The organism is Alloalcanivorax balearicus MACL04, assembly GCF_025532145.1.
GTDB classification, from domain to species: Bacteria; Pseudomonadota; Gammaproteobacteria; order Pseudomonadales; family Alcanivoracaceae; genus Alloalcanivorax; species Alloalcanivorax balearicus.
This window is the reverse complement of record NZ_ARXS01000026.1, coordinates 1-56,145: the sequence shown is the minus strand read 5'-3', so window position 1 is coordinate 56,145 and position 56,145 is coordinate 1. Positions and strand designations below refer to the sequence as shown.

General features: G+C 63.1%; 53 protein-coding genes and 1 pseudogene (1 of these 54 only partly in view). 29 read left to right on the top strand and 25 right to left on the bottom strand.

The features are described from left to right. Positions 1-277, bottom strand: the start of a protein-coding gene (locus MA04_RS17770) for an efflux RND transporter periplasmic adaptor subunit (RefSeq protein WP_240342810.1). It extends 878 nt beyond the left edge of the window; the window shows 277 of its 1,155 coding nt (coding positions 1-277); its start codon is at positions 275-277; the stop codon falls past the left edge of the window. A 149-nt stretch (positions 278-426) separates the two neighbouring features. On the opposite strand from MA04_RS17770, the gene MA04_RS17765 reads away from it, so the two are divergent. After that, positions 427-1,059 carry a TetR/AcrR family transcriptional regulator gene (locus tag MA04_RS17765; RefSeq protein ID WP_262461906.1) on the top strand — a complete coding sequence of 211 codons (633 nt, stop codon included), beginning with the start codon at positions 427-429 and terminating at the stop codon, positions 1,057-1,059. On the opposite strand, the gene MA04_RS17760 is transcribed toward MA04_RS17765, so the two are convergent. Continuing rightward, positions 1,047-2,777, bottom strand: coding sequence for a bifunctional protein-serine/threonine kinase/phosphatase (locus MA04_RS17760; RefSeq protein WP_262461904.1), 1,731 nt, complete (start codon positions 2,775-2,777; stop codon positions 1,047-1,049). The two genes, MA04_RS17765 and MA04_RS17760, sit on opposite strands and share 13 nt — an antisense overlap. A 58-nt stretch (positions 2,778-2,835) precedes the next feature. After that, positions 2,836-3,645, bottom strand: coding sequence for a formate/nitrite transporter family protein (locus tag MA04_RS17755; protein WP_262461902.1), 810 nt, complete (start codon positions 3,643-3,645; stop codon positions 2,836-2,838). A 295-nt stretch (positions 3,646-3,940) separates the two neighbouring features. Between MA04_RS17755 and MA04_RS17750 the strand changes: the two genes are divergently transcribed. The 3 genes from MA04_RS17750 (at position 3,941) to MA04_RS17740 (ending at position 5,821) form a co-directional block, all read left to right on the top strand. Continuing rightward, positions 3,941-4,492 (top strand): DedA family protein, encoded by a 552-nt coding sequence (locus MA04_RS17750; RefSeq protein ID WP_014992810.1) that lies wholly within the window; start codon positions 3,941-3,943, stop codon positions 4,490-4,492. Between the two features lie 155 nt (positions 4,493-4,647). Then, complete coding sequence (locus MA04_RS17745) at positions 4,648-5,271, top strand: glutathione S-transferase family protein (RefSeq protein WP_014992811.1); 624 nt, start codon at positions 4,648-4,650, stop codon at positions 5,269-5,271. 40 nt (positions 5,272-5,311) lie between these two features. Continuing rightward, entirely contained in the window at positions 5,312-5,821 is a 510-nt protein-coding gene (locus MA04_RS17740) for a methylated-DNA--[protein]-cysteine S-methyltransferase (RefSeq protein ID WP_262461898.1), read from the top strand. On the opposite strand, the gene gcvA is transcribed toward MA04_RS17740, so the two are convergent. Then, positions 5,822-6,715, bottom strand: coding sequence for a transcriptional regulator GcvA (gene gcvA / locus MA04_RS17735; RefSeq protein WP_262461897.1), 894 nt, complete (start codon positions 6,713-6,715; stop codon positions 5,822-5,824). 175 nt (positions 6,716-6,890) lie between these two features. Between gcvA and alkA the strand changes: the two genes are divergently transcribed. The 3 genes from alkA (at position 6,891) to MA04_RS17720 (ending at position 9,480) form a co-directional block, all read left to right on the top strand. Next, complete coding sequence (gene alkA, locus MA04_RS17730; protein WP_262461896.1) at positions 6,891-8,339, top strand: DNA-3-methyladenine glycosylase 2; 1,449 nt, start codon at positions 6,891-6,893, stop codon at positions 8,337-8,339. Further along, positions 8,336-8,836 carry a methylated-DNA--[protein]-cysteine S-methyltransferase gene (locus MA04_RS17725; protein ID WP_262461895.1) on the top strand — a complete coding sequence of 167 codons (501 nt, stop codon included), beginning with the start codon at positions 8,336-8,338 and terminating at the stop codon, positions 8,834-8,836. The genes alkA and MA04_RS17725 overlap by 4 nt, the downstream gene beginning before the upstream one ends. 236 nt (positions 8,837-9,072) lie before the next feature. Then, the gene (locus tag MA04_RS17720) at positions 9,073-9,480 is read left to right on the top strand and encodes a VOC family protein (RefSeq protein ID WP_262461893.1); all 408 of its coding nucleotides are present in this window, start codon (positions 9,073-9,075) and stop codon (positions 9,478-9,480) included. 6 nt (positions 9,481-9,486) lie between these two features. Here the strand turns inward: MA04_RS17720 and MA04_RS17715 are convergent, their stop codons facing one another. Both MA04_RS17715 and MA04_RS17710 read right to left on the bottom strand, forming a co-directional pair. Next, positions 9,487-10,707 (bottom strand): MFS transporter, encoded by a 1,221-nt coding sequence (locus tag MA04_RS17715; RefSeq protein ID WP_262461890.1) that lies wholly within the window; start codon positions 10,705-10,707, stop codon positions 9,487-9,489. 399 nt (positions 10,708-11,106) lie between these two features. Further along, a complete protein-coding gene (locus tag MA04_RS17710; RefSeq protein WP_262461889.1) occupies positions 11,107-11,835 on the bottom strand; it encodes a lipopolysaccharide kinase InaA family protein in 729 nt (242 codons plus the stop codon). A 201-nt stretch (positions 11,836-12,036) separates the two neighbouring features. Between MA04_RS17710 and MA04_RS17705 the strand changes: the two genes are divergently transcribed. Then, positions 12,037-13,377, top strand: a complete 1,341-nt coding sequence (locus tag MA04_RS17705; protein ID WP_262461888.1) for a DEAD/DEAH box helicase — start codon at positions 12,037-12,039, stop codon at positions 13,375-13,377. 32 nt (positions 13,378-13,409) lie between these two features. Beyond that, positions 13,410-14,612: a class I SAM-dependent rRNA methyltransferase gene (locus tag MA04_RS17700; protein WP_014992820.1), complete on the top strand. Its 1,203-nt coding sequence runs from the start codon at positions 13,410-13,412 to the stop codon at positions 14,610-14,612. Positions 14,613-14,838: 226 nt separating this feature from the next. Here MA04_RS17700 and MA04_RS17695 read toward each other — a convergent pair whose 3' ends face one another. Genes MA04_RS17695 through MA04_RS17675 form a run of 5 tightly spaced genes read right to left on the bottom strand, consistent with a single transcriptional unit; the run spans position 14,839 to position 19,554 of the window. Then, a complete protein-coding gene (locus MA04_RS17695; RefSeq protein ID WP_163122718.1) occupies positions 14,839-15,453 on the bottom strand; it encodes a LysE family translocator in 615 nt (204 codons plus the stop codon). Positions 15,454-15,505: 52 nt separating this feature from the next. Further along, a complete protein-coding gene (locus MA04_RS17690) occupies positions 15,506-15,928 on the bottom strand; it encodes a DUF411 domain-containing protein (protein ID WP_014992822.1) in 423 nt (140 codons plus the stop codon). A 26-nt stretch (positions 15,929-15,954) separates the two neighbouring features. Beyond that, positions 15,955-16,320 (bottom strand): cupredoxin domain-containing protein, encoded by a 366-nt coding sequence (locus MA04_RS17685; protein ID WP_163122721.1) that lies wholly within the window; start codon positions 16,318-16,320, stop codon positions 15,955-15,957. Beyond that, entirely contained in the window at positions 16,317-16,976 is a 660-nt protein-coding gene (locus tag MA04_RS17680) for a class I SAM-dependent methyltransferase (RefSeq protein ID WP_262461886.1), read from the bottom strand. The genes MA04_RS17685 and MA04_RS17680 overlap by 4 nt, the downstream gene beginning before the upstream one ends. Beyond that, entirely contained in the window at positions 16,966-19,554 is a 2,589-nt protein-coding gene (locus MA04_RS17675; protein WP_262461885.1) for a heavy metal translocating P-type ATPase, read from the bottom strand. Before MA04_RS17675 ends, MA04_RS17680 begins: the two co-directional genes overlap by 11 nt. A 272-nt stretch (positions 19,555-19,826) precedes the next feature. Between MA04_RS17675 and MA04_RS17670 the strand changes: the two genes are divergently transcribed. Next, positions 19,827-20,414, top strand: a complete 588-nt coding sequence (locus tag MA04_RS17670; protein ID WP_014992826.1) for a hypothetical protein — start codon at positions 19,827-19,829, stop codon at positions 20,412-20,414. Positions 20,415-20,580: 166 nt separating this feature from the next. On the opposite strand, the gene MA04_RS17665 is transcribed toward MA04_RS17670, so the two are convergent. Further along, complete coding sequence (locus MA04_RS17665) at positions 20,581-21,516, bottom strand: hypothetical protein (protein WP_262461883.1); 936 nt, start codon at positions 21,514-21,516, stop codon at positions 20,581-20,583. Further along, positions 21,513-22,175: a histidinol-phosphatase gene (locus tag MA04_RS17660; protein ID WP_262461882.1), complete on the bottom strand. Its 663-nt coding sequence runs from the start codon at positions 22,173-22,175 to the stop codon at positions 21,513-21,515. Before MA04_RS17660 ends, MA04_RS17665 begins: the two co-directional genes overlap by 4 nt. Positions 22,176-22,388: 213 nt before the next feature. Here MA04_RS17660 and MA04_RS17655 point away from each other — a divergent pair, with 213 nt between their 5' ends. Next, positions 22,389-22,892 carry an RNA pyrophosphohydrolase gene (locus MA04_RS17655; RefSeq protein WP_014992829.1) on the top strand — a complete coding sequence of 168 codons (504 nt, stop codon included), beginning with the start codon at positions 22,389-22,391 and terminating at the stop codon, positions 22,890-22,892. Beyond that, complete coding sequence (ptsP, locus tag MA04_RS17650) at positions 22,885-25,161, top strand: phosphoenolpyruvate--protein phosphotransferase (protein WP_163122736.1); 2,277 nt, start codon at positions 22,885-22,887, stop codon at positions 25,159-25,161. The genes MA04_RS17655 and ptsP overlap by 8 nt, the downstream gene beginning before the upstream one ends. Positions 25,162-25,272: 111 nt before the next feature. On the opposite strand, the gene MA04_RS17645 is transcribed toward ptsP, so the two are convergent. Next, positions 25,273-26,028, bottom strand: coding sequence for an NRDE family protein (locus MA04_RS17645; RefSeq protein WP_262461879.1), 756 nt, complete (start codon positions 26,026-26,028; stop codon positions 25,273-25,275). Positions 26,029-26,178: 150 nt separating this feature from the next. Here MA04_RS17645 and MA04_RS17640 point away from each other — a divergent pair, with 150 nt between their 5' ends. The 4 genes from MA04_RS17640 to MA04_RS17625 are packed head-to-tail and all read left to right on the top strand — an operon-like array spanning position 26,179 to position 29,111. Further along, positions 26,179-26,976 (top strand): sulfite exporter TauE/SafE family protein, encoded by a 798-nt coding sequence (locus MA04_RS17640; protein ID WP_262461878.1) that lies wholly within the window; start codon positions 26,179-26,181, stop codon positions 26,974-26,976. A gap of 10 nt (positions 26,977-26,986) precedes the next feature. Next, complete coding sequence (gene lgt / locus MA04_RS17635) at positions 26,987-27,784, top strand: prolipoprotein diacylglyceryl transferase (RefSeq protein WP_262461876.1); 798 nt, start codon at positions 26,987-26,989, stop codon at positions 27,782-27,784. Beyond that, positions 27,781-28,614, top strand: a complete 834-nt coding sequence (locus MA04_RS17630; protein ID WP_262461874.1) for a thymidylate synthase — start codon at positions 27,781-27,783, stop codon at positions 28,612-28,614. Before lgt ends, MA04_RS17630 begins: the two co-directional genes overlap by 4 nt. Beyond that, positions 28,611-29,111, top strand: a complete 501-nt coding sequence (locus tag MA04_RS17625) for a dihydrofolate reductase (protein ID WP_262461872.1) — start codon at positions 28,611-28,613, stop codon at positions 29,109-29,111. Before MA04_RS17630 ends, MA04_RS17625 begins: the two co-directional genes overlap by 4 nt. 222 nt (positions 29,112-29,333) lie before the next feature. Here the strand turns inward: MA04_RS17625 and MA04_RS17620 are convergent. Beyond that, positions 29,334-29,465 (bottom strand): annotated as a pseudogene (locus tag MA04_RS17620) (helix-turn-helix domain-containing protein); the annotation flags it as partial. Between the two features lie 124 nt (positions 29,466-29,589). Further along, complete coding sequence (locus MA04_RS17615; protein WP_163122751.1) at positions 29,590-29,943, bottom strand: helix-turn-helix domain-containing protein; 354 nt, start codon at positions 29,941-29,943, stop codon at positions 29,590-29,592. 389 nt (positions 29,944-30,332) lie between these two features. Here MA04_RS17615 and MA04_RS17610 point away from each other — a divergent pair, with 389 nt between their 5' ends. Next, complete coding sequence (locus MA04_RS17610) at positions 30,333-31,607, top strand: site-specific DNA-methyltransferase (RefSeq protein ID WP_262461869.1); 1,275 nt, start codon at positions 30,333-30,335, stop codon at positions 31,605-31,607. 3 nt (positions 31,608-31,610) lie between these two features. Here the strand turns inward: MA04_RS17610 and MA04_RS17605 are convergent, their stop codons facing one another. Together MA04_RS17605 and MA04_RS17600 are read right to left on the bottom strand one after the other, a co-directional pair. Then, the gene (locus MA04_RS17605) at positions 31,611-32,291 is read right to left on the bottom strand and encodes a hypothetical protein (RefSeq protein ID WP_262461867.1); all 681 of its coding nucleotides are present in this window, start codon (positions 32,289-32,291) and stop codon (positions 31,611-31,613) included. Between the two features lie 80 nt (positions 32,292-32,371). Continuing rightward, entirely contained in the window at positions 32,372-32,890 is a 519-nt protein-coding gene (locus MA04_RS17600) for a DUF6231 family protein (RefSeq protein WP_262461866.1), read from the bottom strand. Between the two features lie 136 nt (positions 32,891-33,026). Between MA04_RS17600 and hemP the strand changes: the two genes are divergently transcribed. After that, entirely contained in the window at positions 33,027-33,209 is a 183-nt protein-coding gene (hemP, locus tag MA04_RS17595; RefSeq protein ID WP_014992841.1) for a hemin uptake protein HemP, read from the top strand. Between the two features lie 133 nt (positions 33,210-33,342). Next, positions 33,343-34,314 carry a ChuX/HutX family heme-like substrate-binding protein gene (locus MA04_RS17590; RefSeq protein ID WP_163123546.1) on the top strand — a complete coding sequence of 324 codons (972 nt, stop codon included), beginning with the start codon at positions 33,343-33,345 and terminating at the stop codon, positions 34,312-34,314. A gap of 160 nt (positions 34,315-34,474) precedes the next feature. Here MA04_RS17590 and MA04_RS17585 read toward each other — a convergent pair whose 3' ends face one another. After that, positions 34,475-36,388, bottom strand: a complete 1,914-nt coding sequence (locus MA04_RS17585) for an ATP-binding cassette domain-containing protein (protein ID WP_163122763.1) — start codon at positions 36,386-36,388, stop codon at positions 34,475-34,477. 77 nt (positions 36,389-36,465) lie between these two features. On the opposite strand from MA04_RS17585, the gene MA04_RS17580 reads away from it, so the two are divergent. Together MA04_RS17580 and MA04_RS17575 are read left to right on the top strand one after the other, a co-directional pair. Beyond that, positions 36,466-36,936, top strand: coding sequence for a TIGR02444 family protein (locus MA04_RS17580; RefSeq protein ID WP_035450513.1), 471 nt, complete (start codon positions 36,466-36,468; stop codon positions 36,934-36,936). Then, positions 36,933-37,256: a YnfA family protein gene (locus MA04_RS17575; protein WP_022996865.1), complete on the top strand. Its 324-nt coding sequence runs from the start codon at positions 36,933-36,935 to the stop codon at positions 37,254-37,256. Before MA04_RS17580 ends, MA04_RS17575 begins: the two co-directional genes overlap by 4 nt. 168 nt (positions 37,257-37,424) lie before the next feature. On the opposite strand, the gene MA04_RS17570 is transcribed toward MA04_RS17575, so the two are convergent. The 6 genes from MA04_RS17570 to MA04_RS17545 all read right to left on the bottom strand — a co-directional run bounded on the left by MA04_RS17570 (position 37,425) and on the right by MA04_RS17545 (position 44,814). Next, entirely contained in the window at positions 37,425-39,212 is a 1,788-nt protein-coding gene (locus tag MA04_RS17570; RefSeq protein WP_262461863.1) for an acyclic terpene utilization AtuA family protein, read from the bottom strand. 16 nt (positions 39,213-39,228) lie between these two features. After that, positions 39,229-40,377: an acyl-CoA dehydrogenase family protein gene (locus MA04_RS17565; protein ID WP_262461862.1), complete on the bottom strand. Its 1,149-nt coding sequence runs from the start codon at positions 40,375-40,377 to the stop codon at positions 39,229-39,231. 40 nt (positions 40,378-40,417) lie between these two features. Next, positions 40,418-41,983, bottom strand: a complete 1,566-nt coding sequence (locus MA04_RS17560) for an acyl-CoA synthetase (protein WP_262461861.1) — start codon at positions 41,981-41,983, stop codon at positions 40,418-40,420. Between the two features lie 118 nt (positions 41,984-42,101). After that, positions 42,102-43,247 (bottom strand): C4-dicarboxylate TRAP transporter substrate-binding protein, encoded by a 1,146-nt coding sequence (locus MA04_RS17555; RefSeq protein ID WP_262461860.1) that lies wholly within the window; start codon positions 43,245-43,247, stop codon positions 42,102-42,104. Between the two features lie 63 nt (positions 43,248-43,310). Further along, complete coding sequence (locus MA04_RS17550; RefSeq protein ID WP_262461858.1) at positions 43,311-44,465, bottom strand: acyl-CoA dehydrogenase family protein; 1,155 nt, start codon at positions 44,463-44,465, stop codon at positions 43,311-43,313. Continuing rightward, a complete protein-coding gene (locus MA04_RS17545; protein ID WP_262461856.1) occupies positions 44,452-44,814 on the bottom strand; it encodes a hypothetical protein in 363 nt (120 codons plus the stop codon). The genes MA04_RS17550 and MA04_RS17545 overlap by 14 nt, the downstream gene beginning before the upstream one ends. A 154-nt stretch (positions 44,815-44,968) precedes the next feature. On the opposite strand from MA04_RS17545, the gene MA04_RS17540 reads away from it, so the two are divergent. The 8 genes from MA04_RS17540 (at position 44,969) to MA04_RS17505 (ending at position 56,084) form a co-directional block, all read left to right on the top strand. Beyond that, positions 44,969-45,799, top strand: a complete 831-nt coding sequence (locus MA04_RS17540) for a helix-turn-helix transcriptional regulator (RefSeq protein WP_262461855.1) — start codon at positions 44,969-44,971, stop codon at positions 45,797-45,799. 23 nt (positions 45,800-45,822) lie between these two features. Beyond that, on the top strand, positions 45,823-47,361 hold the full coding sequence (locus MA04_RS17535; protein ID WP_262461853.1) for a class I adenylate-forming enzyme family protein: 1,539 nt from the start codon (positions 45,823-45,825) through the stop codon (positions 47,359-47,361). Between the two features lie 125 nt (positions 47,362-47,486). Next, a complete protein-coding gene (locus tag MA04_RS17530) occupies positions 47,487-48,374 on the top strand; it encodes a hypothetical protein (protein WP_163122781.1) in 888 nt (295 codons plus the stop codon). 87 nt (positions 48,375-48,461) lie between these two features. Then, on the top strand, positions 48,462-49,733 hold the full coding sequence (gene bioA, locus MA04_RS17525) for an adenosylmethionine--8-amino-7-oxononanoate transaminase (RefSeq protein ID WP_022996857.1): 1,272 nt from the start codon (positions 48,462-48,464) through the stop codon (positions 49,731-49,733). A 303-nt stretch (positions 49,734-50,036) separates the two neighbouring features. Then, a complete protein-coding gene (locus tag MA04_RS17520) occupies positions 50,037-51,659 on the top strand; it encodes an acyl-CoA carboxylase subunit beta (RefSeq protein ID WP_262461850.1) in 1,623 nt (540 codons plus the stop codon). A 16-nt stretch (positions 51,660-51,675) separates the two neighbouring features. Then, positions 51,676-53,661, top strand: a complete 1,986-nt coding sequence (locus tag MA04_RS17515) for an acetyl/propionyl/methylcrotonyl-CoA carboxylase subunit alpha (RefSeq protein WP_262461849.1) — start codon at positions 51,676-51,678, stop codon at positions 53,659-53,661. Then, positions 53,658-54,437, top strand: coding sequence for an enoyl-CoA hydratase/isomerase family protein (locus MA04_RS17510; protein ID WP_262461848.1), 780 nt, complete (start codon positions 53,658-53,660; stop codon positions 54,435-54,437). Before MA04_RS17515 ends, MA04_RS17510 begins: the two co-directional genes overlap by 4 nt. Positions 54,438-54,482: 45 nt before the next feature. Next, the gene (locus MA04_RS17505) at positions 54,483-56,084 is read left to right on the top strand and encodes a class I adenylate-forming enzyme family protein (protein ID WP_262461846.1); all 1,602 of its coding nucleotides are present in this window, start codon (positions 54,483-54,485) and stop codon (positions 56,082-56,084) included. Positions 56,085-56,145: the final 61 nt, after the last annotated feature.

Here is a 56,145-nt window from a genome sequence, read left to right as displayed (position 1 = left end):
CCTCCACCAAACGCTCGATCACCTTGCCGCCGACCTGGAACGCCAGATCGGGCTCGTAGCGGGCGCGGACCTCGCCGGCGAAGCTGTCGTGGCCGGCGCGGGTGCTGTCCGGCTGGACCACCAGAGCGGTGCTGATGGTGCGCTCGGTGGTGGCGGCATCACCGCTGCAGCCGCCAAGCGCGCTGGCAAGCAGAGCGCCAAGAAACAGCAGGGGCAGGCCGGAAGCGCCCACGCGGTGAGTGGGTAAGTGCGATGTGGATCGGTTGCGGCGAGTCATGGAACACCTTATCCCTTGTTGGTACCCCCGGGCGGGAAAGAGCGCCTGCGGATAGCAGTAACAACAACGTCGTTATTTTGTCGGTTGAATGGTAAACTCGCCGGTATAGTAAAATTAGTGAACTCGCCAGTCCACCATTTGTTGAGATCATGTCGAACAATCTGACCCGCAGCGGCCCGGGCCGCCCCAAAGACCCCGCCAAACGCGACGCCATCCTGGCCGCCGCCACCACCTTGTTCCTGGAACAGGGTTACTCCGGCACCAGCATGGATGCCATTGCCGCCGCCGCCGGTGTCTCCAAGCTCACGGTTTACAGTCACTTCAAGGACAAGGAGGCGTTGTTCGCCGCCGCGGTGGAGATCAAATGCCAGGGGCAGATGCCCTTGCCGATCTTTCATTTCGACGAGAGCCAGTCGCTGGAACAGGTGTTGCTGCGTATCGCCCGCTCCTTCCATGAACTGGTGACCCAGGACGACGCGGTCAATCTGATGCGGCTGATGGCGGCCCAGGCCGGGCAGGACCAGACCATGGCCCGGTTGTTCTTCGAGGTGGGTCCGCAAAAGACGCTGCTGGATATGGAGCGGCTGCTGGCGGAGCTGGACCGGCGCGGATTATTGCGGGTGACGGCGCCGGATCGCGCCGCCGATCATTTCTTTTCCCTGATCAAGGGCTGCCATGAGATGCAGGTGCTGATCGGTTGCGGCGAACCGATGACGGCGGAGGACGCCGAAGCCCATATCACCGATGTGGTGGCCATGTTCCTGCGCGCTTATGCGCCATAGAGACGCACGGCGAGCAGCACCACCAGCAGTGCCAGCACGGCACTGATGCTCTGCCAGAAACGCACCGGATGGCGCTCCATCAGCGGTGCCCGGATGGGATGCGCCAGACCCGGATTGGGATGGCGCAGGTCATGGATAAATTCCGATAACTCCCGATAACGCTTGTCCGGATGCGGATGCACCGCCTTGCGCAGGGTTCCGTCCACCCAGGCCGGCAGATCACGGTCGTCGCGCAGGGCACTGCGATAGCGGAGCCGGTTCTGCGCGGCCCGGGTCCGGCACTGGGGCACGGTGGTGCCGTAGGGCAAATCCCCGGTCAGCAGTTGATAGGTGATGACACCGAGGGAAAACAAATCAGAGGCGGTATCGCCCGGTTCTCCGAGAAAGTACTCCGGCGCCATGTAAGGCAAGGTGCCTTGCGGCGCTTCCCGGTCCCGGGGCGGGGCCAGCTCCGCCAGCCCGGCCACGCGGGCGGCGCCGAAGTCGATCAGGGTGACGGTGCCGTTGGCGTCGACCATCACGTTCTCCGGGCGCAGGTCCTGGTGCAGCATCTCCCGCCGATGAAAGGCGTACAGCGCGCGAGCGATCTGTTCCACCAGATCCCGAACCGTTTCCAGCGAAGGGTTGGGGTGGTCGCGCATCCACTGAGTCAGGGTTTTCCCGTCCACATAGTCCGTCACCGTGTACAGGTAACGACGTTGCCGTTGCCTTGGCGGCGCCTTGAGAACGTGGGGATGGTCGATGCGATGGGCAATCCATTCCTCCATCATGAACCGTTCCAGAAAGGCGCGATCAGCGGCGCGGTCGATGGCCGGGGTTTTCAGTACCACGGTGGCGCCGCTGTCCAGATCCTCCGCCAGATAGACATGGCTGCGGCTGCTCGCATGCAGCTCCCGCAGAATACGGTAGCCGTCGAATTCCATGCGAACCTGCAGCTCCGGCGGTAGCGGCAGATCGTCAAGGCGGCCGGACAGGGTCGATGGCTCCGCCCGCGGCAACCGGTCGACGCGCAGTACCTGCACGGTCAGGTTATCCTCGCTGCCGCGTTCGTAGGCCAGTGCCGCCAGGGTCTTTGCCGCCTGTTGCGGATCGGTTTGCGAGGCCAGAGTGCTGATCAGGGTGTCGGCATCCAGATACTCGTGGACGCCGTCGGTGGCCAGCACGAACCAGTCCCCTTCCGTTACCGGCATGCTGAGATGATCGATTTCCGCGCGGGCGTTCATGCCCAGCGCCCGGCTCAGGTAACTCTGCTCCTGTGACACCCACAACCGGTGATCTTCGGTGAGCTGTTCCAGGACGCCATTACTCAGCCGATACAGGCGGGCATCACCCAGATGGAAGCAATGGGCGCTGTCCCCCTTGATCACCAGAGCGGTAAAAGTGCATACGTAGCCCCGGTCCAGGTCATAACGGTATTGGCTTTGGCGGGTTTGCGCGTGCAGCCAGGCATTGGTGGCGTTGATCACCCGTTGCGCGGATTGCCGTACCGACCAGGTCTCCGGGGTGCTGAAGTAGTCTTCGAGAAAGCTGCTGACCGCGGTTTCCGAGGCGATGTGACTGACGTTGCTGCTGCCGATGCCATCGGCCAGCGCCAGCACCAGCCCCTTGCTGGTCAGCGGCATTCCCTCGGGAATCAGCGCGCCGTGGAAATCTTGATTGACGGCTTTGCGGCCTTTGTCGGAGTACTGTCCCAGGGATACCTGAAGGGAGGAAGGCATGGTGTTGGGCGCCCCGTCCGTGGCCGGAGCGCGGTCCTTTCGGTTGCTGCTCCCGGGATTACAGGGAACGTTTCGGCGCGGTGCGCACATGGGTGGTATAGAGAGTCAGACCGGTGAAGGCGAGGCCGCCCACCAGGTTGCCCAGCGCTGTGGGAATTTCGTTCCAGATAAAGTAGTCCGCCACTGAGAAATCGCCGCCCATCAGCATGGCGCAGGGGAACAGGAACATGTTCACCACCGAGTGCTCGAAGCCCATGTAGAAGAACAGAAAGATCGGCATCCACATGGCGATCACCTTGCCGGAAACATTGGTGGAAATCATCGCGCCCACCACGCCCATGGACACCATCCAGTTGCACAGCATGCCGCGAATGAAAATGGTGATCCAGCCGGCCAGGCCATACTCGGCATAGCCGAGGGTACGGGATTCACCAATAGCGGCCAGCTTTTCGCCCACGGCGCCAGGGTCGGTGTTGAAACCGTAGGTCAGAATGAACGACATCATGAACGCCACCGTGAGCGCACCCGCGAAGTTGCCCAAGAATACAAAGCCCCAGTTCTTGAGTATGCGGTTGGCGGTCACCCCGGGTCGCCGATCCAGCAAGGCCAGAGGGGTCAGCATGAAAACGCCGGTCAGGAGATCGAACCCCATCAGATACAGCATGCAGAACCCCACCGGGAACAGCAGAGCGCCGATCAGGGGGTTACCGGTTTGCACGGTGATGGTCACCGCCATGGCGGCTGCCAGAGTCAGAATGGCCCCGGCCATGAAGGCGCGGATCAAAGTGTCGCGGGTGGACATGTAGATCTTGGATTCCCCGGCGTCCACCATTTTGGTGACGAATTCGGAAGGCACTAGGTAAGACATGGTCGCACTCTCTGGATCATCAAGGTTTGCGGAAAGCCCTTAAAAGCGTCGTTCTATTGCTAGGGAAGGGAGCAGCAAGAACCGCACCAGGAGAGCAGAGAAATCATTAACTATTTGATATAAAAGGAGTTTATTGTTTTGGTGGTAGTGGCGACCCAGATCCGGTTCGAAAGTATGGCGCCATTGTGGTGCATTGGCCCGGGTCCGTTTTGGTGCTTTACCGGAAGGCGTGTCGTTAATTGTGCGGTATCGGCAATCGGGGTAGGCTGCCGGCTTCCCCCTGCCGGCCTTCACCATGCTTCAACACTTCCTGGAACACTTTGGCTATCCCGCCCTGTTCGTGGGGACCTTTCTGGAAGGCGAGACGATTCTGGTACTGGCGGGGTTCCTGGCGTTCCATGACTATCTGCGTCTGGACCTGGTGATATTCACCGCTTTCGCCGGTGCTTTTTGCGGCGATCAGCTCTGGTTTCTGCTCGGGCGTCACCATGGCCGGCGGTTGTTGCGACGCAAGGCGCGCTGGGAAGCGGCGGGGGAAAAAGCCTTGGGGCTGGTGCGGCGCCACCCGGATCTGTGGGTGCTGGGTTTCCGTTTCGTCTATGGCCTGCGTACGGTGATGCCGGTGGTGATCGGCCTGTCCGGCTATCCGCCGCGCCGGTATTTGCTGTTCAATGCCCTGGGCGCCGCGATCTGGGCAACGGCACTGGGCTTCGCCGCCTTCCATTTCGGCACCCTGCTGGAAGGGCTGCTTGGCCATCTGAAACGCTACGAGTTTTATGTGTTGGGGGGCCTGCTTCTGATCGGTGTGCTGATGTGGCTGTGGCGCCATTTTCGCGCACCTCGCTGACACGCGATTCGCCGCCCTCAGCGGTGGGACATCCATGGTCCACGAACCGCTTTAGTCTTTCTATACCCTGAGCTCAGTACATATCGTTTTCCCCGAGCCCGCGGTCTGGCTACCTTGCGATTCTGGTTTTCCTGACAGAGAAGCGAGCCTGCCCCATGATCACTGTATTCACGGATTCTTCCCCCAACGGCTTCAAGGTCACCATTGCTCTTGAAGAGCTGGGGCTGCCTTATGCGCTGGAACAGGTCAATCTTCATGCTGGCGAGCATCGCCAATCGTCTTTCCTGGCGATGAACCCCCATGGCCGGATTCCCGTCCTGCGTGATGAGCAAACCGGAGTGACGCTTTTTGAGTCCTCGGCGATCCTGTTGTATCTGGCGGAAAAAACCGGGCGCCTGCTGCCGGAGGCGTTGACGGCCCGTTGGGAAGCGATCAAATGGCTGCAGTTTCATTCCGCCAGCATGGGGCCGATACTGGGGCAGCGCGTGCATTTCGAGTTGTTCGCGCCGACCCGGTTGCGCGAGGCTATTGATCGTTACCGGAGCTTGAGCGAGGAAGCCTTCGCCACGCTGGACCGGCATCTGAGTAGCCGGGTCTTTCTGGCTGGCGACAGCTATTCCATCGCCGATATCGCCACCTTCGGCTGGACGCATATCGCCGTGATTTGTGGGTTCGGATTCGAGCACCATCGCCATTTGACACGTTGGCATGATGCCGTGGCGCGGCGGCCGGCGGTAGGGCGTGGCGTGATGCTGCCGGCACCGGCCACCGGGCCGTGACGTTTTTCAATATCAAGAACAGGTTCCAGGGTGATCAGGTATGACGTACAGGGCTGATGTGTTAGCCACGCCGCTGGGGCCGATGATTGCCCTGGTTGATGAGCAAGGTGCTCTGGTGCGTCTGGAGTTCGTTGATGGGCAGCATCATCCGGCCAGTGTGCATTGGCGCGGCCTGTCCTATGTTCAGGATGCGGCGGCTGTCCGTCCTGTGGCGGAGCAACTGGACGCTTATTTCGCTGAGCAATTGACGGATTTCGACGTGCCGCTGGCGCCCCTGGGTAACGCTTTTCTGCAAGAGGTCTGGCGCCATCTGCGGCGAGTGCCCTACGGCACCACCATCTCCTATGGCGAGTTGGCAACGCGGCTGCCCCGGCCTACTTCGGCGCGGGCTATTGGCCGTGCCAATGCGGTCAATCCGATCGCCATTATTGTCCCCTGCCACCGGGTGATCGGTGCCGACGGCAGCCTTACCGGCTACGCCGGAGGGATCGAACGCAAGCAGGCTTTGCTTGAGCTGGAGCGCGCGCTGCCGCAGCGGAGTTTGTTGTGATCAGTCCTCGCCGCACGATGCCTCCTGTGCCAGCCATTCTCTGAAGAGTGTCATGGCCGGCTTTTCCTGTACCGAAGACGGCGACACCAGATAATAGGCGAAATCCGATGGCCAGGGTTGATCCAGAGCCAGTACCAGCCGGCCGGCATCAATTTCCGCCCGGGCATGCACGTCCCGGATCAAAGCGAGACCCTGCCCGGCCTCCGCCGCCCGGATCAGCAGCAGCTCGTCATTGAAGGCGGGCCCCCGGTCGGCATGAGCCGGTTCGTTTATTCCCAGTGCCTTCAGCCACAGTACCCAGTCCGCCCGGTTGCTGTTTTGCAGTAATGGAAAGGCCAGGCAGTCGGCGGGTTCCTGGATCAGTGGTCCCCGGGCTAACAGGGCGGGGCTGGCCACCGGCACCAGCACCGACGCCATCAGGCGCTGGCATGCCAGCCCGGGGTAATCGCCCAGGCCGTGACGGATCGCCACGTCCACCCGGTCGCGCTGAAAGTGGATCAGATCGGATGAGGCCTCCACGCGAACATCGATATCCGGGTGACGCTCGGTGAAGCGGCCGAGACGGGGCACCAGCCAGGAGGCGGCAAAGGACGGCGTGGTGCTCACGGTCAGTGTTTGCCGGGCGTTCCGGGCTTCCAGGCTGCCCAGGCTGCGTTCGATCTGTTCGAAGGCCTGGAGCAGGGCGGGATAAACCTGTTCGCCGGCTTCGGTGAGCTGCATGCCCTGGCGGGTTCGGATAAACAGAGGGGCCCCGATCCGCTCTTCGAGCTGTTTCAGTTGCTGACTGACGGCGCCGGGCGTAACCCCCATCACCCCGGCGGCGCGCTTGACGCTGCCATGGCGTCCGATTTCAGTAAAGGCGCGTAGGGCCAGTAACGGCAGAACTGCACTCATGATTTAGTTTGCCTATGTAGAATGCTTGAGAAAGATTGGATTGCTGTTCTTTAAAAAAAGGGAGTTTCTCTGTTTTGGTGTCATTTTGGAATTTAGTTTTTCTGAATAAAAAACAAAAATCTCCAGGTCCGAAAAGGGCGAGTAGCGGACGGCACCGGGGGGTATGATCGGTTCCATGTGGATTGACGATGATCAGTGTTATCAGGCCCTTCGCACCCGCGATGTTCGTTTCGACGGGCGCTTTTTCGTGGCGGTGTCCTCCACCGGCGTGTACTGCCGGCCGGTGTGTCCGGCGCGTCTGCCGAAGCGGGAGAACTGCCGTTTCTTCGCCAGCGCCGCGGCGGCGGAATCCGAAGGCTACCGTCCTTGTCTGCGCTGCCGGCCGGAACTGGCGCCGGGGGATGCCAGCGTGGACGCGAACCGGCGCCTGGCCAGACAGGCGGCGGAATATCTGGATGCCGGGGCGGGCGATGGGGAATCGCTGACGACTCTGGCGGAACGGCTTGGCGTCACCGATCGCCATTTGCGCCGGGTTTTCCACTCCGAATTCGGTGTGGCGCCGGTGGAATACGCGCAAACCCGGCGCTTATTGCTGGCCCGGCGCCTGTTGCGCGACACCGGCCTGACCATTACCGAGGTGGCGCTGGCCGCCGGTTTCAACAGTTTGCGGCGCTTCAACACCCTGTTCCGGGGGCGTTATGGGCAGCCGCCCTCGGCATGGCGACGGGCCGCGTCGGGGCGTCGCACCAGCGACGGCGAATTGGTCTTTCATTTGAGCTATCGGCCGCCCTTTGATTGGGAGGCGCTGCGCGATTTTCTCGCCGCCCGGGCCATTCCCGGAGTGGAAGGCATGGAGCGGGGACAATACCGGCGTACTGCGTTGATCCGGCGTGGCGACAAAGTTCACCGTGGCTGGCTGACCGTGGCGCCGGGGCCTCGCAACGGACTCACGGTGACGTTGTCCGAGTCTCTGGCACCGGTGGTGCCGGAGGTGTTGGTTCGCTTGCGCCGGCTGTTCGATCTGGACGCCCAGCCGGCGCTGGTGGCGCAACGGTTGGGTTCGCTGGCGGCGGCGCGGCCGGGGCTGCGGGTGCCGGGGGCCTTCGATGGTTTCGAAGCGGCGGTGCGCGCGGTGCTGGGACAACAGATCACGGTCAAGGCGGCGCGAACTCTGGCCGGTCGGGTGGCGGCGTCACTGGGCGAGCCGCTGGACACGCCGTTCGAGGATCTGACCACCACCTTCCCGGAGGCCGCCGTGGTGGCCGCCGCCGAGGCGGAGACGCTGGGATTGCTGGGCATCATTCGCGCCCGGGTGAAGGCGATCCAGGCGCTGGCCGCTGCCTGTGCCGAGGATCCCATGCTGCTGTCGCCGGCGGCGGATGTGGAGCGTACCCTGACCGAGCTCAAGGCTCTGCCCGGCATTGGTGACTGGACCGCCCAATATCTGGCGATGCGGGCGCTGTCCTGGCCGGATGCGTTTCCCGCCGCTGACCTTGGCGTGCTCAAGGCGTTGGGGGAGACTTCGGCGGTGGCGGTGAGGCGGCGGGCGGAGGCTTGGCGCCCCTGGCGCGCTTATGCGGTGATGCATCTTTGGTTCGGTGGCCAGGAGGACAAGACCCCATGATCGAGTATCACGCTTTACCCACATCCCTGGGCGCGTTGTTGCTGGCGGCGGAAGACGACGCGCTGGTGGGCGCCTGGTTCGAAGGGCAGAAATACCATCCTGACCCGCGTCCCTGGCGGCACAATCCGGCGCATCCCCTGCTGTTGACCGCCGCGAATCAGGTGCGCGCCTACTTCAGCGGGGAGCGCCGCGATTTCGATTTGCCGCTGGCGCCACGCGGGACCGAATTTCAGCGCCAGGTCTGGGGCGCCCTGAGGGAAATCCGTTGTGGGAACACCTCCACCTATGGCGAATTGGCGCACCGGCTCGGCCGGCCCCGGGCGGTACGGGCGGTGGGGGCCGCAGTGGGCCGCAACCCCTGCTCGGTGATTATCCCATGTCACCGGGTGCTGGGAGCGAATGGCAGCCTGACCGGCTATGCTGGCGGCATCGATCGCAAGGCCCGGCTGCTGGCACTGGAGGGCGGCGTACCCAACAACGGCTCCCTGTTTGATTGACCACGGCCGCAGGTTGATTCGCGAGCAAGCTCGGCTCCCACAGCGGCTTCGTAGCCCACTTTGTGGGAGCCGAGCTTGCTCGCGAATACAGCGCCCATGGTGGACCCACGAAAGCATCGCGGAGAACCGCTTGGACAGCGACTGAACCTATTTGTCGAAATCCCCGGCCGCGAGACGACTAGCGATGAACAGCGGCTCTGGCCGCCTTTTCACCACCACCTTGAGAGGCCCCGATCATGTCCAAAATGATTTTCGTCAACCTGCCCGTGGCGGATCTGCCCGCGTCCATGGCGTTCTACGCCGCGCTCGGCTTCGAGAACAATCCGCATTTCACCGACGACACCGCCGCGTGCATGGTCTGGAGCGAGTCGATCCACGTCATGCTGCTCACCCATGACAAGTGGCGCTCATTCACCCAGAGGCCGATTCCGCCCGCCACCGCCAGTGAAGTGATGCTGGCGCTCAGCCTTGACAGTCGCGAGGACGTGGACGCCATGAACGACACCGCCGCCGCCCAGGGTGGCACCGCCGATATCAATCCGGTCCAGGATCTGGGGTTCATGTACAACCGCAACCTGGCGGACCCGGACGGCCATGTCTGGGAAGCGTTCTGGATGGACCCGTCGGCGATCCCCGATGAATAACCGGATTCAGTCGGCCAGGCCGGCACAGGTTTGCGGGGGCATCCGCTGGTAACGGCGGCTGCGATGCCCCAGGTAAACGCCCAGGGCCAACACCACCGAGGTGGCGGCGAAAGTAGCCCGAAAGCCGCCGCTCCACTCAATGATCAGTGAGGCGGCGGCCGGGCCGATCAACTGGCCGACGGCGTAGAACAGGGTGACGAAACTCACCGCCACGGCGGCCTGATGGGGCGCCACGGTTTCGGTGGAGGCGGCCAGGATGGAAGTGAACAGGCCGGAGATGCACAGGCCCAGAATCAGGAAGTGGGCGACGAACATGGGTTGTACCGGCCACAGCACCGGCAGGGCGGTGCCCACCAGGGACAGCGTCATCGCCAGCACCAGACTGTTGGAATAGCCCAGCCGGTCCGCCAGGCCGCCCCACAGCGGACCGGTGAACACGGACATGATGCCCATCATCGACACCAGATGACCGGTGGTCAGTGCCGGTACTCCGGACTCCAGAGCATAGCTGTACATGAACGTGGTTTGCACGATGTAGGTAAGGCCCTGCACACCGTACACCAGTCCCACCGTGATCACGTGAGGATTGCGGAACACCGGCAAATCCTTGGCGCGGACCTTGGGGCTGGCGGTGGCGGACCGGTCCAGTGGATTGCGCAGAATCAGCATCGACATGACCAGCACCGCCAGCCCGCCCGCGGCGAACAGCAGCCAGACGTCGCGCCAGCCCTGGTCGGCGCTGCGTTCGGTCATGGCCGGCACGATCAGGCCGACCAGCAGCATGCCCAGCCCCACGCCACTGTTGGCGAAGCCGATCACCGCGCCGCGCCGGTGCGGGAAAGTGTTGGCCAGCAGCGAGATCAAAGGGGTGTAGCCGAAGGCCGTGCCCATGCCCAGTACCAGCATCAACAGCAGGATCGGCACGAAGTCACTGGCGTGGGCGAGGCCGAAAAAGCCGCCGGTCACCAGCATGAGTCCGAGTACCACCGAAGTCTTGCCGCCGAAGCGGGCAGCGAACACACCGGCCACCATCACCAGCAGCAGATAGCCGAGAGCGTTCACCGTGCTCAGGTTCGCCGCCTGGGCATTGCTCAGCCCCAGGCCGTCGCGCATGGCCGGCAGCACCAGGCCATAGCTGAGACGGGCAAACACCAGGATGGCGATGGTGCACAAAGCCCCGTTGATCACCATCAAGGCGAAGGGCGGGCGGCGGTGGAAAAACGGCATGGTGGCCTCGGATTGATCTGATGTTGTTGTTCGTGCTCCCGGTACGAGTACGTGCCCCGGCACGGACCCGATCGGCGACCCGGATCCCTCTCACCGGTCTGGGTGAACGGATCAAGGTGCTTGCCATATTGGCTGCATTTGAGTGTAGCCCAACAAGCGGTGATGGGCATACTGGTTGGTTTGACGATCGATGAATCGATGGGGCGGAAAAGGATTGCTGTCCACGGACCAGCGGTCCTTGGAGACATGAAATCGGAGGTCGCCACGAGGCCGCTGTGGGAAGCTTGCTTGCAAGCGAATGGCCAACCGCCCGGGGGCATTCGCGGCCAAGGCCGCTTCCCACGGCGACTCCGTGGTTCTGTCCGTGGGAAGCTGTCGTTTTCGCTGCGAATGGCGTGCTTATTCCCGGCCCTGGAAGAACCGTAGCACCTTGCGGATTCTGCGACGGTCCGCGCCATTGAGCCGGGAGTGGCCGGTATAGCGCAGATAAAAACGCAGGCGTTGCGTGCGGCTGAGAGTGTGTTTGGCGACTTTGTCCAGGCAGGCGAGATCCTTGATCACGCGGTAGTGCAGGAACGGGCCGAACCAGAAGCGGCCGGCGGGGCAATCGATGAAGAACACCCGGGGCGGGGTGCCGGTAACCAGAATATTGCGCCACTTCATATCGCCGTGGCAGAAGCCCCGGGCATGCATGACACGCAGACCGTCGGCGACCTGATCGGACACCGTGGCCACCCAGGCCCGATCCCGCAGGCAGCCGGCGCCGGAGCGGGCCAGGGTGGCGAGATCGGTACTGTCAGGGATGCCCACGGTGATCAGGGCACCCTGATGAAAGCGCCCCCGACGCCGGCGGAAACCGGCGCCGACCACGTCCGGCACCGGCAGCCCCCAGCGACGGAACAGATCCAGGTTACGCCATTCCCGTTGCACTCGTGGGGTGCCGATCCAGTTGTGCAGGTGACCGCCGCCGTTGCGGTACCGTTTGACGAAGAAGGTCCGCTCGCCACGGTGCAGGCGCACCACGTCTCCCATGGGGCCGTCCGAGACCACTTGCCCCTGGAGTTGAAACACGGCGTCCAGACCGTCGAAAGCGTGCTGGTCCGGGGCGCTTTTGACCCACCATCTCATGGCTATGCCTGTTCCCTTCTATAAAAAGGTCTCGCCCGAAAACAGCGTCTATTGTAACGCCGCATACCGGGAAAATCCGGCGCTGGCGGGGCGGGCTCTCGCGGACACGGCAAAACCCCCTTAAAGCGGGCGCAAATCCGTTACACTACGCCTCTTGGCCCGACCGCTGGCGGGTGGGTATCGATGCGAGGAGAGAATGGCATGACGGGGTTCGCCGAACTGGGGCTGCATGAGCGCCTGCTTAAGGGTATAGAGGCGTGCTCGATGGAGACGCCCACGGAAGTGCAGAGCGAGGCGATTCCGCAGGCGTTGGCCGGACACGATCTGCGTGTCACCGCCCGCACCGGCAGTGGCAAGACCGCCGCCTTCGCGCTGCCGTTGCTGCAGCATCTGTTGCTGGAACCCAAGCCGCTGGCCGGCACCCGTGCTCTGATTCTGTCTCCCACCCGGGAGCTGGCCAGCCAGTTGCAGAAGCAGGTGCAGGCGCTGGCGGGATTCACCTTCATCCAGTCCGAAGTGGTCACCGGCGGCGAGGATTTCAAAGTCCAGGCGGCCCGCATTCGCAAGAATCCGGAGATTCTGGTCGGCACGCCGGGGCGCCTGCTGGAACAGTTGGAGGCGGGGAATCTGGCCCTGGCGGATCTGGCGGTGCTGGTGATCGATGAAGCCGACCGCATGCTCGACCTTGGCTTTGGCGAGGATGTCAGCCGCCTGGCCGCGGCCTGTCCGGAGCAGCACCACACCTGGCTGTTCTCCGCCACCCCGGGGGACGCCAACATGGAGCGCCTGGTGCGCGGTGTGCTGCGTGAGCCCCGAGTCCTGGCGTTGCATACCGTCCGCGAGATTCATCATGGCATTCGCCAGCAGGTGATCACTGCCGACGACGCGGCGCACAAGGAGCGTCTCACCCAATGGCTGTTGGCCCATGAGACCTACGCCAAGGCCATGGTGTTCACCAATACCCGGGTGCAGGCGGATCGCCTCGGCGGGGTGTTGCGCGCCACGGCTCGCAACAAGGTTTATGTGCTGCACGGTGAGAAAGCGCAGAAAGACCGCAAACAGGCCATGGACCGGTTGCGCAACGGCGATGTGGATATCCTGGTGGCCACCGACGTGGCCGCCCGGGGCCTGGATGTCTCCGGTCTGGACCTGGTGATCAACTTCGACATGCCGCGCAGCGGTGACGATTACGTCCATCGCATTGGCCGTACCGGCCGGCTTGGTGGCGAGGGGTTGGCGGTATCGCTGGTGAGTGCCAGCGAGTGGAATCTGATGGCGAGCATCCAGCGTTATCTCGATCAGCAGTTCGAGTTCCGCCTCATCGAGCCCCTCAAGGCCCGCTATCAAGGGCCGAAGAAACGGCGCGCCGATGGCCGTGCGGTGGGCAGCAAAAGCAAAAAGCTGAAACGTAAGGCCGCCGCCAAAAGCGGCACGAAGAAGGTGAAGAAAGCCACCGGAGCCCGCGGTAAGGCAAAACCCGCCGCCCAGGAACTCAAAGGCGGCCACGCCACCCTCAAGCGCAAACCCCGTTCCCAAGACTGATTTGCGGTCCATAGTCTTTTTAAGGTGCTGTCATGAGTGAATCGACCCCGGTGATCCGGTTGAAGAAAAACGAGGAACGCCGGCTCAAGGCCGGGCACGAGTGGATTTACGCCAATGAGATCGACACCCGCGAGCAGCCGTTGAAAACCCTGCCCGCCGGCGGCGCCTGCGTGGTGGAGGATCACCGTGGCAAAGTGCTGGGGCGGGCATTGCTCAGCCCCAACTCCCTGATCGCCGCGCGCCTGTACAGCCGCGATATCCGTCAGGAACCCAGCAAGAGTTTCTTCAAGAAGCGCATTGCCGAAGCTCTGGCGATGCGCGAGACCCTGTTCGCTGAACCCTTCTATCGGCTGATTTACGGCGAGGCCGACGGCCTGCCGGGGCTGGTGGTGGATCGTTTCGGCGATACCCTGGTGCTGCAGTGTGGTACCGCCGGCATGGAAGCGTATCTGCAATTGGTGGTGGAAGCCCTGGACGCGGTGCTGGAGCCGGCTTGCATCGTTGTCAAAAACGACGCCTCCGTGCGCGCTCTGGAGGGTCTGCCCATTTATGTGCGGGCGGAGAAGGGCGAACTGCCGACGGTTTTGTCGCTGCGCGAGAACGGCGTGGACTTTCAGGCGCCGCTGGCGGAAGGGCAGAAAACCGGCTGGTTCTTCGATCACCGTGCCGCCCGGGCGCGCATGGCGCCACTGGCGAAGGGCGCGCGGGTGCTGGATGTCTTTTCCTACTGCGGTGGCTGGGGTGTGCAGGCGGCGGTGGCCGGGGCTGGAGAAGTGACCTGTATAGACAGCTCCTCCACGGCGCTGGATTTCGTGCACGCCAATGCCGAGCGCAACGGTGTGGCGGATAAAATGCGGACCCTGGAAGGCGATGCCACCGCCGCCATGAAGCAACTGGTGAGCGACGGCGAAAAGTTCGATCTGGTGGTGCTGGACCCGCCGGCATTCGTCAAGCGGCGCAAGGATTTCAAGAACGGCCTGGCCGGCTATCACGCCATCAATGAGTTGGCGGTGCGGCTGGTAAAACCCGGTGGTTACTTTGTGTCGGCGTCCTGTTCCATGCTGCTGCCGGCGGAGAAGCTGCTGGATGTGGTACGCGCCAGCGCCCGCCACATCGACCGGCGTCTACAAGTGATTGGCTATGAAGGGCAGGGGGCGGATCACCCGATCCACCCGTCGATACCGGAAACCGCTTATTTGAAGAGCTGGTTCAGCCGGGTGCTGTTCAAGGTCTGAGGCCGGACATACCGACCGGCGCATGAATTTACATGTTGCCACGAAGCCGCTGTGGGAGGCTTGCTTGCAAGCGAATGTCCCAAACGTCGGAGGGCGGAATTCGCCAGCAAGCTGGCTCCCACAGGCCCTGCCACGAAGCCGCTGTGGGAGCTTGCCTGCAAGCGAATGCCCAACGCCGGAGGGCCGTATTCGCCAGCAGGCTGGCTCCCACTGGCGAACATTGGAGTCATAAAGCAATCCGCGCCAGCACCGCCAAGGCCAGTCCCGCCAGAATCAGCGCGGTTCCTCTTTCCAGCCAGTCGTGGTGACGCGCCAGCCAGGCCGGCGCCGGTCCCCGCGCCAGGACCAACGCGAACAGACTGTACCAGGCACCGTCGATGACCACGGCGGTGGTGGCCATCTGGATCCGCGCCGGGGTGCCCATATCCGCCTCGATGAACTGGCTGAATAACGCCAGGAAGAACAGAGCCACCTTGGGGTTCAGCAACGCGATGAGGAAACCGTCGCGGGCGGCACCGCGGGTGGCTTGTACCTCGGCTTCGGGAGCCGGTCCGGCGGCGGCGCGCCAGCTTTTCCAGGCCAGCCACAACAGGAACAGCGCCCCGGCCGCCGAGATCAGGGTTTCCAGCCAGGGGAAGCGGTGCAGCAGCGCCGCCAGTCCCGCCACCGAGGCCGCGGCGTAGACGGCGATGCCACCGGCGTGGGCCAGACCGGCGGTGACCCCGCCGCGCGCACCGCTCAGCACGGTGTGGCGGGTCACCACCGCCAGACTGGCGCCCGGCGTCATCGCGCCGAGCAGACACACCGCCGCGAGAATCAGCCAGGAGTGAAGATCCAACATGCTATCGGCCCCGATGGCAAAGAGGGCATTTCAGTGCGCCGGGGCCTTGCCGTCAATATTGCGCGTAGACCTCGGTACCCTTTTCATCGAACAGCAGCACCTCATAGGGATCCTGGCGATCGCCCATTTCCATACCGGGAGAACCAATCGGCATGGCCGGCACGGTCAGGCCAACGGCCTCGGGCCGCTCTTCCAGCAGGCGTTTTACTTCCTTGGCCGGCACATGGCCCTCGATGGTATAGCCATCGATAAAGGCAGTATGGCAGGAACCCAGTCCCGCCCGCAGCCCGGCTTTTTCCTTGATCGGCTGCAGGTTGTGGGTTTCGTGCACCTTCACATCGAAACCGTTTTCGCGCATGTGTTCCACCCATTTGATGCAACAGCCACAGGTGGGGGATTTGTACACCTCCAGGCTGGCGGCGGAGGCGGCCATGCTGGCCAGGGTAAGGGCGGCGCCCAGCAGTAGTTTTTTCATGGTGCGGTTCCTTTTCTCATAAAACATTAGTCGTTGACGATCAATGTACCCTGGTACATCTGCATCTGGCAGGTAAAACGGTATTCACCTGGCCGCTGCGGGGTCAGCGTTACGGTGGTGGCTTTGCCGGTGTCGAGAAATTCAGAGACGCCGAGCTCATGGAAGATTACTTGCTCCGCGCACGGACTCGGGTCCCGGCGCAGGAAGCGCAGCGTCAGCGGCTGCCCGGCCCGGGCCTGAATCACCGACGGTTCGTAGACACCGTTGTCCACCACAATATCCAGCGGCGCGTCACCGGCGCGCTTGGCCGGGCCACGACCGGATAGCCAGAACCACCAGACGATCAGGGCCATCAGCAACAGCCCGCCGAGATTGATTAGCCAGGTTGTCATTCGCTTGTCTCCGCTTTGTCGCCCACCACCACCAGACGTTCCTTATCCATCATCTGGCCGAGTACATTGACGGTCTCTTCCCGGGCCTGCTCCAGGCGCACGGAATGGAATCCCGCCGCTTCCAGGGCGGCGACCAGATCAGGGCCGTCATACAGGGCAAAACCGTGTTCGAACACCGGAAGTTCCCGCATGCTGGCGCGGCTGCGCAGACCCAGGGCACAGCGCCCGCCGGGGGCGAGCAGCGCATGGATGCGTTCCAGTGCCGGCGCCAGCGGCTGCCAGAAATAAACCACGTTCACCGCCACCACCCGGTCCATGCCGCCGTCCGCCAGGGGCGGGGCTAGCAGATCGCCGAGCAGGAAACGGGCGCGGCCTTTTTCCACCCAGTCATGATTGGCGGCCCGTGCTTCACGGACCATCAGCGGGGACAGGTCCAGGCCGGTGTAATCGAGCCCCGGCCGGTCCCGCAACAAGGCCGCCACATGACCGCCGCCGCCGGGGCCGATTTCCAGTACCCGCTGGCCGGCGCGGCAATCGAGGGCGGCATAAGCCGCCTCGATCACTTCGGCGTTGCGCTGGTCCATGCTGGAGGCCACTTTGAGTCCGTCGTCGTCGTGGGGGCAGCGCAGTTGCGCCGCCAGCTGTTCAGGATTCACCACGGGTCTCCTCGTTGCCGCGGGATGCGCCACGGGGCCGAAACAAACGCAGCCGGTTGGCGTTGGTGACCACCGTCACCGAGCTCAGTGACATGGCGGCGCCGGCGATCACCGGGCTGAGCAGCCAGCCGGTGAAGGGATAAAGAATACCCGCCGCCACCGGTACCCCGAGCGTGTTATAGGCAAAGGCGCCGAACAGATTCTGCTTGATGTTGCGTACGGTGGCCCGGGAAATCGCCATGGCGTCCGCCACGCCGTGCAGCGAACCGCCCATCAGGGTGATGGCGGCGGACTCGATGGCGACATCGGTACCGGTACCGATGGCGAAGCCAACGTCCGCCTGGGCCAGCGCCGGAGCGTCGTTGATACCGTCGCCGACCATGGCCACCTTGCGGCCTTCGCCCTGCAGACGCTTGACCTCGCGGGCCTTGTCCTCGGGCAGCACCTCGGCCAGCACCTTGTCCACTCCCGCCTGGCGGGCAATGGCCTCGGCACTGGTGCGCACGTCCCCGGTGATCATCACCACGGTGAGGCCGAGGTCGTGCAGGCGTTGAATGGCGGCACGGGAATCCTGTTTGATCGGGTCGGCGACGCCGATCACGCCCAGCAGCTGCTGATCCCGCGCCAGGAACAGCGGCGTGGCGCCATCCCGGCCCAGCGCTTCCGCCTGCTCTTGCAGGCCGCCGGCCACGCCTTCCCGGTCCAGCCAGCGGCGGTTGCCGAGCCGGAGCAGGGCGCCGTTCAGGCGGGCGCTGACGCCCTTGCCGTTGTGGGCCTGGAAATCGGTGACCGCTTCGGTTCGCAGGCCGCGTTCTTCGGCGGTGGCGAGGATGGCCCGCGCCAGCGGATGTTCCGATCCTGTTTCCAGGGACGCCGCCAGCGTCAGCAAGGTGGCCTCGCTTTCACCGTCGATGGTGTGTACGCCGGTCACCGCCGGATGGCCCTCGGTGATGGTGCCGGTTTTATCCAGCACAATGGTGTCCAGATCCCCAGCGGTTTGCAGGGCCTCGCCCTGGCGGATCAGGATGCCGGCCTCCGCCGCCTTGCCGACCCCGACCATCACCGACATCGGCGTGGCCAGCCCCAGGGCGCAGGGGCAGGCAATGATCAGCACGGTGGTGGCGGCCACCATCATATGCACGATGCGCGGGTCCGGCCCCAGGTTGTACCAGGCCAGAGCCGAGGCCACCGCGATCAGCAGGATGGTGGGCACGAACACCGCCGAGATACGGTCCGCCAGGCGTCCGATGGGCGGTTTGGCGCCCTGGGCTTTTTTCACCAGGGCGATGATCTGCGCCAGGGCGGTATCCCGTCCCACCCGGGTGGCGCGATAGATCAGAGTGCCGCTGTCGTTGACGGTGCCGGCGGCGACGGTGTCGCCGGGGCCTTTGCTCACCGGCATCGGTTCCCCGGTGAGCATGGACTCGTCCAGGCGGCTTTCGCCTTCTTCCACTTCGCCGTCCACGGCGATTTTCTCGCCGGGACGGACGCGCAGCAGATCGCCGGCCTGTACCGATTCCACCGGTATGTCCCGTTCCTCGCCGTCACGGATCACCCGGGCGGTGCGGGCGCCCAGGTCCAGCAGCCGGCGTACCGCCTCACTGGTCTTGCCACGGGCGCGCATCTCCAGGGCCTGGCCCAGGTTGATCAGGCCGATGATCATGGCGCTGGCCTCGAAATAAACGTGGCGCGCCGCCTCCGGCAGCCAATCCGGGAACAGCACCACCACCATGGAATAGGCCCAGGCCGCGCCGGTGCCCAGCGCGATCAGGGTGTCCATGTTGGCGTTGTGGTGGCGGCCCGCTTTCCAGGCGCCGATGAAGAAATGCCGCCCGGACCAGGCCAGCACGCCGAGGGTGACCAGGCCCACCGCCAGCCAGCCCCACTGACTGGCGGTGCCCGCCGTCACCATCATGGTGCCGCCGGCCAGTCCCCATGCCATCAGCGGGATACCCACCGCCAGACCGATCACGGTATGGCGGATCAACTCGCGGTAATGCGCTTGTTCCTGGTCGTCCCGTTGCTGGTCGGCCAGTTGTTCGTCCTCGATCACGCTGGCGCCATAGCCGGCGGCCTTCACCGCCTCTATCAGGGCCTGGGTGTCCGCGTCGCCGGCCACCCGGGCGGTGCGATCGGCCAGGTTCATACTGGCGTCGCGAACGCCGGTCACCCCGCTCAGTGCGGACTCGATGGTGCGCACACAGGAGGCGCAGGTGGCCCCGGTGATCGCCAGTAAATGCTCCTCGCCGCTACCCGGAGAGATGCCCCCGTGCCCGGCAGCGCCGCCATGGTGGTGGTCGCCGCTGTCTTGCGACGGCGGGCCCGGGGCTTCGATATGACACTCGGGCACGGATTCTTCCGGCGAGGGTGAGGATGAGAGTGCTTCCACCCCGTAGCCGCTTTCCAGCAGCGCCTCGCGCAGGGCGTCGCCGTCGGCGTTACCGCTGACGGTCACTGTTTGTTGCTCCAGATCAACCTCGGCGCCGGAGACTCCGGGTACCGCCAACAGGGCGGTGCGGATCTTACGGGCGCAGCCCTGGCAGGTAGCGCCCTGAATCGGCAGAGTCTGTTCATTCATGGGATAGTCCTCCATGGACAGCACTATCCAAGCTTGGGGTAACCCCAGGGTCAAGAAGGAAACGCTTCGAGCCGACAGCCTTTTTCCTCACAACGGCATAGCACGCCGGATTTAAATCGCAAACTTTTATAAAAGCGTCATAAAACAACGACTGCCCCATGGCGGGGCAGCGGCCCCGGGTGCACCATGGGCGCACTATTTAGGCTGGGTGACGGGCCAACCTGTATCAGGCGGCGCCCGCGTTGTTCGACCGGTTAAAGAGGACCTGAATCATGAAAAAGACGTTGATGTTTTCCGCGCTTGCCGCTGCCACTCTGACTGGCAATGCGCTGGCCCAGAACGCGCCGGTGCGCGATAACGGTTTTTCCTATACCTACGGCCAGCTCGGCTACGATCGTTGGGATTATGACAATGGCCTGGACGTCGACGCACTGACCGCGGAAGGGGCCTTCGCTCTGGATGAGCACGTCTTCCTGCGTGGTGGCGTGAGCTTCTATGATGGTGACTACAACCGCTCCCGTTGGGACGACGACGTGGATGGCCATCGCATGTACATCGGTGCCGGCATGCATACCCCGCTGAACCGGGGTCTGGATCTGGAACTGATGGGTGATGTGATTTACGACGACAACGACTTCGACGATGAGATGGGTTATGCCCTGCGCGCGGGTCTGCGTCACCGCACCCTGGACATGGTGGAGCTGTCTGGTGGTGTGGTTTACGAGGACATCTATGACGACCAGTTCGGTGTCTATGGCCAGGGCCTGCTGAATATCACCCCGGCGGTGGATGTGGGGGCCCGCATCACCCTCGCCGATGATGTGGACACCTTCGGCGTTTTTGGCCGCTATAACTTCTAAGCAGCGCGCTGATCGCTTTCTCACCGAGGGGGCTACACAGCCTCTGTGGGAAGTGGCCTTGGCCGCGAATGGTTTTCCTTGCCGTTGGCGATTCGCTTGCAAGCAAGCTTCCCACAGCCGTTGCGTAGCAAAAACTGTGGGAGCCGGCTTGCTGGCGAATACGGCCCTAGGGCCCGCCCTGATCGTTGTTCAGCCAATTGCTGATCGGCGCCCACTGCCCGCTTTCACTGGCCTGTTGCAAGGCCTTCTTGAACCCCGGCTTTTGTTTTTCCAGTGCCGCCCGCAAGGGGGCGAGATCGTCGCCGTTCAGTTGTGCCAGAGCGGTTTCCGGTAAGGTCTCATGCACTATCGCCAGGCTTTCCCCAGGCACCATCCGGTCCCCTTCCGCTGTCTTGCCTTTCGAATCCGCCGTCCAGCGGCGGGCTTGACGCAATCGCCGATCCAGCAGCCGCAAGCCGCAGCGTAACTCCGCGGCGCTGACACCGTTGGCGTTCTGTAATGGCGTCAGATCGTCCATCAGCAGGGTGCCGGCCACGCGCACATAATCGTGGCGGCGCTGAGTGATCGGGCTGCCGGTATCGAATTCCGAGACCGCCCGGGGCGAGCCGTCACCGTTGTGCAGTAGCAGCCATAGCGGCTGAAATCCCAGGCTCACCTCGCCGGGCGCGGCCATCCGGTGCTGTTCCAGCAAGGTATCGCGGCGGATTGGCAGGGCCTGGTCGTTGACGATGCCGGACTCCGACCAGCTTGGCGTGGCATCCACGTAAGCCGGGTAGAGCGGCCAGTCGTCCACGCGTTCCAGGGAGGCCACCTGGTCCCGGCCGCAGGCGCGGGTGGCCAGCACCAGCCAGAACTGGTTGGTGGTGCGGTACAGCGCCCGCCACTGCTTGATCAACGCAGCCAGGGTCTGGTCGTCGGCGCCGGTAGTGAAGGTCTCCAACGCCTGACGCCAGGCCTCGAGAGCCGGCGCCAAAGCCTGGTCCGCCTGGCTGTCCAGCGTTTCCACCAGAGGGGCGCGCGCCGGCTCCGCCTGCTGTTCCGACGGCTCGTTGCAGCCGGCCAGGAACAGCGCCGTCAGCACCAGCAGAGCCGTTTTCCTCATTGGCTCCGCCGCAGCGAAATGATCGGCCAGTCCCGCTCACGGGCCGCCGCCGCCAGCTTGTCGTCCGGGTCCACGGCCACCGGATGGGCGACCTCGCCCAGCAGGGGCAGGTCATTGTGGGAATCGCTGTAGAACCAGCTGCCGTCCAGGGACTCGTCGTGCTCCTCCAGCCATTGATGCAGGCGCTTGACCTTGCCGCCTTGATAGCAGGGGATCCCGGCCACCCTGCCGGTGTAACCCTGGCCGGCCTTTTCCGCCCGGGTGGCCAGCAGATGCGGCACGCCCAGCCGTTCGGCGATGGGGGTGGTGATGAAATCGTTGGTGGCGGTAATGATCATCAGGGTATGGCCCTGGTCGCGGTGCTTTTGCAGCAACGCTTCGGCCGCCGGCAGCCACAGGCTTTGGATCACGTCTTCCATGTATTGCTCACGCCAGGCGTGGAGCTGCTCCAGGGGACGCCCCACCAGCTCACCGAGCACGAATTCCTGGTAGGCGATGATGTCCAGGGTGCCGTCCAGGTAGTCCTGATAAAAGCGGTCATTGGCGGCCTGGTAGGCGGCGGCGTCCACCAGGGACTGACTTACCAGCCATTCCCCCCACTGATGGTCGGAGTCGCCGGCAATAAGGGTGTTGTCCAGGTCAAAGATGGCCAGAGTCATGCTGGATCCCATGAAAGCAAGAGAGAGAAAGATCGGCGCGTGGAGCATAGCAAAGGCCGATCCGTTCGGCAGCCGATTGATCGAGCCTACCGGGACAAGGTTTAATGAGTGAGTATCGGAGCCGCCATGATGGCCATGGCGCGGCACACTCTGTGTGTGCCCCTCCGGCCCCGGCGGGCCGGATGTCGCTGGCTCCCCCGGGTTTGGAAGACCATGACTGGCATTATTGATGAACAGGGGTACCGGCTGAATGTCGGTATCGTGATCGCGGGGCCCGATGGCCGGGTGTTCTGGGGTCGCCGCGTCGGCAACCGGGATGCCTGGCAGTTTCCCCAGGGCGGCATGATGCCCGGGGAGACGCCGGAGGAAACCCTGTTCCGGGAACTGGAAGAAGAGGTGGGACTGCGCCAGGAGCACGTCAGCATTCTCGCCCACACCGAAGGCTGGCTGACCTACCGCCTGCCGCGCCGCTTCCTGCGGCCTCCACGCAACCGGCCCCGTTGTATCGGCCAGCGGCAAAAATGGTTCCTGCTGCGGCTTAACGCGGAGGAAGGGGCCATCGACCTGACTCTGGGGCCGGAGCCGGAGTTTCAGGACTGGCGTTGGGTAAACTACTGGTACCCGATCCGCAAGGTGGTGCATTTCAAGCGCGCGGTCTATGCGCGGGCCCTGAGAGAGCTGGCCCCCGCCCTACCCAAGAGGAGCAAACATGCTTGATACCCTGCGCCGCATTGTGCAGGAAGTGAATAACGCGCCGGACATCCGCTCGGCCCTGGATCTTATGGCCCAGCGGGTGCGCGATGCCATGGGCACCGAGGTGTGCTCCATTTACTTGCGGGACAACAACCGGGAACGCTACGTTCTGATGGCCTCCGAGGGCCTCAAGCGCGAAGCGGTGGGCCGGGTCAGTCTGGGCCTGTCCGAGGGGCTGGTGGGCCAGGTGGGTCAGCGCGAGGAGCCGATCAACCTGGAAGATGCCTTCGCCCACCCCAAATTCCATTATCTGGCCGAGACCGGCGAGGATCCGTTCCACGCTTTTCTCGGTGTGCCAGTGATGCACCACGGCGAGGTGCTGGGCGTGCTGGTGGTGCAGCAGCGCGATGCCCGCCGCTTCGATCAAAGCGAAGAGGCGTTTCTGGTCACCATATCCGCCCAGCTGTCGGCGGTGATCGCTCATGCTCATGCGTCCGGCATTCTGTTCGAGCAATTGGAAACCCGCGAGCGGCAGGCCAGCATGTACGACGGCCAGCCCGGCTCCTCCGGTGCCGCCATCGGCATCGCCAAACTGCTGTTTCCGGCGGCCGACTTGTCGGCGGTGCCGGACCGGGAAGCGGAGGACATCAGCGCCGAGATCGCCCGCCTGGACGATGCGCTGGTACGAGTGCGCAAGGAAATCCGTGACCTGGCCGAGCGCGCCAAGGCAAGTCTCGGGGCCGAGGAGCAGGCCCTGTTCGACGTCTATTTGCGCATGCTTGACCGCCATGCCCTGCCGGCGGAAGTGGTGGCCAAGATTCGCGAAGGTCACTGGGCTCAGGGCGCGTTGCGCATCGTGGTGGACGCCCATGTGCACAATTTCGAGATGATGGACGACCCCTACCTGCGTGAGCGGGCGGCGGACGTCCGTGATCTGGGGCGCCGGGTGCTGGCGCAGCTGCAAAGCTATAACCGGCGTGAGCAGGAGTTTCCCGACCACTGCATTCTGCTCGGTGAGGACATTTCCGCGCCGATGCTGATGGAGCTGCCGCAGGAGCGCATCGCCGGCATCGTCACCACGCGCGGTTCGCGCAACTCGCATATGGCCATCGTGGCCCGGGCCATGAGCATTCCCACCGTGGTGGGGGTGGCCAACCTGCCGCTGAAGAAACTGGACGGCAAGGAACTGATCGTCGACGGTTTTCGTGGCCGGGTGGTGGCCAACGCCACTCCGGAGCTGAAACATCAGTTCGAGGAGTTGATCGCCGAAGAGCAGAGTCTGCTGGAAGGGCTGGAGAAGCTGCGCGATCTGCCGGCGGAAACCGAGGACGGGGTCAGTGTTCAGTTGCAGGTGAACACCGGTCTGATGACCGACATCAATCGCTCCCTGGAGCGCGGCGCCCAGGGCGTGGGGCTGTACCGCAGCGAAATTCCGTTCATGATCCGTGACCGCTTCCCCTCCGAGGAAGAGCAGCGTGTGTTGTACCGGGAGCAGTTGCAGGCGTTCGCGCCGCTACCGGTGACCATGCGCACACTGGACGTGGGGGGCGACAAGTCACTGAGCTATTTCCCCATTGAGGAGGACAACCCGTTCCTCGGCTGGCGCGGTATCCGGGTCACTCTGGACCACCCGGAAATTTTCATCGTCCAGGTACGGGCCATGCTCAAGGCCGCCGCCGGCCTGAACAATCTGCGTATCATGCTGCCGATGATCACCAATGTGTTCGAGGCCGAGGAGGCCCAGCACCTGATTCATCGCGCCTGGCTGGAGGTGCGCGAAGAGAACGTGGACGTGGAAATGCCGCCGGTGGGCGTGATGATCGAAGTGCCGGCCACCATCTATCAGGCCCGGGCACTGGCCCAGCGGGTGGATTTCCTGTCCGTGGGCACCAACGACCTGACCCAGTATCTGCTGGCGGTGGACCGCAATAACCGCCAGGTGTCGGACCTGTACAATTCGTTCCACCCGTCGGTGCTGCATGCGCTGCTGCACGTGGTGGAGCAGGCCCATGCCGAGGGCAAACCGGTGTCGGTGTGCGGGGAAATGGCCGGCGATCCGGCGTCCGCTCTGCTGCTGATGGCGATGGGTTTCGACGCGCTGTCCATGAACGCCTCCAACCTGTTACGGGTCAAGGCGGCGGTGCGTCAGGTCAACATGGGCTTCCTGCGCCGTCTGCTCAATGAGGTGCTGGCCATGGACAACGGTGAAGTGATCACCGCCTACATGGATCTGCAACTGACCAAGGTCGGCCTGGGCGATCTGATCCGCCACCGTGCCCCCGCGGCGGCGTGAGGGGAAGGCTTGGGAACATGAACCCGGAGATTGCTACAAGCTCCCACAGCGGCTTCGTCGCATAATCTGTGGGAGCCAGCCTGCTGGCGAATCCTTATGATCCATTGCCGCTCAACTGTCCGTGGGCGCCCCGTCCGCCTCGCCATCCGCCCGCCAGCACTGCTCGCGCATCATCGGAGCCCCTTCCCGGGGCAGCAGCACCGCCGAACTGGCGCGGGTGCCGTACTGTTGCGACTGAATGAAGATCGGCGCCACCAGTCGCTCCAGCTCCCGGTCCACGCCGGTATCCGGCAGGTCTTCTTCCGGCGGCTGGTAAGGGTCCACCACCACGCCGAGCAGATCGCGGAGAGACGGGGAATTGCGAGCGTCGCCCTCCAGCACCCGGGCCAGCCGCTGCTTACCCCGTTCCACCTTGGGCCAGGGATCGTCCAGGATGCCGTTGGAAAGACCGTGCAGGCCCGGCTTCACCGGCTGCGCCGCCGGCCCCCGGTTACTCAGGTACCACAGGCTTTCACGGTCGCCCACCAGCAGATTGAAACCGGAGTAACGATGCTCCTCTGCTTCCAGCGAAAGGCAAAACAGTTCCGGGCTCTGATGGCTCTCCAGGAAGGCCTGTGGCAGCAAGCCCCGGGACAGCTCGCCGACGGTGCGTTCGGCCACCGGCTCGCGGTAATTGGTGACTACCGCGAAACGGCCGTCGCGGTGGATGCCCAGCCAGGTGCCGCCGGCCCGCAAATCCAGGCCGCAGAACACATCGCCGCGCCAGCGGGCCGGCTCCGCCGGGCGCTGGTGGAATTCGTCACGATTGGCGGAAACCGCCAGAGGGTAGGCATCGCCGGGCTGCCAGCGGAACAAAACAATACACATGGGCGTCTCTTTCGGGATCGGAAAACGGAATCGGGAAAACAGTCCGCTTAGCTGCTAGCATACCGGCTCGGCGCGTACCTGGCGAAAGCGGTCGGTGGCGCGGCGCTTTATCTGTTTGCCTGACCTGTTTACCAGAGGAATGGGCCCACCATGACCCTGTTTTTGATCTGTGCCCTGATCGGTGTTTTCGCCGGCCTGTTGGGCGGTGCTCTGGGGCTCGGCGGTGGTGTGGTGATCGTGCCGCCGCTGATTTACCTTTATCACGCCATGAGCATCGACCCTCAGGTGGTGGCCCAACTGGCGGTGGGGACCTCGCTTTGCACCATCATCGTCACCTCGATCAGTTCCGTGCACGCACACCACCGGGCCGGCTTCGTACGCTGGCCGGTGGCGTTCCGGCTCGGTGTCGGTATCGTGGTGGGGGCGCTGATCGGCGCGGTCATCGCCGACCGGCTGTCCGGTCCGATGCTGACCCGGTTGTTCGGCGTGTTCGCGGTACTGGTGGCGTTGCAGATGCTGCTCAGCGGCCGCCGCAAGCAGCAGCAGGGCGAGGAACGGGTGCCGGGAAGCGCCGGCCTTGCCGGGGCTGGTGGTGTGATCGGCACCATCTCCAGTCTGTTTGGTATCGGTGGCGGTTCGCTGACCGTCCCGTTTTTGTCCTGGTGCCGGTTGCCGATGCAAAATGCGGTGGCGATCTCCGCCGCCTGTGGGCTGCCCATCGCGCTGGCCGGCACGCTGGGCTTCATGGTCACCGGCTGGGGCAAGCCGGGATTGCCGGAATGGGCGCTGGGTTACGTGTATTTCCCGGCGGCGCTGGCCATCGTCGTCACCAGTTTTCCGATGGCACGGGTGGGCGCGCGGCTCAGTCACCGCCTGCCCTCCGCCACCTTGAAGCGTATTTTCGCCGTGGTGCTGATCGTGATCGGCACTGAACTGATGCTTGGTTAGGGAGCCTTTGATGACCTTCCCGCAAATCGATCCCGTGCTGGTCTCCCTGGGGCCGCTGCAGATTCACTGGTACGGGGTGATGTACATGATCGGCTTCGCCGGCGGCTGGTGGCTGGCGAAGACACGAGCGGACCGGCCCGGCAGCGGCTGGACCCGGCAACAGGTCAGTGACCTGCTGTTCTACGCGGCGCTGGGTGTGATCCTCGGCGGTCGTGTCGGCTATGTTCTGTTCTATGGTTTCGATCGTTTTCTCGACAACCCGCTGTGGTTGTTCCAGATCTGGACCGGAGGCATGAGCTTCCATGGCGGCGCCCTGGGTGTGTTGTTGGCGTTCTGGCTGTTCGCCCGTCGCACCGGCAAACGCTATTTTCAGGTGGCGGATTTCGCCGTGCCGGTGGTGCCCATCGGTCTGGGTGCCGGCCGTTTCGGCAATTTCATCAACGGTGAATTGTGGGGGCGTGCCTCGGATATGCCCTGGGCCATGGTCTTCCCCACCGACCCCATGGGCGTGCCGCGCCATCCTTCCCAGCTCTATGAGTTTTTCCTGGAAGGGGTGGTGTTGTTCCTGGTGCTGTGGATCTACTCCGCCAAACCGCGGCCGGCGGGTTCGGTCACCGGCCTGTTTGGCATTGGCTACGGGCTTTCGCGGATACTGGTGGAATTCTTCCGCGAACCGGATGCGCACATCGGTTACCTGGCCGGTGGCTGGCTGACCATGGGCATGCTGTTGAGCCTTCCCATGGTGCTGATCGGCGCCGCCATGGTGGTCTGGGCGTATCGACATGATCAACGGAGAGCGGCGGTATGAAGCAGTATCTCGATCTGCTGCGCGAAGTGCGCGAGCAGGGCGTTCAGAAAGGGGACCGTACCGGCACCGGTACTATGTCCCTGTTCGGTTACCAGATGCGCTTCGATCTGCGCGACGGCTTCCCGCTGCTGACCACCAAGAAGGTGCATCTCAAGTCCATCATCCATGAGCTGCTGTGGTTCCTGGCCGGTGACACCAACATCGGCTATTTGAAGGACAACGGGGTGTCGATCTGGGATGAATGGGCCACCGAAGAGGGTGACCTGGGGCCGGTGTACGGGGCGCAGTGGCGTTCCTGGGCGACGCCGGACGGCCGTGTCATCGACCAGATCAGTGAGGTGTTGGAAGAGATCCGCCGCAATCCGGACTCCCGGCGGTTGATAGTGAGCGCCTGGAATCCGGCGGTATTGCCGGATCCGGCGGTGTCTCCGGATCAGAACGCGGCGCAAGGCCGGCAGGCGTTGCCGCCTTGCCATTGCCTGTTCCAGTTCTACGTGTCCGACGGCCGGCTCAGTTGCCAGCTTTATCAGCGCAGCGGAGATGTGTTCCTGGGTGTGCCCTTCAACATCGCTTCCTATGCACTGCTGACTCTGATGATGGCCCAGGTCTGTGATCTGCAGCCGGGGGTGTTCGTGCACACTCTGGGCGACGCCCATCTCTACAGCAACCACCTGGAACAGGCGGATACGCAATTGGCGCGGGAGCCCCGCGCTCTGCCCACCATGCATCTCAATCCGCGGGTGCGTGATCTGTTCGCCTTCCGTTATGAGGATTTCACCCTGGAAGGCTATGACCCCCACCCCCTGATCAAGGCGCCGATCGCGGTATGAAGGCAAGCAATGAACAAGGCGTGCGAGTGGCGATGATCGTGGCTATGGCCCGTAATCGGGTGATCGGCCGCGACAACAAGCTGCCCTGGTATCTGCCCAACGATCTCAAGTACTTCAAGCGCACCACTCTGGGCAAACCGGTGGTGATGGGGCGGCTGACCTGGGAATCCCTGGGACGGCCGTTGCCGGGCCGCACCAACATCGTCATCAGCCGGGATCCGCACTACCAGGCCGAGGGCGCCAAGGTGGTGGCGGATCTGGATCAGGCCCTGGCGTTGGCGGAGAACGTGGCGTTCATCGACGGTCAGGATGAAGTGATGATCCTGGGCGGCGCGCAGATCTATGCGCTGGCGCTGCCACGGGCGGACCGGCTCTATATCACCGAAGTGCAGGCGGATGTGGAGGGGGATGCCTGGTTCCCGCAATGGGACCGGTCGCAGTGGGTGGAGCGAGGTCGGGAATCCTTCACGGCGGAAGGGCCGAACCCTTACGATTAGACGGCGGCGGGCAGATACTGAATACCCGGCCATTGCCTGAGCCACCTCCACCAGTTGAGCGCGGCCGGCGGAGTTCATTTCGCTGACTACCGTCAGCAGTTCCCGAGTGGATTTGTCGAAAGCGGCGGCGGGGTCGCTCAAGACACGTCCTTCCAGTTCTTGAAAGAAATCCGCCAGCGTCATTTCCAGGGCATCACAAAGCCGCCCCAGCCGTTGTACCGTGAGCTCCTGCTTGTTGCGCTCGATGCGGGACAAATTGCCCGCGTCGGTGTCCGCCCGGAACGCCACGTCCTCGAGAGTTTCGTTGCGGCTTAGCCGCCGCCTTTTCAAGATGCCGCCGATGTCCGTGTCCATGGAATAAGTGTCGGTAAGCGCTCTTTTGCCCGCCATGACCTATTTGCAAAAATGCAAAAGAGCGTATTTGCGTTTACGCAATAATGGAGCAGACGCTCTTGCCATTGCGCAAGGGAAATCGTGCTCAAGCCAGCCGGCCGCTTTTGGCGATGGTCTCGGTGACTTCCAGAATCAGGCGGCGCCGGGTCGGCGGGACCGTCTTGAGCGTCTTCAGCAACCAGCGGGTTTCCTTGTCGAAAGCCGCGGTGGGATCACTGAGCCGGTTGCCGCCGGCACGCTTCTCCAGCTCCGTGAAGAACTCGGAAAGGCTTATTTCCAGGGCTTCGCACAATTTGATCAGGCGATTGACGGAAAGATCCTGACGGTTGCGCTCGATGCGAGATAAATTGCCCGGATCGGTGCCCGCGCGAAACGCCACCTCTTCCAGAGTTTCTTTGCGGCGTTCACGCCGTTCCTTGAGTAAGGCCCCGATATCCATGACGAAAGTTTCATAGGCTGCTGTCCGGGGCACAATGACATAATTGCAACATCGCAAAGAGCGACATTTGCAATTGAGCAAAGAGAGGTGCGTCACATTTGTTGAATTGCAAGGTGATGACTTGCGGGTCGCTCTAATTTATTTCCATATTGCGTTTATACAAACCAAAATGCTCTGCCTCGTGCTACGGTATCTCCAAGAAGGGCCGTGGAAAAGTCGGTAAATAAAGAGCGAAGTGGGCATTGATGGATATGGATGGGGCTGCTGTTCTTGATTTTTACTATAGACCTTCCAGCAAGAATGATTTTGCAAATTCGCAAACCGGATTTTCCCTCAACGACCCCCGTGACAATGGTGGTTTCGGCCTTTACTGGCCAGGCAAGGAGGCCATGCTTGCCGAGTTGGCCCGGGTGCCCGCTGGTCGCCTGGAACGCCTGCGGCAGCCGCTGACCACCGGAGCGACTCCTCACCGTATCATCGAGGGCGACAACCTGGCGGTGCTCCATCATCTGCAGCCGGAACTGCGCGGCCAGGTGAAAATGATCTACATCGACCCGCCCTATAATACCGGCCGGGGCTTTCTGTATCCGGACAATTATCGCCATTCCGTGGCCACTTATCTGGCCCTGGCCGGTGACACCGGCGAGAACGATGACAGTGGCCGCCTGCATGCCCGCTGGCTGAACATGATGTACCCGCGGCTGCTACTGGCGCGGGAGCTGTTGCGCGATGATGGAGTGCTGTTCGTCAGCATCGACGATCATGAGGTGCACACTCTGCGCCTGATTCTCGACGAGATCTTCGGCCCGGACAATTTCGTCGCCACTTTTCCCTGGCAGTCGCGCACCTCACGGCAAAACGACACCGACCTCAGCGTGCAGCACGAATATATCCTTGCCTATGCCCGGACGCGGCGGCGCCAGCAGCGGCGTCTGACCGCCAGCAATCAGGAAGTATGGGATCGTTTGCCGGGGTTCGCGGTGCGCCCCGGCCCGTTGATCGATGACCGTTACAGCAATCCGGATGACGACCCGCGCGGCCCCTGGAAGCTGGATCCCTTCGACGCGCCTAACCGCCGCCCGGGGCTGACCTACCCGATCACCAATCCGAACACCGGGGAGACATTCTGGCCGCCGGAGGGACGGTGCTGGCGTACCGGCGAGGAACGGTTCAAGGAGCTGAATGGGCAGGGGCGCATCCTGTTCGGACGGCGTGGACGCGGGCGGCCGCAACTGAAAGTGTTCCAGCGCGAGAAAGCGCCTTTTGGCGAGGTGCCGGTGACCTGGCTGGATGGGCATCACTACGGCACCGCCCGCTCAGGTACCCAGGAGCTGCAGGCCTTGTTCGGTGGTCAGGCGCCGTTTTCCTATCCCAAGCCCACCCGTTTGATCCGCTTTCTGCTGGAAATTGCCACCGGGCCCAGGGATCTGGTGCTGGATTTCTTTGCCGGTAGCGGCACCACCGGGCAGGCGGTACTGGAATTGAACCGGGATCAACGCAGCCGGCGCCGCTTTGTCCTGGTGCAGGGCAGCGAACCCACCGGTGATACACGCTGGCCCACCATCGCCGAGCTGACCCGCGAACGGGTGCGGCGGGTGTTGGCGCGGGACGCTTTGGCGAACCAAGGGTTCCGGGCCCTGCGCTGGGTGCCGCGGGGCCGCTGACGGTCAGGGCTGCTGAGTACCGGGATCGTTCAAGAGCCAGAAGCGGAACACCACTACGTTGATCAGGGTGGTGATCAGGGAGGCCAACACGTTGATCACCAGGCCGACCCCGGCGCTTTCGCCAAGCAGGCCGACGAACAGGGTATTGGTCAGGCCGATCAGACCGAACATGATCAGCCCGGTGAGGAGGATGGCGCCCAGCAGCGGCCACTGGCACGGACCGCTATGCTGGAAAGCGCCGCGCAAGGCGGCGATCGGGGACTGCCGGTGCAGCACGACCCGGAACGGGGCGAAGCACAGGCGGGTATAAACCCACAGTGCCGGGAAGAACAGCAGCGTCCAGCCCAGGGTGACGCCGATACCGATCAGGAAGTAGGTCAGCACCAGCGCCGGGTACAGCATCAGCGCGGGCAGGGTGCAAGCGATCACACCTTGGGCGCGGCCTTGGTGTATCGACGCCAGCTGCATGATCAACGCGCCCTCCGCCAGCGGCCGGATCAGCAGCATGACCAGGCCCACGCTCAGATTGATGCCGGTCAGTTGATCCCCATCGAACATCAGAAACGGGCCCATCACCCACTGCGCGGCTTCACCGAGCAGGGCGAAAGGGGCACTGATCAGAAACAGGGCGGCCAAGTGGCGTCGCCAGAAATAAAGGGCTTCCTTGAGGCGCTCGAAGATCATCGGTCTGCATGTCTGGACGGGTCGCGCGTCACCTTACTTGAGGCGCGCGGTCTTGGCTACCGGCCGGGAATAAATCGCGATCACCACCAATACTTGCCCCAGTTCTCCGGGTTGGCCCAGAAACGAGGATTATTCCAGGCGCGTTTGAAATTGTACGAATCCAGGTCGTAGCTATAGAGCAGAAGTTCTCTTTGATCGTGAGCGAAATGACCTTCCTCCCGGCATCCCAGAGCGAGGAAGCCATTGCTGGGCCAGCGCAGTTTTTCCGGTGCCAGGTGCGGTTGGTAGACCGCCACCAGGGAATCGGTGTGCAGGTTGCGCAGCAGGCCGATCAAGGACTCACCGTCACGCTGACTCATGTATTCCAGCTGATCGGCGACGATCGCCATGTCTACCCGGTCGATGTGATCGAGAGCGTCGAAAGGGTTTTGTTCCTGGATGCGGATCAATTCGCAGTCATGATCGTCGCACCAGTGTTCGGCGACCGGGACCGGGTTAAGGCTGACGGTGAGCAGGCGACGGGGCTGGTGGCTGTCGAGGATGGCAGCCAGTTTTTCTTGCGGCGTACGAATGGCGGAAGCAGCTATCGATGTCATCATGATTTTGAGTGTAACCAGGATCGAACGGCGCGGCGAGATGATGAGGGTCGGATTTCTTGTAAACAAAGGTTGACGGCACTATTGAGGTGTTATGATAATCATTCTCAGTTAAAGGATGAGCGAACAGGAGCCCGCCATGTCGCAATGGAAAAAACCGGTGACCATCGCCACTCGCAGTGGCCGACGCATCGCCGTACAGGAAGACAGCGTCGCCAGCCGTGCCTTGCTCAATGCCGATGGCAAACTCTGGATCGAGCACGGCGGCGAGCGTTACCTGTTACGGCGCACCGCCAACGACCGCTTGATTCTGACCAAATAGCTTGTTCCGACTAACCAGAATGCCGGCCACGCCCGTGGCCCCAACAGTTCTCCCTGACTGTGGAAAGCCAGCCGCCGCCAGCTGCCCACACCCTAATTTCTTCGCGTACCTTGGAGGTAGGATCGTGACGGTAATGGCCATAGGCGGCACTGCCCAGTCGGCGACCCTGCGACATTGTCGCTCCGCCCTGGGTGATCGCGTACTGAGGCTCCAGGAAGAGCCCATGGCGATTCTCAAAGGACTCTATCGGCTTGGCTCCCTGGTGGTAACCACTTTCGCCAGCGGCGGCCGGGTTTCCCAGTCAATACGCTATCCGGCCCTGACCGGCTCCAGTCCCGGGCTGGACTGCCGCGGTGACCAGTGCCGCATGCGCCAGGAGCTGGACGTTCGCCAATGGCGCTCGGTGCTGGCGGTACTGGCGCCGGTGGCGGATCTGCCGGCACGCAGCCTGCTGTTTTTCGACGACTACGGTGAGCCGGTGCAGCAAATGGCGGTGGCGCCGGAAAGCGGCGGCCTGGCCTTCGAAGAACTGGTTTGTGCCATGCTGCATCCGGATCAGCAACAATTGGGCTGTCCGCTCGCTGTTCGTGCGCCGCACCGGCCGACGGGCTCGCTTATGGATTGGGAACGACGCTGGTCGCAAAGCGACGAGGACGCGTTCGAGGAACTACTGCGCCAGGTGGGGGATCGCCGGCAGGTGTTGTATCAGGCGGTACGGGACAAGTTCGCCTGCCCGGTACGCAGCGAAACGGTACCGTCACTATTGTCTCTGGCCGCCGAGCGCGCCACGCCATTGACGGTGTGTACCGGTAACCGTGGCGTCAGGTTGTGCCTGAGCGCGCCCTGGTCTTCGCCACGCTGGCAGCAAGGGCAATGTCATCTGGCCCATAACGGCACCCTGATCAGTCTCGATATGGGACGGGTGGCGTCGGTGTGGCGTCTGCGCCGCCCGGGACCGGGCCGGGTGCTGACCGCCCTGGAAGCGCTCGACTCGGAGGGGCGTTGGTTGTGGACGCTATCCTCCGGTGGGGACGAGGATGCCTGGCTGACCTTGCTCGGTGAAGCCCTGATTCAGGAGGGCCGCCCCGGCGCTTTGTTCGCCTGAGGCGGCGCCCCGAGGTCATTACGAAGCCGCTGTAGGAGCTTGCCTGCAAGCGAATTTTTTGGGGGAGCCCATTCGCTTGCAGGCAAGCTCCTACAGCGGCTTCGTGGTTCTTTCTGTGGAAAACTGTTGGCAGCAAGCGCCCCCGATTCACTATTCCTTATTAACTGTTCACTGCTTTTTCCGCCTCTTCCAAGGCTTCCATGGCTTCCAGCAGCGCCATTTCCTGTTCTTCCTTCTCGTTGCGCAGTTGCCCCTGACGGGCGAGCAGATCGGCCAGTTCCTGCTTGCGTGCACTGTCGGTGTACAGGCCCTCATCGCCCAGCAGCATTTCCACCTCGGCCAGTTCCCGGCCGGCCAACTCCAGCCGCTGCTCGCATTTCTCCATGGTTTTCTTCAACGGCCGTAGTTGCTCGCGGCGGCGGGCCGCGTCCTGGCGCCGCTGTTTGGCGTCATCGCGTACCGGTGAGCGGGTGTCGTCCGCTTTTGCTTCGGCCTGCTCATCGCGGCGGGCCTGTTGCAGCCAGCGGGCATAGTCATCCAGGTCGCCGTCGAAGGGGCGCACGCCGCCGTCCGCCACCAGCAGAAATTCGTCGACGGTGGTTTCCAGCAGATGGCGGTCGTGGGAAACCAGTACCACGGCGCCGGCGAAGTCCTGCAGCGCCATGGTCAGCGCTTCGCGCATGTCCAGATCCAGGTGGTTGGCCGGTTCGTCGAGTAACAACAGTGACGGTTTTTGCTGCACGATCAGTGACAGCGCCAGGCGCGCCTTTTCGCCGCCGGAAAAACGGCCGATCGGGGCGAACACCTCGTCGCCATGAAAGCCGAAGCCGCCCAGCTCATTGCGAATCTGCTGTTCGCTCCATTGCGGATACTCGCGGTTGAGCAACTGGTAAGGCGTGTCCCTGGCGTCGAGCCGGTCCACCTGTTGTTGGTGGAAATAACCGATTACCAGATCCGGGCCGTGCAGCAGATGGCCGCCGATGGCCGGCAATTCTCCCACCAGGGTGCGGATCAGGGTGGACTTGCCGGCGCCATTCTGGCCGAGCAGGCCGAGCCGGGATTCCGGGCGCAGATTCAGGGTGACATTGGTGAGCACCGGCTGACCGTCGTAACCGCAGCCGACCCCTTCCAGGTCGATCATCGGATCCGGCAGCCGCTTGGGCGTGTGGAACGAGAAACGGAACGCGGAATCCACATGGGCCGGGGCAATACGCTCCAGCTTCTCCAGCGCCTTTACCCGGCTCTGCGCCTGTTTGGCCTTGGAGGCTTTGGCCTTGAAGCGATCCACGAACTTCTGCAAATGAGCGATCTGGGTCTGCTGCTTCTCGTACAGCTTTTGCTGTTGCGAGAGCTGTTCCGCCCGTTGCCGTTCGAAGTCCGAATAGGTGCCGGTATAGCGTTTGAGCCGCCCCTGGTCGATGTGCAGGATCTCGCCCACGGTGGCGTCGAGAAAAGCGCGGTCGTGGGAAATCACCATCAAGGCGCCGGGCTGTTGCACCAGCCATTGCTGCAACCAGAGAATGGCGTCCAGATCCAAGTGGTTGGTGGGCTCGTCGAGCAGCACAAGCTCGGCATTGGCGAGCAGCACCTGGGCCAGATTCAGACGCATGCGCCAACCGCCGGAAAAGGCGCTGACCGGCTGTTGCTGTTGCGCTTCACTGAAGCCCAGACCGGCCAGCAGGGTAGCGGCGCGCGCCGGCTGCTCCCAGGCACGCAGGGTGTCCAGACGGGCATGGGCGTGGGCCATGGCATCGCTGTCGTCGTTGTCCTGGGCGCGGGCCAGTTCCCGCTCGGCGGCGCGCAGCTCCTGGTGGCCGTCCAGAACATAGTCGATGGCCGGCTGGGGCAGGGCCGGGACTTCCTGGGCCATCATTGCCAGACGCCAGTCGGTGGGGCGGGATAACTGCCCGGCGTCGGTGTCCAGCTCGCCGCTGATCAACTTGAACAGGGAGCTCTTGCCGCTGCCGTTTTTGCCCACCAAACCGACTCTCTGACCCTGATGCAGAGTGAAGTTGGCGTCTTCCAGCAGCAGGCTGGTGCCACGGCGCAGGTTGATGTGTTCCAGGGACAACATGGTATAAGGACTCAGCGACAATTGAGTGGAAACCGGCGCAGTGTAGGGTATGGCCGCGCGCAACTGAAGGACTGCCGATGACCGAGGACACGCTTTGGACTTTCGCGCTGCGTTTGTGGCGACGAGCGGATGTGGAGCGCCAGTGCCTGCGCCTGCAGGATGAGTATCAGGTACCGGTGGCGGCGGTGCTGGCGGCACTGTGGCTGAGCCGCCGCCCCAGCCCGGCGGACGCGGCTCTGGGCCGGCGCTTGCTGGCGCGGGCGGAGATCATGGAAAAGGATTATCTGCGACCGCTGCGCGAGGTTCGTCGCCGGGCCGCCGCCGAGAGCTGGGCGCGGGAACTGAAACGGCAGATCCAGGAGGCGGAACTGGAGGCGGAGCGCCTGCTATTGAATCAACTGGCGGATATGACTCAGGGGGCGCCGCCCACGGATCAGCCGGTATCGGCGTTGTCCTGGTTGTTGATGGTGGCGCCGGAAGCCGGCGTTTGCCAGGGCCTGCAGGCTACCCTGGAAGCGTTGTGCGAGGCGGCGGAGTTGGCGCGGTGACGCCGCTGGTATATCTGGCGGCGGCACTGGCGGAGATCGCCGGGTGCTTCTCATTCTGGGCCTGGTGGCGGCTGGATCGCTCGGTGCTCTGGCTGGTACCGGGGATGCTCAGTCTGGCGGCGTTTGCCTGGTTGCTGAGTTTGGTGGATGCCGACTACGCCGGGCGTGCCTACGCCGCCTATGGCGGTGTCTATATCGCGACGTCGCTGTTGTGGCTGTGGGTGGTGGAGCAACGCGCGCCGGATCGTTGGGATCTGATCGGCGCGGCGGTTTGTCTGGCCGGGGCGGGCATTATTCTGCTTGGCCCGCGGACCGCCTGAGGCTGGAAGCTTGACGCCTGAAAGCCCCGGGCCTCGCGGATACGAATTCAGAGGTCACTACAAGGCCGCTGTGGGAGCTTGCCTGCAAGCGAATCTTTTTGGGGGAGAGCCCATTCGCTTGCAAGGCAAGCTCCCACAGCGGCTTCGTAGTCAGGTCTGTGCTGCTCGTCAGCTGTCGGACAGCAGCCCTTCGGGCACCGGGATTTCCATATCCAGCAGCACCTGGGCATAGGTCTTGGCCTGCGCGTCCAGGTGCAGGGAGGCGACGCCACCGCCGTCCAGAGCGTGGCGCAACAGAAAGTTCATGGCGTGGCTGCCGGGCAGATCGAAGCATTCCACCTTGCCTTTGAGGGTATGGGAGAAGCACTCGGCGACCGCTTCTTCGGTGAGCGCGGCGCGCAGTGCCGGCAGATATTCCGGCCGCCGGGCGATGACACCGATATTGGCGTGGTCGCCTTTATCGCCGCTGCGTGCCACGGCCAGTCGGTACAGGGGTACCTTGACCGCGCTATCTTCCAGTGTCGGCGCTGGATCGGATTGGCTGGCCACTGGCCGGCCACCGCCGCGCTCCGCCGCCTGCGCCAGCGGTACCGGTTCCCCGTCCAAGGCCACTTGCACCGGCACCCGCTCCTTGTCGATCAGGAACGAGAACAGCCGCACGATCGGCGTGGGGCGCGGCCGCCCGGGGCTGAGGCCGGTGATGCCCGGCGCCATGGACAGGCCGGCGCCGACGAATTCCTTGGAGAACAGTTCCACCCCTTCCCGGCGTGGATGGTGCACGCCCAGACGCAGTACCACTTCCCGCACTTGCCGGGCACTGTCGCTGGCGTGATCGCCGTAGCTGCTTTCCGCGCCAACCAGTTGCATCGCGGTTTTGCTGAAGTCGCCCAATTCCGACTGATCCAGCAGACGGCGGACTTTTTTCAGCACCGCTTCACCTTGCCGGCGGGCCTTGGTGGCGGCGTCGCGTCCGGCGATAACAAAGGTGCCGACGCAACCGAAGCCGTCGGCGTAGGTGGCACTGACCTTGTAGGTATCGGTGGGGGCATGGCCCCGGGCGCCCTCGATGCGGACCCGGTCCGGTCCGTCCTGTTCCAGGGTCACCTGGCGGAAATCAGCGATCACGTCCGGCAGCACATAGGCGCCCGGATCGCCGATCTCATAGAGCATCTGTTCGCCGGCGGTGAACGGGGTGACGGTGCCGCCGGTATCACGGGGTTTGGTCAGTACGAAAGCGCCGTTGGCGGAGACCTCGGCGATGGGGAAGCCGGTGTCGTCCCAGCCGTCCACGGTATCCGGCCAGTCGCTGTAGTTGCCGCCGGTGGCCTGGGCGCCGCACTCGATCACGTGGCCCACCAGGGCGCCGGCGGCGAGCCGGTCATACTCGTCCGGCCGCCAGCCGAATTCGTGGATCAGCGGGCCCACCGCCAGGGCACTGTCCACGCAACGGCCGGTGAGCACGATGTCGGCGCCGGCATCGAGGGCGGCGGCGATCGGGAAAGCGCCCAGATAGGCGTTCATGCTCATCAGTTTGGCGGGTAACGGGGCGCCGGTGTCCAGTTCGGCGGGGGCAAGAGCACGTACCGGTTCGAGCTGAGGGAGCAGGTTGTCGCCTTCCACGGTGCCGATGCGCAAAGGCAGGCCGGCGTCGGCCGCCACTTTCTCCAAAGCCTGACGGCAGGCGGTCAGATTCACGCCGCCGGCGTTGGCGATCACCTTGATGCCCTGGCGATGGATCTCCGGCAGCAAGGGCGCCATCACCCGTTCAATGAAATCGGTGGCGTAGCCCAGGGCGGGGTCGCGGGCCTGTGCCTTGGCCAGAATCGACATGGTGATTTCCGCCAGATAGTCGAAGATCAGATAGTCCACCTGTCCCTGGCGAATCAACTGCACGGGGCCAATGGCGGTATCGCCCCAGTAGCCGGAAGCGCCGCCGATGCGGATCGTTTTGCTCATAGTCTTTCACTCATTACTACAGTCCCATTTGCCGCACGGCCAGGTCGCGCATGATTTCCTCGGCGCCACCGCCGATGGCGTTGACGCGGACCTCCCGGTAGATTCTTTCCGACTTGCAACCGCGCAGATAACCGGCGCCGCCGAGGGTTTGTACCGCTTCGCGGGCGCAGTATTCCATGGTCTGGGTCGCCTGGTTTTTCAGCAGACAGACGTCCGCCACCGGGTTCTGACCGTTCTGCACCCGCCAGGTCAGTTGTTCCAGATAGGCCTGGGTGGCGTTGATGCGCATGCACATGTCCGCCACTTTATGGCGGATCACCTGATGTTCCATCAGGGTTTTGCCGAAGGTGCTGCGCTGCTGGCCGTACTCGATCATCTCCTCCAGGCAGACCCGCGCGTAGGCGGTACAGGCGGCGGCCATGAACAGCCGCTCGCTATTGAAATTCTGCATGATCAGTTTGGAACCCTGGTTCTCCTCGCCCAGCAGGTTTTCCACCGGCACCCGGCAATTGTCGAAATACAAGGTGGCGGTGTCGGAGCACCACCAGCCCATTTTTTTCTCCAACTGAGTGCGGGTAAATCCGGGTGTGTCGCGCTCGATGGCGAGCAGGGAAATGCCCTTGTGGCCGGGCTCGCCGGTGCGCACCGCCACGGTATAAATGTCGGCGCGCATCCCTGAGGTAATAAAGGTTTTGCTGCCGTTGACGACATAATGGTCGCCGTCACGTCGGGCGGTGGTGGTCAGCGCCGCCACGTCCGAGCCGCCGCCCGGCTCGGTAATCGCCAGGGCGCTGATCTTGTCGCCGCGAATCACCGCCGGGACCCATTTGTCTTTTAACGCCGGGAGGCCGGCGCGGATGATCGGCGGCAGACCGATGTGATGACTCATCAGGCTGGCATGCAGGCCGCCGACGCCGGCGCGGGCCAGTTCCTGGGCATTGATCAGCATGTAGAACAAATCCAGATCCAGACCGCCGTACTGCTCCGGATAACCGGCCGCGAACAGGCCGACCTCGGCGGCTTTGCGGTACAGCTCGCGGGGAAAGGTGCCTTCCTCATCCCATTGCGCCGCGTGGGGTTCCAGTTCCTTACCGACGAAGGCGCGCAGGGTGTCGCGATAAGCTTCATGCTCCTCGGTATAGAACGGACTGCTGACTGTGTTCATTACTTACTCCAGGCTTGGGACGGCGAGACGGCGTCGGGGATCAGGCGCCGGTGAACCGGTCGCGCAGGGTGCGTTTAAGTATTTTTCCAGTGGCGTTGCGGGGCAGTTCGTCCACCAGAGCCAGGTGTTTGGGAATCTTGAAACGGCCCAGTTTGCCGTCGCAGAAGTCACGCAGGGATTCCAGTGTCGGCGTCTGGCCGTCTCTGGGCACCACCACCGCCATGGGCACTTCACCCCATTTGTCGTCGGGGACGCCGATCACCGCCACTTCCAACACCTGCTCGTGTTTGTAGAGCACTTGTTCCACTTCGGTGGGGTAGACGTTTTCGCCGCCGGAAATCAGCATGTCCTTCTTGCGGTCGACGATGTAATAAAAACCTTCCTCGTCACGGCGGGCCAGATCACCGGAATGGAACCAGCCGTTGCGACAGGCCTCCTCGGTGGCGTCCGGCCGTCCCCAATAGCCCAGGAACATGGTCGGCCCGCGCAGTATCAGTTCGCCCACCTCGCCGGTTGCCACGTCCTGGTCGTTCTCGTCGACGATGCGCATCTGCACGTACACCAGAGGTTTGCCCACCGAACCGTTTTTGCGCACCGCGTCGGCGCTACCGAGGATGCAGGCGCCGGCGCAGGTTTCGGTCATGCCGAACCCTTCCTGAAAGGCCAATCCTCGTTCTTGGAAGAACTCGATCACCGGTATCGGGCAAGGCGCACCGCCGGAAAGCAGGCTGCGCAAGGATGACAAATCATAATCGTTGATGTTGGGCGACTGACTCAGTGCTTGCCACATGGCTGGCAGGAGGAACAGTTCCGTGATCCTTTCCTTCTGCACCGTGGCCAGAGTGTGTCGCGGATCGAACTGGGCGTGCAGCACCACCTGGGCGCCGATATTCAAGGCCGGCAGGGTATGCACGGCGAGCCCGCCGATATGAAACAACGGAGCGATCGTCAGAATCACACTGTCACGGCTTATTGCCGCGTCGCTGGCAATCGTGTCGGCGGTCAGCCAGGTCGGATTGCCGTGGCTGAGCAGGGCGCCCTTGGGTTTGCCGGTGGTGCCGGAGGTGTACATCATCATCAGCGGATCGTTCTGATTCAGCGGCACCCCGGGTTCGCTGGCGGGCGCGGCGTCGAGCAGGGCGTCATAGCGATGATCTCCCGGTTCTGCTTCGCCTTCGGTGGCGATGCCGTGATGCAGGGCGGTGTTCTGGCGAATCGAACGGAACAGATCCGCCAGGGCCGGCTGATAGAGCAACACGGTGGCGCCAGCGTCGCCGAGGATAAAGCCGATTTCCTCGGCACTGAGACGGTAGTTCAGTGGCAGGGCGATGGCGCCCAGCTTGGCGCAGGCGAAAAAACTCTCGATGAAGTGGTTGCCGTTGAGCATCAGCAGAGCGACTCGGTCGCCCTTGGCGACGCCGAGATCGGTCAGGGCGTTGGCGAGCCGATTGATGCGTTGGTTCAGCTCCGAGTAGGTCAGGCGCAGATCGCCAAACACCAGCGCCATGCGTTGCGGATCCTGGGTGGCGTGATGGGTTATCCAGTCGCCGACCCCACCCAGATAGTGCACATCCTGGTGGGTTGAGAAGAAGGAGGGCTGGCTCACCTTGGTGTCTCCTGAACGAGTGTTGTTATCGGTATGGGGCGGCGCCCGGGAAGACGCCTTGTCGAAGGGAACGCTAGCAACGGCCACGGTGCCGGTCTTGTGTTAACTGGCTGGAGAGTTACAGCCCATAACGGTCGACGTCGACCTTGGATTGCACTTCTCGCCAGTACAGATCGGCGAGGGCCTCGGTGCTATCGATATCGGCGGTGAGTTCCAGCCATTTCTTCACCAGTGGCCGCATCATCTCGATCTTGCCGGCCGCGTCGCGGACCTGGTGTTTTTCTTCATAATACTGAACGATGTTCTTCGCATCCTGGCGAACGAAATCGCGGGAAGCGGCGATCAATGCCTCGCTGGCGTCATGCCGTTTGGCGCCGCGTTTCTCCGCGGTTTTCAGATCCCGTTCGCCATAGTCCCGGTAGAGTACAGCGGCGGTGGCGGACATGACCGTGCCGGCATGCAGGAGCGCTTTGCGCTGGTCGGCATCGAGATCCTGCCAGACGTCGCGGTTAACGTTGGCGGGGCCGGAGCCACCGAATACGCCACCGGGTACCGCCATGGTGATGTCGCTGACCGCGTCCATCAGCCCCAGGCCGCTCAGTTCCGCCGCCGATTGTATGGTGCAGTCCACCACGCCCTGATTCAGAGCCTCGAAAATCTCGTTACCGGGCAGTGACACCGGAGAGGCCTCGAAATGCTTGGCCCAGCGTGCCCATTGCGCGCCGCCGGCACGCAGACGCTTGCCTTTCAGGTCGGCAATGGTAGTGACCGGTGTGGTGCACAGAAGCCCGTATTGAGGGCTGGCGCCACCACCGGTAAAGACCTGGTTTTGATGCTTCAACTCCGCCACGCAGTCGTCGCAGTGCAGCATGATGTACTCGCTCATGGCGCCGGCGTAGGCCAGACCTTCGTTTCCGGTGGGGGCATTCAGCGCCAGCAGCATGGACAGCTCCGCCGCCATGTTGATATTGGGGTATTCGGCCGGGAAGTAGGGTGTCAGCAGGTAGCCCACGTCGGCGATACCCTGCTTGAGCCCGCCGCTCATCTCGGCCAGATTGAGCAGGGAAAGCTCGTAGATTTTTACTTCCAGATCGCCATCGGAATAGTCCGCCACCGCCTTGGCATAGGCCTTGGCGGCATCCACGTTGGCGGAAGCGGAAGGGAAACCCACCGCGAATCGCAGAGATTCAGCCTGGGCCGTTGACGTCAGCGCGGTAACACCGACCAGCGCGGCGCCGGCCAGAAGCGTGGTGAATCGTTTCATCTTATTCTCCTTATCGGTTGGCCGCCCGATGACTTCGGCGCGGCCGTTATCGAGCAACCGGTCTTAGCGTTTGCCCGGCAGAGTACCCATGAATTTGGCGATGATGCCGAGCATGACTTCATCGGCGCCGCCGCCGATGGAAGTCAGGCGGGTATCCCGATACATGCGCGTGATCGGCGTTTCATTCATGAAACCCATGCCGCCGTAGTACTGCAGGCAGCTGTCGGCGACTTCGCGGCACAGCCGGCCGGTCTTCAGTTTCGCCATGGACGCGAGATAAGTAACGTCTTCGCCATTGATCATCTGTTCGACGGCGCGATACACCATGGAACGCAGCGCTTCGATTTCCGTTTGCAATTCCGCCAGACGGAAATGCACCACCTGATTGTCCAGCAGCGACTTGCCGAAGGCCTGGCGGTCGCGGGTGTAGGTGATGACGTCCTGTACCGCGATATCCATGTAGCGTAGATTGCAGGCCGCCCCCCACAATCGCTCTTCCTGGAACTGCTGCATCTGGTAAATGAAACCCATGCCTTCTTCGCCGATACGATAGCGCTGCGGCACACGCACATCCTCGAACCAGATTTCGGCGGTGTCGGAGGCACGCATGCCGAGTTTGTCGAGCTTTCGGGCTATGGTGACGCCTTTGCTTTTCAGTGGCAGCACGATCAGGGACTTGTTCTTGTGCGCCGGGCCGTCACCGGTGTTGGCGAGCAGGCACATGAAGTCCGCCTGGGTGCCGTTGGTGATCCACATCTTGCCGCCATTGATGATGTAATCGTCGCCATCCTTGCGGGCATTGGTGCGGATGGACGCTACGTCGGAACCGGCTCCGGGTTCGGAAACACCGATGCAGGCCACGTATTCGCCGGCGATGGCCGGGACCAGAAATTCTTCACGCAGGGCATCGGAGCCCTGTTTGGCCAGGGCGGGAGTGGCCATGTCGGTTTGCACGCCCACCGCCATCGGAATGGAGCCGCCATTCACCTCACCCATGGCTTCGCAGAAGGCCAGGTTGTAGCTCCAGTCCAAACCCATGCCGCCAAACTGTTCCGGTTTGGCAATGCCAAGAAAGCCTTTTTCTCCCATTTTCTTGAACAACTCATGGGCGGGGAAAATGCCTTCCTTTTCCCATTCATCCACGTAGGGATTGATCTGCGTGGCGACAAACTTTTTCACCGATTCCGACAGCGCCCGGTGCTCGTTAGTGAACAGCATTTTCAAGTTCTCCTGTTGTTTGGATTCTCGGCGCGGCTGCTGATGTGACGACGTCCATGAGGGCGATCGACATGATGGTATGGCCATAAAAAACACAGGAATCAAGCGCGAAAAAAGCGAAAAACGAAAAAAGAGAAATAAAAGGAGGATTAGCCAGTTGGCACAAGCCCATGACTTGGGTAATGACTAAGCTGAAGGTTTGCAGCGTGCTGGTAAGCCCCGAGTGTGCGAGGTTGGAACCCATGTGGATGCGGTGCGGAAGTGCGTGGTCGGGAGGTAATGCAACCTTTCCAACCTGAGACCCGTTGGCCGTTGCAATTGGCCGATCGTTTGGTTTAAGTTCGAACACGCCTTCATGGCTCGGGATTTATATTTTCAGCCGATGGTTTTTGATCTTTTTTGCCAATCGGCTATGTGGGAACAAGGGTAGATCCTTTTTCTTATATTCCTCGCAGGCCTGTGCGGATACGGGCCCTGCGGTGACGTTGTCACCGGAGGAGGCAATGATGACAACAAAGACAAATTCCCGTCGGCGCCGTGGACGGGTCATGCTGCTCGGGCCTGAGCGGGTCTGCTATCTGGGTCTGCTGGGGCGTCCCCGTCTGCGCAGTTTTGGTTCATTGACCGTCTATTGCGGCCTGGACCTGCCATTTCGTTTCAGCATTGACGGCCGCAACTGGCAGGAAACCGCGGTGGCGGTGGTACCCCCTTACCAGCCGCATTGGGTGGAAACCGGTGAACGGTTGCTCGGCTCGGTGATGGTGGAGCCGGAAACCGTGAACATGGGCGCGTTGCCGCCGATGTTGCGCTGTGATCATGGCGGCGACCGCGATGAGCTGCTGCAGACTCTGAGACGTGGCTTCGCCCGTATCCAGGCCCTGGCGGAAGAAGGGACAGATCCTCGCGTGGAAGTGGATCCGCTGTTTCTCGGGCAGACGTTGCCGCGCCGCGAACTGGATCCCCGCGTGGCACGGGTACTGGCGTATCTGAGGGAGGATCCCTCCCGCCATTGTCCGGCGGAAGAAGCGGCGCTGCTCAGTGGTCTGTCGTTTTCCCGTTTCCTTCATCTGTTCAAGGAAGATCTGGGTATTACCTTTCGCAAGTTCCGCGCCTGGAAGCGCGCCCGCAGCCTGCTTTACCACGTTAATCGCCGCGACACTCTCACCGACATCGCGCTGGATGTGGGCTATCCGGATTCCACCCACTTCAGCCATTCCATTCGGCAGTTCTACGGCCTGACGCCCAAGGACATTCTGGTCGGGTCGCGCAAACTGGCGATCCTGTTACAGAGCCGGGTTGGCGCGCCGGACGCCCTGGTCAACGCTGGCCTGTGAAACCCCCTCGCGGAGCCCCGATCATGAGCACCCCCCGTATTCCCGATCAGCTCAACCTGACCGCTCGAGAGCACGCTGACCGAATCGGCTGGATCGATAATGGCCACCCCCACCGTTTTGCCGATACCGAAGCGCTCACGGCCTGTCTGGCTGGTGGCTTGCAGGCTCTGGGCTTGCGTCGCGGCGACCGTATCGGGGTGATCGCACCCAATCGCATGGCCTGGTTGTGGCTGTTTTTCGCCAGTGCCAGGCTGGGGGTGGCGGTGGTGGGATTGTCGGTACGTTATCGGGACGCGGAGTTGCGCCACATGGTGAACGACAGTGCCATGAAGGCGGTGTTTACCGTAGCCGCGCATGACAATTTCGATTTCCTGGCCATGTTCGACCGGCTGGCTCCGGAGACCCCGACGCTGGAGCAGGTGGTGGATCTGGACGGCGAGCGTTTTCAGCAACTGCTGCGGGCAGAGCCGGTACCGGTAGCGCCGGAACTGAACGCGGACGATCTTGCCATGGTGATTTACACCTCGGGCACCACTGGCCGTCCCAAAGGCACGGCGCTGACACACGCCAGCATGCTCGCCTCCGCCGCCGCCCAGGCCGCGCACACCCGGATGATTCCGGAGGACCACACCCAACTGGCCTTGCCGTTCAATCATGTGGGCGGCATTACCTGCGGTATTCTGACCAGCCTGATGGGGGGGGCCACCTGTGAGCTGGTAGCGGATTTCAAAGCGGACCGGGTGCTGGCGATGATGGCTGAGCACCCGCCCACTCTGCTGCAGGGCGTACCCACCATGCTTACCTTGTTGTTGATGGACCCGGCGCTGGAGCACGCGGACCTGTCGCGGGTACGAATGGTGATTACCGGCGGCAGCAACGTCGACGATACTCTGCTGACACGCTTGCAGCAGACAGTGCCGGCCGCCACCTTGATGAATCTGTACGGCCTGTCGGAGTCTTCCGGCGCCATCGTCATGACCCCCTGGGAATGTGATGACGATAGCCTCAAGCGCTGTATCGGCCAGCCACTGGCCGATGCCGGATTACGGGTGGTGGACGAAGCAGGCACCGACCTGCCGGCTGGGGAAGTCGGTGAGCTGTTGTTCCGTGGCGTCGGTGTGGTGCCGGGTTACATTGGCGCCGCCGAGGAAAGCGACACCTTCGATGACGACGGCTGGCTGCATACCGGTGATCTCGGTGAACGTGATAGCAACGGTATGATCACCCTGCGCGGCCGCAAGAAGGACATGTTCATCCAGGGCGGTTTCAACGTTTATCCGGCGGAGGTGGAGAATCACATTGCCCGTCTGGATCAGGTGATGATGGTGGCCGGAATTGGCGTGCCCGACGCGGTGCTCGGCGAAGTGGGCTGCTATTACGTCGTCCCGCGCCCTGGCAGTGATCTGGATGAAGCGGCGGTGCTGGAACATTGCCGCCAGGCTCTGGCCGACTATAAAGTTCCTCGCCGACTGGTATTCCGCGACAGCTTGCCGCTGACACCGGCGGGCAAGATCCAGAAAGCTCTGCTCAGAGAAGCTGTTCCGGGAGAGCGGCACGGTTAGTCCCGGTGCTCAGCCATTCACAAAAGTTCACCTTAATGTCCGACAAAGCGCCCCCGCCAGTGGGCCAGGCTGTTTAAAATACGTCTCTTGTCTGATGCGAATGGATTGCCGGCGGAGCGTAAAGAGTGAATACCCGAGGACGACACATCATCGCCTTGCTGATGTTGCTGCTGACGGCGGTGTCGGTGGCGCAGCCGCGGATACTGGTGCGGGAATGGGATACCCGGGAACGGCTTTATCGAGGTGAGCAGGGGGACATGCCGCTGACGTTGATGCTGAGAGTGCATGAATTCTCGCCCGGCCACCGTGATATCTACTCCCTCAGCGGGGCTTACCGCCGTGGGGATTCGCGCACCTGGGTGCCCCTGGTGGGGTTGCACGACACCGATGGCTGGGTGCTTTATCACTTTGACAGCCCGCTGCCAGGGCGGGAGTTGCTGGATTTCAGCTACGAGGGCAGCCGCTTTTGGGACAGCATCGCCTACTACCGTGCGCTGACCGGCTGGACTGAACGGTTCGAGGTGAATCACGAGGGCGCGGGGATCTGGCGCGAGGAGGACAACAGTGCCCCCTTGCGTCTGTACAACCCGAATTTGTCGGTATATCGCCAGTACTCTTTTCTGCATCTGGAAGACGGTGATCGGGAGAGGGAACTGGACCTGACCGCATTCGATATGCCGACGGCGGGTAATGAGGTGCTGGACTGGCGTGAGGATGAGCAGGGTCTGGTGGTATTGCTGGGTTACCAACACCCATCCCGCCCTTATGCGTTGGGGATGTGTGGCGCCGGTGACGAGAGCGGCCTGGTACGCTTGCGCTTGGACACGCAATGGCGGCTGCTGGACTGGCGTACGCTGGCGCTGGACAGCTGCCTGAAGAATCAGATCTCCGAGCGCAAGGTCACCCGGGACGGCGACTATCGCTATCGGGTGCAGGACAGCGACGGCCGCTGGCGCACCTGGTTGCTGGATCAGGAAACCCTGGATTGGCAGCCGGTGGACGACGACGCTTGAGCATTGGCGCTGGTCTTGGCATGGTGCTCGGGCTTTCCCTGTAAACCGCTGTCCCCGTAACAGCCGTCCTCTTAAATAGGTAGTCCCATGGCCTCCATCGACCTCGATTTCGACCGCGATCATCTCTGGCATCCCTACACCTCCACCTCCCGGCCCTTGCCGGTGTACCCGGTGCGCGCCGCCGAGGGCGTCTACCTGGAGCTGGAAGACGGGCGCCGGCTGGTGGACGGCATGTCGTCCTGGTGGGCGGCGATCCACGGCTATAACCACCCGCGTCTGAATCAGGCCCTGCGTGACCAGACTGAACGCATGGCCCACGTGATGTTCGGCGGCATCACTCACGAGCCGGCGGTGGAACTGGGCAAGCGGCTGGTGGCGTTGACGCCCGCCGAATTGACCAAGGTATTCCTGGCGGACAGCGGTTCGGTGTCGGTGGAAGTGGCGATCAAGATGGCGCTGCAATACTGGATGAGCCAGGGCAAGACCGGCAAACACCGGCTGCTGGCGCTGCGCAACGGCTATCATGGCGACACCTTCGGGGCGATGGCGGTGTGCGATCCGGTCAACGGCATGCACGACCTGTTCAGCGGCATTCTGCCGCGGCATTACTTTGCCGAGGCGCCCTCGGTGCGGTTCGACGGCGTCTGGGACGATGGCGCTCTGGACTCCGTGCGCACGCAACTGGAGCAGCACGCGGACGAGATCGCCGCGCTGATTCTGGAGCCAGTGGTACAGGGGGCCGGCGGTATGCGGCTGTACCACCCGGAATTCCTGAAAGGTTGCCGCCGTCTGTGCGACGAGCATGGCGTGCTGCTGATTTTCGATGAGATCGCCACCGGTTTCGGCCGCAGCGGCAAGTTGTTCGCCCTGGAGCACGCCGATGTGGTGCCGGATATCCTCTGCCTTGGCAAGGCCATTACCGGCGGCTACATGACCCTCGCCGCCACCCTCTGCAATGATCGCGTGGCGGCCGGCATTTGCGACGGTCAGGCCGGAGTCCTGATGCATGGCCCGACTTTCATGGGCAACCCGCTCGCCTGCGCGGTGGCCAACGCCAGCATCGACCTGCTGTTGGAAAGCCCCTGGCAGCAGCGCGTTCAGGCCATCGAAGCGCAGTTACGGACGGAACTGACGCCCTGCCTGGAATCCGACAAAGTGGCGGATGTGCGCGTGCTCGGCGCCATCGGCGTGGTGGAACTCAAGCAGCCTTGCGATGTGGGCCAGGTGCAGAAGCAGCTGGTGGACCTGGGTGTCTGGATCCGTCCGTTCGGCAAACTGCTTTACATCATGCCCCCGTTCATCATCGAGCCGGAGCAACTGAGGCAACTGACTCACGCCATGCGGGTGGTGAGCCAGTGACGAGCTGACGGCGCAGAACGAAGAGACAAAACAGCCCGTTATCAGCCGCTGTGGGAGCTTGCCTGCAAGCGAATGGGATCCCGGCCCTCAAGAAATTCGCTTGCAGGCAAGCTCCCACAGCGGCTAAAGATCATTCGCTTTTGATTTCCGCTGTTACCTGTCAACTATCCACTGTCAACTTTCCTTCCCCCCATAGCTATTTTTCGCAAGACCCGCCGCTTCGCCGCTGCGTAGGCTACCAGAACTGTTTTGACACCAAGGCACCGGTGATCCCCGGTGCCGACAGACTGGGAAGCCCTTTTCATGGCAGTACTCGAAACCCAAGTGTCCTCCGCGGACGCCACTTTCCGCGAAAACCGGGCCGGTATGGAGGCTCTGCTGACGCGTTTGCGCTCGGTGGAGCAACGGACCCGGGACAAGTCCGCCGCCGCCAAGGGGCGCTTTGAAAAACGCGGGCAGTTGCTGCCTCGTGAGCGCGTGGCGCTGGTGCTGGACCCCGGCGCCCCTTTTCTGGAACTGGCTACCCTGGCCGGCTACGGCATGGACAACCCGGATCCGGAGAAAACCATCCCTGGCGGCGGTAATATCGCCGGTATCGGTTATGTCCGCGGCGTGCGCTGCATGATCCTCGCCACCGATTCCGGCATCGACGCCGGTGCCGCCCAGCCCATGGGGCTGGACAAGGTGCTGCGGGTGCAGGAGCTGGCGCTGGAAAACAAACTGCCGTATGTGCAACTGGTGGAAAGCGCCGGAGCCAACCTGCTCAAGTACCGGGTCGAAGAGTTCATCCTGGGCGGCTCCTCGTTTCGTAACCTGGCGCGTCTGTCCGCCGCCGGTCTGCCGGTGGTGACCGTCACGCACGGTTCCTCCACCGCCGGCGGTGCTTACCAGACCGGACTGTCGGACTACATCATCATGGTGCGCGGCCGCTCCAAGGCCTTCCTGGCCGGTCCGCCGTTGCTGAAGGCGGCTACCGGTGAAGAAGCCACCGATGAGGAGCTGGGCGGGGCCGAGATGCACACCACCTTGTCCGGTCTGGGGGACTACCTGGCCGAGGATGATCGCGACGCTCTGCGTCTGGTACGTGACATCATGGGCAAGCTGGACTGGAACCGGGATATCCCGGCGGCGGTCGCCGAACCGGCTCCGCCGCCCCGTTACGACGGCGAGGAACTGCTCGGCATCATGCCCATGGACCACAAAAGACCGGTGGATATGAAGGAAGTGATCGCGCGCATCGTCGACGATTCCGACTTCCTCGAGTTCGGCGCCAACTACGGCCCCGCCACCGTCTGCGGGCAGGCGCGTATCGAAGGCATGGCACTGGGCATCATCACCAATAACGGGCCGATCGATCCCGCCGGGGCGACCAAGGCCACCCATTTCATTCAGGCCTGTTGCCAGTCGCGCACGCCGATCCTGTATCTGAACAACACCACCGGCTTCATCGTCGGCAAGGACTATGAGCAGGCCGGCATCATCAAACATGGCTCCAAGATGATCCAGGCGGTGACCAACGCCACCGTGCCGCAAATTACCCTGTACTGCGGTGCTTCTTTCGGCGCTGGTAATTACGGCATGTGCGGCCGGGGCTTTCATCCGCGTTTCTGTTTCTCCTGGCCCAACGCCAAGACCGCGGTGATGGGCGGGGAGCAGGCCGCCCGCACCATGAGCATCGTCACCGAATCGGCGGCCAAGCGCCGTGGCCAGGAAGTGGACCGTGCCGCCCTGGAGGACCTGGAAGGGCGCATCATCGACACCTTTGAAAAACAGATGGATGTGTTCGCCACCAGCGGACGCTTGCTGGATGACGGTGTCATTGACCCCCGCGATACCCGTGGCGTGATCGCCTACGTGCTGTCCATCTGTCGTGAGGCGGAGCAGCGGCAAACCCAGCCGATGCAATTCTCCGTGGCCCGTCCCTGATCCGAGCGGTAACGATATGAGCAAAGCGACCCCTTTCAGCAAGATACTGATCGCCAACCGTGGCGAAATTGCCCTGCGCGTCCAACGTAGCGCCAGGGAACTGGGCTACCGCACGGTGGCGGTCTATTCCAGCGCCGACCGTGATGCCCGCCACGCCCTGGAGGCGGACCAGGCGGTCTGCATCGGCGAGGCCCTGCCGGCGCAGTCCTATCTGAATATCGACAACATCATCGACGCCGCCAGACGCGCCGGCGCCGACGCGGTGCATCCCGGTTACGGCTTTCTGGCGGAGAATCCGGCGCTGGCGAGGGCTTGCGCCGACGCCGGGCTGGTGTTCATCGGCCCCTCCGCCGAGGCCATCGAGGCCATGGGGCACAAGGCCCGCGCCAAACTGTTGATGGAGCAGGCCGGCGTGCCTTGCGTGCCCGGTTATCAGGGCCAGGACCAAAGTGAACAACGGCTGCACCGGGAAGCGGATGACATCGGCTACCCGGTGATGATCAAAGCCACCGCCGGTGGTGGCGGGCGCGGCATGCGTCTGGTGGAAAGCACGGGCACTTTTCTGGAGGCTTTGGCCAGCGCTCGTTCGGAAGCGCAAAGTGCTTTTGGCGATCCGGAAGTGATTCTGGAGAAAGCCATCGTCGAACCGAGGCATGTGGAAATCCAGGTGGTGGCGGATCGTCACGGCAAGGCGCTGCATTTCGGTGAGCGGGATTGTTCGGTGCAGCGCCGTCATCAGAAGGTGGTGGAGGAAGCGCCATCTCCGGCCGTGGATCAGGCGCTGCGTGAGCAGATGGGCGAGACCGCCGTGCGGGCGGTGCAGGCCATCGGCTATGAAGGCGCCGGTACTCTGGAATTCCTGCTGGATGGCGAGGGCCGCTTCTACTTCATGGAAATGAACACGCGCCTGCAGGTGGAACACCCGGTTACCGAGGCGATCACCGGTATCGATCTGGTGGCCCTGCAATTGCGGGTGGCCGCCGGGGAGCCTCTGGCCCTGGAACAGGACGACATCGGCTTCCGGGGACACGCTATCGAAGTACGTCTCTGCGCGGAAAGTCCGCGCCAGGGCTTCATGCCGCAAAGCGGCACCCTGGTGCGCTGGCGCGCGCCGCGAACCCTGCGGGTGGACAGCGCCTTGCAGGACGGCGCCGAGGTGCCGCCGTTCTATGACTCCATGGTGGCCAAGTTGATCGCCTGGGGCGAGAACCGCGACGAAGCCCGCCGCCGTCTGGCCACGGGGCTGGAAGAACTGGTGGCGCTGGGCGTGGAAACCAACCAGGGCTTTCTGGCGCGCTGCCTGCGCGACCCGGTGTTCGCCGCCGGCGAAGCGACTACCGCTTTCGTGGAACAGCGGCAGGCCGACTTGCTGCACCAGGATGAGGAACACGGGCAGCAACTGCAGGCGCTGGCCGCCGCTTTGTTGTATCTCACCGATCGCGGGGCCGGCAGTGCCAGATCCGGCTTGTCTTCCCGGTTGCCGCTGATCGTGCGCTATCAACTGCGTGACGAAGACGGCGCCGCCACCCTGACCCGCATGCAGGCGGATCGCTTGCAGGTGGTCATCGAGGACGTCACCACGGAATTCGGGTTGCTCGGTTGCACCGCTGACGGGGCGCGGCTGGAATGCGGCGGCGTGGTGGAGACGGTGCCGCTGGAGCGGCGCGGTGACGTGCTGCACTTCCTCCATGGCGGCGAAGGTTATTCGGTCACGGACCGCACCTATGCCGCCGCCGCCCAGGGTGCCGCCGACGGTGGCGACGGCCGGGTGCGGGCGTCCATGAACGGTCGCCTGGTGTCGGTGGCGGTCCGCGAAGGTCAGCGGGTGGAAGCGGGCGAAGCGGTGCTCACGCTGGAAGCGATGAAGATGGAGCACGTGCACCGGGCCGGCGTCGGCGGTGTGGTCTCGGTGATCAGCGCCGCCGAAGGGGATCAGGTGGCCGCCGGCCGGGTGTTGGTGGAAATCGAAGCGGATGCCAGTGAGGAGAGCAAACCGGAATGAGTACGGAACAAGCGGTATTACTGGAAAAACGTGGTCGGGCGCTGTGGATCACGGTGAACCGGCCGGACAAACGCAACGCCATTAATCAGGCGGTGATCGATGGTATCCGTCAGGGCTATGAACAGGCTCAGGCGGATTCTCAGGTGCGTGTGATCGTACTTACCGGCAGCGGCGACAAGGCCTTTTGCGCCGGCGCCGATCTGCGCCCCGGAGAGGGGTTTGTCTTCGATTACGCCAAGCCCAATGCCGACTACGCCGATCTGATGCGTCTCGCCAGCCATTGCACGGTGCCGAGCATTGCCCGGGTGAACGGGGTCTGCATGGCCGGTGGCATGGGCTTGCTGTGCATGACCGACATGGCGGTGGCGGTGGACACGGTGCGCTTCGGATTGCCGGAAGTGAAGGTCGGGGTCTTCCCGATGCAGGTGTTGAGCTTGCTACAACGGCTGGTGCCGCAGCGGGTGCTGCGTGAATGGTGCTTCACTGGTGAACCTTTCACCGCCGACGAAGCGTTGCAGGCGGGGCTGGTCAATCATTTGGCGCCGGCGGCGGAACTGGACGCCAAGGTCGAGTGGTTGATTGACCGCCTGGTGGACAAATCCCCCACCGCTATCCGCCGGGGCAAGTACGCGTTACGTGCCATCGAGGCGATGTCCTTCGATCAGGCCATCGCCTACACCGAAACCCAGATCGCCACCCTCGCACTTACCGAGGATGCCAAGGAGGGCCTGGCCGCGTTCAATGAGAAGCGCGCGCCGGATTGGCCGGGGCGGTAGTTGCCTGGCCTGTTCCCATAAGCACAACAACAGGAGAGCCGCATCATGACAGTGAATCTCGACGAAGAAGCTTTCGGCCGGCATATGGTGGACCGGGTCTGTGTCGGTGACATGAGCACCCGGGCCGCGGATCTGTTTCCGGACAGAGTAGCGCTGGTTTGTGGCGAGCAAAGCCTTACTTACGGTGAACTGGATCGGCGCGCGAATCGTCTGGGCAGTGCCTTGCTGGGCCTGGGTTTGAAGCGTCAGGATGTGGTTGGGGTGATGGCCGGCAACTGCCTGGAAATCCTGATCACTTATCTCGCCTGCGCCAAGGCCGGGTTGATCTGTGCGCCGGCCAATCTGGGACTGCGTCCCTCGGAAATCGCCTATTGCTTCCAGGATGCCGCGGCGAAGGTGCTGATCGTGCAGGATCAGTTGCTGGCGGCGGCAACGGAACTGGTGCCGTCGTTGCCGGAGCTTCAGGGCGTTTATTGGACCGGAGAGCGGGCGCCGGAGAATCTGCCCAAGGATGCGGGCTCGTTCGACGGGTTGCTGGAGCAAGGCGACGATGGCGAGTTGCAAGTGCCGGTGTTTGATCGTGACGCGGTGCAACTGCTGTACACCAGCGGCACCACCGCGTTGCCCAAGGGCGTGCTCACCAGCCATCTGGCGGTGACCATGGCCGGGCTGTCCGGGGCGCTTGCCCATCAAGCCGATCACAATACCAGGGCGCTGGTGGTGCTGCCGCTGTTTCATTGCGCCATGCTCAATTCCATGACCGTGCCGATGTTCACGGTGGGGGCTCGGGTGATTCTGGCGCCGGGGTTCGATACACCGGAAAACATGCTGTCTCTGATCGAAAAGCACCGGGCCAATGTGATCATGTTTCTGCCGATGATGTACGGGCAACTGCTGGACGCCGCGGCGCGCGGCAACCATGACCTTACTTCGGTGACGCGGGCGGTCTATGCCATGGCACCGATGCCGGATGAGCGCCTGCGCGCTCTGCACGATTTGTTTGTCAATGCCGATGTGGTGCTCGGTTCCGGCCAGACCGAATTCACCCCGGCCACCTGCATGCAGCGGCCGGAGCATCAGTGGAGCAAGGCCGCCACCTGGGGCACCGCCACCGCCATGACGCGGGTGGCGATCATGGACGATCACGGCCGCCTGTTGCCCCGTGGCGAGCCGGGGGAAATCGTCTATCGCGGACCACAGACCATGAACGGCTATCTGAACCAGCCGGAAAAGACCCGCGAGAGTTTTCAGCACGGCTGGTTTCACAGCGGCGACATTGCCTGGATGGACGAGGACGGTGCCATCTGGTTCACCGATCGCAAGAAGGACGTGATCAAGACCGGCGGTGAAAACGTGGCCTCCATCGAAGTGGAACGCTGTCTGATGGAGCATGAAACCGTGGCGGAAGCCGCGGTGGTGGGGCTGCCCCATGAACACTGGGGAGAGGCGATCACCGCGGTGGTGATCCTCAAACCCGGCGCGCGGGCGGACGAAGAACGGGTACTGGAACATTGCCGGGAACGGCTGGCGGGCTTCAAGGTCCCCAAGGCTGTGCTGTTCACGGAGGAGTTTGCGCGCACCGGAACCGGCAAAGTGCAGAAGCATATGATTCGCTCCGAGCACGAGGCCTATTACCAGCAGGGTTAAGGATGCCGTGTGGCCGCTTTCCCTCAAATCGGACTACGAAGCCGCTGTGGGAGATTCTATG

Bases quoted from the DNA above. Each gene is read 5' to 3' on its own strand.
- MA04_RS17745 (WP_014992811.1), top strand. From the start codon at position 4,648: ATGATCACTGTATTCACGGATTCTTCCCCCAACGGCTTCAAGGTCACC.
- MA04_RS17755 (WP_262461902.1), bottom strand. From the start codon at position 3,645: ATGTCTTACCTAGTGCCTTCCGAATTCGTCACCAAAATGGTGGACGCC.
- MA04_RS17555 (WP_262461860.1), bottom strand. From the start codon at position 43,247: ATGAAACGATTCACCACGCTTCTGGCCGGCGCCGCGCTGGTCGGTGTT.
- bioA (WP_022996857.1), top strand. From the start codon at position 48,462: ATGGCCTCCATCGACCTCGATTTCGACCGCGATCATCTCTGGCATCCC.
- alkA (WP_262461896.1), top strand. From the start codon at position 6,891: ATGTGGATTGACGATGATCAGTGTTATCAGGCCCTTCGCACCCGCGAT.
- gcvA (WP_262461897.1), bottom strand. From the start codon at position 6,715: ATGAGTGCAGTTCTGCCGTTACTGGCCCTACGCGCCTTTACTGAAATC.
- MA04_RS17580 (WP_035450513.1), top strand. From the start codon at position 36,466: ATGACCGAGGACACGCTTTGGACTTTCGCGCTGCGTTTGTGGCGACGA.
- MA04_RS17725 (WP_262461895.1), top strand. From the start codon at position 8,336: ATGATCGAGTATCACGCTTTACCCACATCCCTGGGCGCGTTGTTGCTG.
- MA04_RS17710 (WP_262461889.1), bottom strand. From the start codon at position 11,835: ATGAGATGGTGGGTCAAAAGCGCCCCGGACCAGCACGCTTTCGACGGT.
- MA04_RS17630 (WP_262461874.1), top strand. From the start codon at position 27,781: ATGAAGCAGTATCTCGATCTGCTGCGCGAAGTGCGCGAGCAGGGCGTT.
- MA04_RS17605 (WP_262461867.1), bottom strand. From the start codon at position 32,291: ATGATCTTCGAGCGCCTCAAGGAAGCCCTTTATTTCTGGCGACGCCAC.
- MA04_RS17565 (WP_262461862.1), bottom strand. From the start codon at position 40,377: ATGAACACAGTCAGCAGTCCGTTCTATACCGAGGAGCATGAAGCTTAT.
- MA04_RS17690 (WP_014992822.1), bottom strand. From the start codon at position 15,928: ATGAAAAAACTACTGCTGGGCGCCGCCCTTACCCTGGCCAGCATGGCC.
- MA04_RS17585 (WP_163122763.1), bottom strand. From the start codon at position 36,388: ATGTTGTCCCTGGAACACATCAACCTGCGCCGTGGCACCAGCCTGCTG.
- MA04_RS17615 (WP_163122751.1), bottom strand. From the start codon at position 29,943: ATGGATATCGGGGCCTTACTCAAGGAACGGCGTGAACGCCGCAAAGAA.
- hemP (WP_014992841.1), top strand. From the start codon at position 33,027: ATGTCGCAATGGAAAAAACCGGTGACCATCGCCACTCGCAGTGGCCGA.
- MA04_RS17705 (WP_262461888.1), top strand. From the start codon at position 12,037: ATGACGGGGTTCGCCGAACTGGGGCTGCATGAGCGCCTGCTTAAGGGT.
- MA04_RS17515 (WP_262461849.1), top strand. From the start codon at position 51,676: ATGAGCAAAGCGACCCCTTTCAGCAAGATACTGATCGCCAACCGTGGC.
- MA04_RS17640 (WP_262461878.1), top strand. From the start codon at position 26,179: ATGACCCTGTTTTTGATCTGTGCCCTGATCGGTGTTTTCGCCGGCCTG.
- MA04_RS17590 (WP_163123546.1), top strand. From the start codon at position 33,343: ATGGCCATAGGCGGCACTGCCCAGTCGGCGACCCTGCGACATTGTCGC.
- MA04_RS17695 (WP_163122718.1), bottom strand. From the start codon at position 15,453: ATGTTGGATCTTCACTCCTGGCTGATTCTCGCGGCGGTGTGTCTGCTC.
- MA04_RS17550 (WP_262461858.1), bottom strand. From the start codon at position 44,465: ATGCTGTTCACTAACGAGCACCGGGCGCTGTCGGAATCGGTGAAAAAG.
- MA04_RS17700 (WP_014992820.1), top strand. From the start codon at position 13,410: ATGAGTGAATCGACCCCGGTGATCCGGTTGAAGAAAAACGAGGAACGC.
- MA04_RS17570 (WP_262461863.1), bottom strand. From the start codon at position 39,212: ATGAGCAAAACGATCCGCATCGGCGGCGCTTCCGGCTACTGGGGCGAT.
- MA04_RS17645 (WP_262461879.1), bottom strand. From the start codon at position 26,028: ATGTGTATTGTTTTGTTCCGCTGGCAGCCCGGCGATGCCTACCCTCTG.
- MA04_RS17670 (WP_014992826.1), top strand. From the start codon at position 19,827: ATGAAAAAGACGTTGATGTTTTCCGCGCTTGCCGCTGCCACTCTGACT.
- MA04_RS17750 (WP_014992810.1), top strand. From the start codon at position 3,941: ATGCTTCAACACTTCCTGGAACACTTTGGCTATCCCGCCCTGTTCGTG.
- MA04_RS17610 (WP_262461869.1), top strand. From the start codon at position 30,333: ATGCTTGCCGAGTTGGCCCGGGTGCCCGCTGGTCGCCTGGAACGCCTG.
- MA04_RS17510 (WP_262461848.1), top strand. From the start codon at position 53,658: ATGAGTACGGAACAAGCGGTATTACTGGAAAAACGTGGTCGGGCGCTG.
- MA04_RS17675 (WP_262461885.1), bottom strand. From the start codon at position 19,554: ATGAATGAACAGACTCTGCCGATTCAGGGCGCTACCTGCCAGGGCTGC.
- MA04_RS17740 (WP_262461898.1), top strand. From the start codon at position 5,312: ATGACGTACAGGGCTGATGTGTTAGCCACGCCGCTGGGGCCGATGATT.
- MA04_RS17655 (WP_014992829.1), top strand. From the start codon at position 22,389: ATGACTGGCATTATTGATGAACAGGGGTACCGGCTGAATGTCGGTATC.
- ptsP (WP_163122736.1), top strand. From the start codon at position 22,885: ATGCTTGATACCCTGCGCCGCATTGTGCAGGAAGTGAATAACGCGCCG.
- lgt (WP_262461876.1), top strand. From the start codon at position 26,987: ATGACCTTCCCGCAAATCGATCCCGTGCTGGTCTCCCTGGGGCCGCTG.
- MA04_RS17685 (WP_163122721.1), bottom strand. From the start codon at position 16,320: ATGACAACCTGGCTAATCAATCTCGGCGGGCTGTTGCTGATGGCCCTG.
- MA04_RS17765 (WP_262461906.1), top strand. From the start codon at position 427: ATGTCGAACAATCTGACCCGCAGCGGCCCGGGCCGCCCCAAAGACCCC.
- MA04_RS17660 (WP_262461882.1), bottom strand. From the start codon at position 22,175: ATGACTCTGGCCATCTTTGACCTGGACAACACCCTTATTGCCGGCGAC.
- MA04_RS17720 (WP_262461893.1), top strand. From the start codon at position 9,073: ATGTCCAAAATGATTTTCGTCAACCTGCCCGTGGCGGATCTGCCCGCG.
- MA04_RS17760 (WP_262461904.1), bottom strand. From the start codon at position 2,777: ATGCCTTCCTCCCTTCAGGTATCCCTGGGACAGTACTCCGACAAAGGC.
- MA04_RS17520 (WP_262461850.1), top strand. From the start codon at position 50,037: ATGGCAGTACTCGAAACCCAAGTGTCCTCCGCGGACGCCACTTTCCGC.
- MA04_RS17625 (WP_262461872.1), top strand. From the start codon at position 28,611: ATGAAGGCAAGCAATGAACAAGGCGTGCGAGTGGCGATGATCGTGGCT.
- MA04_RS17535 (WP_262461853.1), top strand. From the start codon at position 45,823: ATGAGCACCCCCCGTATTCCCGATCAGCTCAACCTGACCGCTCGAGAG.
- MA04_RS17715 (WP_262461890.1), bottom strand. From the start codon at position 10,707: ATGCCGTTTTTCCACCGCCGCCCGCCCTTCGCCTTGATGGTGATCAAC.
- MA04_RS17540 (WP_262461855.1), top strand. From the start codon at position 44,969: ATGATGACAACAAAGACAAATTCCCGTCGGCGCCGTGGACGGGTCATG.
- MA04_RS17505 (WP_262461846.1), top strand. From the start codon at position 54,483: ATGACAGTGAATCTCGACGAAGAAGCTTTCGGCCGGCATATGGTGGAC.
- MA04_RS17665 (WP_262461883.1), bottom strand. From the start codon at position 21,516: ATGAGGAAAACGGCTCTGCTGGTGCTGACGGCGCTGTTCCTGGCCGGC.
- MA04_RS17600 (WP_262461866.1), bottom strand. From the start codon at position 32,890: ATGATGACATCGATAGCTGCTTCCGCCATTCGTACGCCGCAAGAAAAA.